Consider the following 55,745-nt stretch of genomic DNA (forward strand, 5'->3'; position numbering starts at 1 on the left):
CGATGCTGCTGGCCCTGTGGTCGGCACGCACCTCCCTGTTTGGAGAAATGATGGTCAGCAATGATGCGGATTACCAGCGCGCCTTCGAGGCCGGACAAGCGCTGCTGCAGGACGCGGAGCTGGACATCCGCAATGAAAATGCCGACGGCTCCGTGTGCAGTGGTACGGGTGATGTCTGCCGCCAAAGCACCGCAGACCAGATTCCATTGGAGGCGCCGTCGGTGGGCAAGCTGCTGGCCACGCTGGACAGCCAAGCCTACAAATGCCGCAATGGCCTGTGCACCAAACGCCAAGGCAACCAGGATTTTTGGAACAACACGGATGCAAGCCGTGGCGTCACCCTGGCACAGATGACCAGCACCCCCACGGGCGGCGCACCCATTGGTGCGCGCTATGGCCAATACACCGGCGCCAAGCTGGGCAATGCCAGCAACCCGGCCAATCCCATCCTCGCAGACCGCAGTGCTGCCAACCGCGGTGGCTGGTACTGGATCGAGGTGCTGCCTTATGACGAGAGCAGCAAGAACTCGAATTTGATCGTCGCCGAAGACAGTGCCGGCAACAGCATGGTGGCCAATAACTTTTTGGCGCTCAATATGATCCCGAATGTCGTCTATCGCATCACCAGCCTGGCTTATGGGCGAAAGCCCAATACGCAGGTGGTCCTGCAGCAGACCTATGCACGCCAGCGGCTCAAGGACTGAGCTCACCACTCTGGATCTTCAACGCTTTGACAGCAGGACGCTGGCCTGATGGCCATGCTGGCTGAAACCAACTATTCGCACTACCGACAGGAGGCGCTGTGGCTTACAACAACACCCCCCAATTCCGCAAACATCTGCTGGCCTTGGCCGCATGCGCTGCACTGGCACCACACAGCAGCTGGGCCCTGGAGCTGGCCAGCGGGCCGCCTGGAACCAAGGAGCCTTATGTGGCTCCCAATATCATCATCTCTATCGATGATTCGGGCAGTATGCAGTACCGGCTGGATCGGGAAAACCAAACGGGAGCCAGCAATACGCAGGTGCCCAATGCCGATGGCTCCTGGCCCGTGTCTGCACGGCGTATCAATGTGCTGAAGTACGCACTCATCGGTAACGGCGGCAGCGGTGGCGTGTTGCGCGATACGTCCCTGCTGCCTGACGGCAAGGTGCGCATGTCCTGGCAGGCCATGTGGAACAACGGCAATGCATCTGGCGCCGACAGTGTCGACAGCACCACGATGAAGACCAATTCGATGCGCGTGCTGAACACCAGCCACCGCGACAACCTGATCAGCTTTATCAATGGACTGAGCGCCGTGAACGGCACGCCATCGCACAAGATGTTCTCGCAGGCCGATGGCTACATGCGGCGACCTCTATCGACCAACAGCCCCTGGGCGTCGGTGCCTGGCACGACGGGATCGCCTTACCTGGCCTGCCGCCGCAGCTACCACATCATCATGACGGACGGACGCTGGAACAGTACCGCCACCAAACCTGCCCAAACGGACAACACGACCAACCTGACCTTGCCGGACGGCACGGTCTACGGCGGCACCACAGCCGCCGACCGCGCCAAGAGTGCTTTGTACCGTGATGCATTTGACTATACGCTGGCGGACTGGGCCTTCTACAGCTGGGCAGTGCCACCGCATACCACGGGCTGGACGGGCACCATGCAGCCCACTTCCGACTACCGCAAAGCGCCCGCCACCGAGACGTTCACCAATGGCAGCACCACCGCCACCTTGGACCGTTATTGGAACCCCCGCTACAACCCTGCCACCTGGCCGCACATGGTGACCTACACCATTGGCTTCAGTGCGCTGTCCTACACCTGGAAGCAGACCTACAACGAGGCCAAGTACAACATCAGCGCTTCGTCCAGCATGGTGCCTTTTGGCTATGACGGCAGCTTCCCCGACCTGGTCAATGGCACCAAGACCTGGCCCGATATGAATAGCGGCGGGGAAGAAGTCCGCGCACTGGATCTGTGGCACTCGGCCATCAACGGCCGGGGCCGCTTCTACGCGGTGCAAAAAGGTGAAGACCTGGAGAAGGCCTTCCGCGAAATCTTTGGCCAAATCAACACGCAGACCGATGCCGATCTGACCTCGTCTGTCAGCAGCGGCTCAAACGCGGCGCGCTACGACGTGGCCACCTTCACAGCAGGCTACCAGCCCGATTCCAGCTGGAAGGGCTATGTGGCGGCCCGAACGGTGAGCAAGAGCGGCACCAGCACACCAGCCTGGGAAAACAAAACGACCGCCGACCTGCTCGATGCGTTGACCGGCGTGACGAACCGCTTGATTCTGGGGTGGAGTGACCAGTGGGTCACCAAGACCAGCACGACATCGGGTGACAAGGGCGGTGTCCAGTTCAAGTGGGCCAGCGACCAGACCTACCTGAGCACCGCACAGAAAGCCAAGATCGGGCTGGCCAGTGCCACGCCCATCGCCACCAGCGGTGAGAGCATTGTGAACTTCATCCGAGGTGATCGCACCTTGGAAGGCTCGGACACCACCGGCTACACCACCGCCAAGCCATTCCGCGAGCGCAAGAGCCGCCAGGGCGATATCATCAACTCCGGCGTCTGGTACACCGGCGCCCCCTCAGGCACCTATGCGCTGCAAGGCTACAGCAGCTTTGTGCAAGCGCAGAAAGACCGCGTCCCCATGGTGTATGTCGGCGGCAATGATGGCATGCTGCATGGCTTCTCCGCGACCGATGGCTCGGAGAAGCTGGCGTACATCCCCAATGGCGCTTTGACATCGCTCAAGAACCTGGCGAGCTCGGGCTATACCCACCAGTACTTTGTCGATGGCTCACCGATGACGGGTGATGTGGAGCTCGGAGGCGTCAGGGAAACCACGCCCGGCAACCAGGCTTACATTGCAGACTGGCGCACCCTGCTGGTGGGCACGATGGGGGCCGGCGGCAAAGGCTACTTTGTGCTGGATGTGACCAATCCCGCAGCCGGCAGCACCTCCAGCGCTCCCAGCTTTACGGCAGCCAATGCCAACACCCTGGTACGCCTGGACCGTACCCGTGGCGTGGCTGACCCTCTGGATTGCACCGCGCTGACCGGAGCGCAACGCACTGCCTGCATTGCCACCGCAGAAGAGGACCGCGACATTGGCCACATCACGGCCAAGCCAGTGATGGATGAAACGGACTTCCTGCGCACCACACAAATCACCCGCATGAACAACGGCCGCTGGGCAGCGGTAATGGGCAATGGCTACAACAGCACCAACCAGAGCCCGGTGCTGCTGATCCAGTACCTGGACAAGGGCCAGGAGCTGGTTCGCATTCCAGTGACAACCGCCACCGCCGGCACCGGCAATGCCAATGACAACGGCCTGTCAGCGCCGCGCTTGATCGACCTGAACGGCGATGGACGCATCGACATCGCCTATGCGGGCGACAACCTTGGCAATATCTGGAAATTCGACCTGACCAGCGATGTTGCCAGCGAATGGAACGTGGCCTTCAGCGGCTCTCCGCTGTTCACCGCGCGTGGTCCCTCGGCCCTCAGTTCCTCCGCCCGCACCAATGTCCAGCCGATCACGGTGGCACCCACGGCGCGCGCCAATGACCGGGTCAAGGAGGTGACCCAGTCCGATGGCACAAAGAAAACCGTACCTGTGGGCGGCATGATGGTCGCCTTTGGCACCGGCCGCAATGTCAGCCGCAATGACCCCAGCGATGTGCTGGTACAAAGCATCTATTCTGTGCTGGACAACACGCGCTACCGGGTGAGAAAAACGGAAGGATCCAGCCAATGGTTGGAAGTGCATCCCGGCAAGCCCTGCACGTCCTCTGCGCCTGCGGAATGTCTGGCAGTGCCGGCACCCGCTGCCTTGGGTACGGGCGTGACCACTGCAGGGCTGGCCAAACGGTCAATCGCCGAGCTCAACATCGCCGGAGGCGTGGGCGGCCGCGTGGACGAAGTGGACACGCTCGACAAGACCACCTGGGGCACCACCTACAACGGCTGGTACATGGACCTTCCGGCAGTGGGCGAGCGCGCGCTGAAGAACCTGGAGCTCTATGACAACACCAATATCCTGCTTGCCTATACCCAGGTCCCTGCGAAGGGACAGGATGTCGATGTCAACCGGGAGAGCTGTGACTCCACGTCGGTCGATAGTGAGCGCCAGTACCGTACGATGGTCAACATCATGGATGGCAAAAAGCCCAGCATCCAGCTGATCAACCTGGGCAGCAATACCTCGTTCAGTGCCTCGGACAACGGCAATGCGTCCCGTGCGCAGGTGGACAAGGGCTCGCACTCGCAGGTCGCCGCATCGGAGACGCAGATGCTCGATATCAGTACCTGTACCGGTGACCGCTGCATCAACAATATGGAGGCACTGCTGCGCATGCCTGAACAAACCTTGCGCCCCACCTGGCGCCAGCTGCAGTAAGAAGGAACAGCAATGAATCCAAGAACCGTGACGAAGCAACGCGGCTTCACACTGATCGAGTTGATGATCGTGGTCGCCGTGGTGGGCATCCTGACGGCGATCGCGCTGCCCAGCTATAACGAGTACATCCGGCGTGGTCACCGCGCCGACGCGCGTGCCACGCTGCTGCAGGCGGCGCAGTGGATGGAGCGTGCGGCAACTGCCAACGGTACCTACCCAACGAGTTTGCCTACCAGCATGAGCACCATGCCTTCGGGACGCTATGCAATCAGCCTGAACTCCAATGGCTCAACCTTCACATTGACGGCGACCGCTCAAAACGCGCAAGCGAACGACAAGTGCGGCAACTACACGTTGACGAACACCGGTCTGCAGGGCGCCAACGGTAAAGCCGAAGGTGCATCGGGTTACGACAGCAGCTGCTGGAGCAAATAAGCGCGCGCGAGACTTCGGCGAGCCCCGCAACAAAAAAGGCTCCGGCAACCCATTGCCGGAGCCTTTTTATCGCCCATCCTCAGGGCAAAACCATCACCCCAGTGCCACCCGCATCTGGTCGATCACTGCCTTGTAGTCGGGCTTGCCAAAAATCGCGCTGCCAGCCACAAAGGTGTCGGCCCCTGCATCCGCCACGCGGCGGATATTGGTTTCCTTGATGCCGCCGTCGACTTCCAGGCGGATGTCCTTGCCGCTGGCGTCGATACGCTTGCGGGTGGCTTCGATCTTGCGCAGGGTCGAGTCGATGAAGCTCTGGCCGCCAAAACCGGGGTTGACGCTCATCAGCAGAATCAGGTCGATGTCCTCGATCACCCAGTCCAGCACGTCCAGCGGCATCGCGGGATTGAATACCAGACCGGCCTTGCAGCCCTGTGACTTGATGGCCTGGATGCTGCGGTGCACGTGGGCCGAAGCATCGGGGTGGAAGCTGATATAGTCGGCGCCTGCCTGCGCAAAGGCGGCGGCCAGCTCGTCCACCGGCTGCACCATCAGGTGCACGTCGATCGGCGCCGGCGTGCCGTCAGCCCGGATCGCGTGGGGCTTCAAGGCGGCGCAGACCATGGGGCCGAAGGTCAGATTGGGGACATAGTGGTTGTCCATGACGTCAAAATGTATCCAGTCCGCGCCAGCGGCCAGTACGTTGCGCACTTCATCGCCCAGGCGGGCAAAGTCTGCAGACAGGATCGAGGGGGCAATTCGGTAGGTGGAGCTCATCCCTCTATTGTCGCAGTTAGTATTTCTACCTGACTTCAATCCAGTTTCACATGCCAAAGTTCCAGTTTGAGGTGTCCGTGACACCGCAGTACCTGCCTGAGCAGTCCATGCCCGAGGCCGGCGTGTTTCACTTTATCTATAGCATCATCATCAGAAACAGTGGTGATGTGCCTGCGCAGCTGATTGCACGGCACTGGATCATCAAGGATGCGACTGGACTGGTCCAGGAGGTCAAGGGCCTGGGCGTGGTGGGCCACCAGCCGCTGCTCGCACCCGGCGAATCCTTTGAATACCAAAGCCAGTGCCGCCTGGCCACACCCCAGGGCAGCATGGAAGGCAGCTATCTGTGCATCAGCGACGAGGCACACACTTTTGACTGCCCGATCCCGCGCTTCACGCTCGATGCCACCCAGTACCCCGCCCAAGATGACGACCTGGCGCAAGGACGAGTGCTGCACTGATGTTTCGCAAGAAAAAGCAAGACCCGCTGGCACAGCTGCTGGTGGGTCTCAACCCCGATGCGCCACTGGCCGAGCGCAACCTCTGGATCATCGAGATCTTCGCCTGGATCCGCGGCCAGCAGAACTCGGTCGATGCAGCCATAGCCCGCGTCAGCCAGCTGCTGGACGCGATCGATGGCAATGCCGCACTGCGAGAGAAAGTACAGCGCTGGTGGGCCGTGCAGCTGCAGACCATCGACCTGACCGCGCTGCTGGCCGACTTTGGGTTTGCACCCCGCACCGCGTTCTTCAATGAGATGGCCGAGCGCCTGCGCTGGAAGCTGCTGCCCTCCACGCCGGAGACGATTGATGCGACCGTGCTGTTTTCGATGGCACTGCACACGCCTTTCGATGCGCAGTGGCTCAAGGCCATGGACAAGCCCTTGCTGGAGCGCATCGCCCAGTTGCTCTCGCCGGGCTTTGTGTCGCTGGAGGTGATGGTCGTCCCCACCCAGATCGCCCAAAGCGATGTGGACGCCGGCAGCATTGCCGGCCTGGAGCATTACGGCAACCGGCTCTCGCCGTGGCAGCACCTGGTGCTCAATGCGATCACCTATTGCGCCGGTCAGATTCTGGCAGCCGGCTTTGCGCCGGAGCTGCGCCTGCGCATGAGCGGCAGTGCCAAGAACACGCAGCCCTTCTACAGCCTCATCAGCGGTGTGGAAGAGCTGCGCCGCGCGATGCTGCACCCCAGCCCCAAGGCGGCGGAGGTGCTCGAAGCCGAAGAAACCGTGCGCCGCAGCCTCGATGAGTGCCGCGCAGCCGTCGCCTCGATCTACGAGCATTTTGAGGACAATGGCGTGTCCGTGGGCGTCGTGTTCCGGCTGCGCCAGCTGCGCATGCGCATCCTGCGCGTGCGCGAGCTGCTCGACTGCCTGCTGTCGGCCAACCCCAAGGTCATCACCGCCAAGCTGCTGGCCCACCTGGTGGCCGTCGGCCTGGAGCGGCAGAGCATCCGCGCGCTGATCTCGTCCAACTCGTCCTTGCTGGCCTCCAAGGTGGCCGAGCGCAGCGCCGAGACCGGTGAGCATTACATCACCCGCGACAAGCGCGAATACGCGCAGATGGCGCGCAAGGCGGCCGGAGGCGGCCTGGTGATGGCTTTCACCACCTTGATCAAGTTCTCGTTGCACGCGATTGCCATTTCCGCGTTCTGGGCGGGATTCCTGGCAGGCATCAACTACGCGATCAGCTTTGTGCTGATCCAGCTGCTGCACTTCACCGTCGCCACCAAGCAGCCAGCGATGACCGCGCCGGCGATGGCCGCCAAGCTCAAGGAATCGGGCGATACCGAGGCAGGCATTGCGTCGTTTGTCGACGAGGTCAGCTACCTGGTGCGCTCCCAGGTGGCCGCCGTGCTGGGCAATGTGTTCACCGTCTTCCCGATGGTGCTGCTGCTGACTTGGGGCTGGGCCCGCACCACCGGCGCGCCCTTTATCGACCAGCATGAGGCCGAGCAGACCTTGAAGTCGCTCAGCCTCTGGGGGCCTTCGGTGTTCTATGCGGCCTTCACCGGGGTGCTGCTGTTCTCCTCCAGCATCATCGCCGGCTGGACCGAGAACTGGTTCGTGCTGCACCACATGGACTCGGCCATCCGCTACAACCCGCGCATCACGCGCTTTCTGGGCAAGGCGCGGGCCGCGCGCTGGGCGGCTTTCATGCGTCGCAATATCTCCGGCTTTGCCTCGAACATTTCGTTGGGGTTCATGCTGGGCCTGATCCCCGTGGTGGCCCAGTTCTTTGGCCTGCCGCTCGATATCCGCCATGTCACCCTGGCTGCCGGCCAGATCGCCGCAGCCGCCACCAGCATGGGCCTGGGCGTGCTGCATTTCCACGGCTTCTGGCTTTGCGTGGCGGCGCTGCCGCTGCTGGGCGGCTTCAACATCCTGGTCAGCTTCTACCTCGCATTCCGCCTGGCCTTGCGCGCGCAAAACGTCAGCAATGTCGAGCGCTCGCACATCTACAAGGCGCTGATCAAGCGGGTGCTGACGCGGCCGCTGAGCTTTTTGCTGCCGCTGCGCCTGGGCCGCCACACCCCACCAGGAGAGCACTGACATGGCTCAGGGCGAGTTCGCGTTGATTGCGCAGTACTTCCAACGCCCGGTGCAGCGGGCCGTGCTTGGCGTCGGCGACGACTGCGCGCTGCTCGCGCCGCAGCCTGGCATGCAGCTGGCCATCTCCAGCGACATGCTGGTGCAGGGCCGCCACTTCTTTGCCGATGTGGACCCGCGCACGCTGGGCCACAAGGCGCTGGCCGTCAACCTCAGCGACCTGGCCGCCAGTGGCGCGCAGCCGCTGGCTTTTACGTTGGCGTTGGCCCTGCCCGCTGTCGATGCGCCCTGGCTGCAAGGCTTCTCGGAAGGCATGTTTGCCCTGGCCGATGCCCATGGCTGCGAGCTGGTCGGCGGCGACACCACCCAGGGCCCGCTGAACATCTGCATCACCGTGTTTGGCGAGGTGCCGGCCGGCCAGGCGCTGCTGCGCAGCGGCGCCCAGCCCGGCGATGACATCTACGTCAGCGGCCACCTGGGCGATGCCCGCCTGGCGCTCGAAGCCTTGCTGGGCCACGTGCAACTGCCGCCCGCCGCCTTGGCCGCTGCCCGCCAGCGGCTGGAGAGCCCCAGCCCGCGCGTCGGCCTGGGCATCGCGCTGCGCGGTATCGCCAGCAGCGCGCTGGACCTGAGCGATGGCCTGGTCGGCGACCTGGGCCATATCCTGCAAGCCAGTGGTGTGGGTGCGCAGCTGCAGGCAGACCGGGTTCTGGCGCGCATGGCGGCGATTGCGGGCGTGCAGGGCAGCGCCCTCAAGCTCCCCGCCGATCTTCAACTGCAGTGCTGCCTGGCGGGTGGCGATGACTACGAGCTGTGCTTTACCGCCGCCGCAGACCGGCGCGACGCCGTAGAACAAGCCAGCCTGGCCGCGCAAACCCCCGTGCAGCGCATTGGCCGCATCACCGCCGAACCAGGCCTGCGCGTGTGCGATGCGCAGGGTCAGGCCATGGCGCAGCGCTGGGCCTCGTTTGACCACTTCGCACCCTGAGCCAGCCAGGTCAGCCGCCCCTGCACAGCAGCGGCCTGCAGGCTTATGATGGCGGGCATGAGCGATACGCCCTTTACCCCTTCCGCGCCCGGCGCCGCCGACCGCAATGCGGCACCGCGACGCGCCCACTGGGCTTTCATGCTGCGCAACCCGCTGCACTGGATGGCGCTGGGCTTTGGCTCCGGCCTGAGCCCCATTGCACCGGGCACGGTGGGCACCCTCTGGGCCTGGGTCGCCTACCTGGTGCTGCAGCTGTGGCTGACACCAGCGGCCATTGGCTGGGTGATTGCAGCCTCCCTGGTGCTGGGCTGGTGGGCCTGCACGGCCACCGCACGCAACCTGGGCGTGGCCGATCCGGGCGCCATCGTCTGGGACGAGATCATCGCCTTCTGGCTCATTCTGTGGCTGGTCATGCCCACAGGCTTTTGGGGCCAGCTGACGGCCTTTGTGCTGTTCCGTTTCTTCGATGCCGTCAAACCCCAGCCGGTGCGCTGGGCGGACCGCTGCTTCAAAGGCTTTGGCTGGGGCGGCGGATGGGGCATCATCTGGGACGATCTGGTCGCCGCCTTCTGCACCTTGCTTGTCATCGCGATAGGGAGACATCTGCTATGAACGCCACCGCCGCCTTGCTGACCAGGGATGGGCTGCCCATCCCCGAAGCCGTCACCCAGTTGGCCCAGCACCTGGTCCAACGGGGCTGGATGATGGCCACTGCCGAAAGCTGCACCGGCGGCCTGATTGCCGGTGCCTGCACCGAGCGGCCCGGCTCCAGCCAATGGCTGGATTGCGGCTTTGTCACCTACTCCAACCGTGCCAAATCGGCGATGCTGGATGTGCCCGCTGCGCTGATTGCCGCCCACGGCGCGGTCAGCGAGCCGGTAGCCCGCGCCATGGCCCAGGGCGCGATTGCCCAGTCACAGGCGCAAGTCAGTGTGGCCGTTACGGGCGTGGCAGGCCCCGATGGCGGCAGCGCCAGCAAACCCGTGGGCACCGTCTGGTTTGGCTGGCAGGTCGCTGGCCAGCTGCACAGCGAAGTGCAGCGTTTTGATGGCGACCGCCACGCCATCCGCCAGGCCACCGTGCAGCATGCGCTGCGCCGCCTGCTGGATCTGGTGCAGGCCGCGTCGGCGCAGTAAGCGCCGTCCGACACCCAAACTTTGACTTCGCCGATGGGGTGGACGGCCGCTCTGCGCGACACTGCAAGCACAGCAATCCGGTTTGCAGCACTCTTCTGACTGACAGCCGATGCGAACAAGAGGAGAACTCAGATGAAACGACTTGCCATCACCACTGCTTCCATCGTTCTGGCGCTGAGCGGCCTGACCGCCTGCTCCAGCAACCCCACCAATGCCCAGATCGGTACCGGCGTCGGCGCCGTAGCCGGTGGTGTGTTGGGTGATGCCGTGTTCGGCTCTACGTTGGGCACCATTGGCGGTGCAGCAGCCGGTGCCTATTTTGGTAACCAGGTCGGCGACAACATGGACGGCAACCGCCGCCGCCGTTAAGCGCGCACCGGGCTGGGCCAAGCCCGGCCCCGCCCTGCAGTCATCGCTGGCTTTATGACTGCGAAAGCGACAGCAACAAGGCCAGCACCACGATGGCCGCTATTGCGGCCAGCATGATTTTTACCCAGCTATAGGGTTGCTCACCGGCCAACTGGCCGGTGTAGCCGTTGGCCAGAATCTGGTAGCTCTTGCTGCCATAGGTATAGCCCACCAGCCAGACGGGCACCAGCACATGCTTGAAGCTGCGGCCCTGGTACTGGCGCTGCACCTGCAGATTGCGGTAGGTGTCGCCCGGTACCTGGCGCGCGCACAGCGCCTGCACCTGCTGGTCCATATCCCCCTCGTTGATCGTCGCAGCCCGGTTCAGATCGACCTGGTAGCGCTCCACCGTCCAGCCGCGCACAAACTCGGGCGAATAGGGTTTCAGGTCGGTCCGGGTCGGAAAAGGTTCGACCTTCTGCAGCAGCCCCTGGTGCACCCCGACCGTGCCTGCCACCAGCTCATCGTCAAAGAAATGCTGCAGGCTGCCCGATGCCGGCTCCCAGCGCACATGGCGTACCTGGCGCGTGCTGATGTTGCCATTGGCATCGCGGTACTGCTCGGTCGTGTAGTAGTAAAAACCGGCATCGGCCCGCCACTGGGCCTGCACATGGGCATCAAAGGTCCAGTACGGCAGGTAGATGCCTTTGAGCGTATCGGTCAGCGCCGCGTTCTTGAACTTGTTGGGCGCAAACCAGCGGCTGCCATACCATTTGCGGATCAGGTCGCGCACCTGCCCGTCGCTGATCTTGAACGGCAGCAGGCTCTGCGGCGTGATCGCATCATTGCGCTCTTCATGCGCCTGGATCGCAGGGGACCCACAAAAGTCGCAGCGTGATGCCACCCGCCCATCGACAAACACCGAAATCGCCCGGCAGTTCTGGCACTGGTACTCGCGCCGCGCCTCGCCCCAGCCGCGCCCGCTGGCGGGATGGGCCAGTGCTGCAGCCAGGTCCTGCTCGACGATTTCGCCATCCAGCTGTTTTTGCTGGTCGTCCGTCCAGGGCACCACCGTGCCGCAGTACGGGCATTTGAGCGACTGGGCCTTGGCATTCCATTCCAGATTACCGCCGCATTCGGGGCAGACATGCTTGGCCACCATCGAGGTCGGCGGAGGCGCAAAGGGATCGGGGGCAGGCGTCGGTGAATTCACGGTCCAACTCAGCGTTGGCGCAGAGCAGGTCTGCGCCACGGGTTCTCAAAATGGGGACACACATACGCGCATGCACCGGCCAAGGCGGCGGGGCATGCACGAGCAGCGCAGATTTATCCGCGCAGGAATTCGTTCAGCGATTCCTGCGAGATGCGCCAGGCGCTGCCGATCTTGCGGCCCTTGAGCGCGCCCGATTCCAGCTCGGCCACGACGTCCTGCACCGTCACGCCCAGCGCCTGCGCGGCCTGCTCGGGGGTCAGCACCTGCACGCCGCCTGCAGCCGGGGCCGCCGGCGCGGCTTGCGCTGCCTGTGCTGCCGCTGGCGAGAATGGGTCGGCTGCAGCTGCACCCGACGGCTGCTGCATGCCCTTCATCATCTCCTGCGCCATGCCAAAGCCCATCGCCATCGTCGCCGGGATCGTGGCCGCTGCCGCACCTTCGCCGCCATTGGCCATCGCCTGGCCCATCTGGTACTTCACATAGTCGTTGAGGTTGCCGATCGCGCTCATCGACGAGCGCTTGTCGATCGCCTGCTCCACCTCCGGCGGCACCGAGACGTTTTCCAGCAGGAAGCTGGTAATCTCCAGGCCGTACTTTTCAGTCACGGCCGGGTTGATCAGCTGCAGCAGCGCATCGCCCATCTCGGTGTAGCGCTGGGCCACATCGAGCACCGGCACCTGGGCCTTGGCCAGCGCTTCGCTGAAGATGCTGACAATGCGCGAGCGCATCGTGTCGGCAAACTCGTCGAGGCGGAAGTTCTGGTCCGTGCCCGCCACTTCCTTGAGGAACTTGGCCGGCTGCACGATGCGGAAGTCATAGGTGCCGAAGGCGCGCAGGCGCACGACGCCAAAGTCTTTGTCACGCATCATCACCGGGTTGGAGGTGCCCCACTTGTTGCCGGTAAAGAGGCGCGTGTTGATGTAGTACACATCGCACTTGAACGGCGAGTTGAAGCCGTATTTCCAGCCGCGCAGGGTCGACAGAATCGGGATGTTCTGCGTCGTCAGCTGGTGGCGGCCGGGGCCGAACAGGTCGGCGAACTGGCCTTCGGAGACAAACTGCACCTGCTGCGATTCGCGCACGATCAGTTGGGCGCCGTTCTTGATTTCCTTGTCCTCATCGGGCCAGCGGTACGACAAGGTATCGCGCGAGTCATCGGTCCACTCGATGATCTCGATCAGTTGCTTGGTGATGATGTTCATGAGGTTCATCGGTGATCCTTGGCCAAAAGAGATGAAAACCAGGCCATTCTAGAGCCACTGCCCGCGTGGAGCGATGACGATCTGCGGCCGGATGGCAAAACAGCCGCAAAAGCGGCTGTTGTCAGAGACTTGTTTTACATCTGGCGGTCAGGCACCGCAGCACTTCTTGTACTTCTTGCCGCTGCCGCAGGAGCAGGGGTCGTTGCGGCCGGGCACTTCGCCCTTGACGATGGTGGCCTGGCGCGGGCCCATGCTCTTCCAGATCTGGCGCAGGTCATACACCGCCCAGATCGCCTCGCCAAAGGTCTCCACGCGCTCCTGGCTGGTGCTGGCGGGGCCGTTTTCGTCATACATGCAGACGGTGGGCGTGCCGGTGTCGTCCTCGGTCAGCGCCACCACCGATTCCAGCGCATCGTTCAGCCAGCGGGCGGCTTCCTTGTCGCGTGGTGCGGCCCACTCGTCGGCCCAGTTTTCGACGACGAACATGAAGCCCAGCGCCCAGACCTGGCCAAAGGATGGAATCTCCTGGCCGTCCAGTTCCTGGCGCTCTTCCTCGGGCAGGCTGGCAATCGCGCCGCGCATGTCCATCGCATCGGGCTGGAAGGTGTCGTCATCTTCCAGGCTCTTCACATCGGCGTCGAGCTGGGCGCTCACCTCGTTCCAGCGGATCTGCCACAGCTCCAGAAAGCGGTCTTGCTGGGCCCGGTCCTTGAAGGCCGGCAGCTGCGGCAGTTGGCCGTCGGCATCGCGCTCGATCAGCTCGCCATCACCCACCAGCATCGGCAGGTACTCCTCGACCGGCACCGCGCGGCGCGTGCAGACCAGCGCGGTGAGTGCGCCGTCCGCAAACTCCCACTGCGGAATCTCTTCGGCGCGTGTGCGCATGTCTTCCAGGATCTGGTCGATCTCGGTCAACTGGTCGTCATTCAATCCATCGGGGATCTGGGGCTGGGTCATCGGAGCTCTCTCAATAGGGGGCCGCGCAGCTCAAAGCCCTGCGTGCTTGCAATGCCACCGGTGCGCCCTATGATGGGGCTGGTTTTGTAACAACATTGCAATGGCAGACGGCCGCTGCGCCAGGCAGGGCCTGCAGTGTAGCGCCACCACGGCGCCTGTGCTGCAGCCCGGGATTTGCGCGCCGGCCCGGCCGGCCTGACCTGCACCGACTCCCGATGAACCAGCTCCACAAGATTTTTCCCGTCCGCTACACCGTCATGGTGCTGTGCATACTGTTGCTGCTGGCCGGCATCATTGCGCTGGCACTGCAGGGCAGCCCCTGGTGGTGGCTGGCCGTGCTGGCCGGCGCCGCGCTCACGCTGCTGGGTCTGCGCGACCGCCGCCAGACGCGCCACGCCATCCTGCGCAACTACCCGGTCATCGGCCATATGCGCTTTTTCCTGGAATTCATCCGCCCGGAAATGCGCCAGTACTTCATCGAAAGCGACACCGAAGCGCTGCCCTTCTCGCGCGCCCAGCGCTCGCTGGTCTACCAGCGTGCCAAGGGAGATCCGGACAACCGCCCTTTCGGCACCTTGATGGATGTGGGCGCACGCGGCTATGAATGGGTCAACCACTCGATGGCCCCCACACGGCTGGACGGCCATGATTTCCGCGTCTGGATTGGTGGCTCGCCCGATGCGCCATCGCAGTCGGTGGCGCCCTGCACCCAGCCCTACCATGCCAGCGTGTTCAACATCTCGGCGATGAGCTTTGGCGCGCTGTCGGCCAATGCCATCCTGGCGCTGAACAAGGGCGCGCAGATTGGCGGCTTTGCCCATGACACCGGCGAAGGCTCGATCAGCCAGCACCACCGCGTGCATGGTGGCGATCTGATCTGGGAAGTCGCCTCGGGCTATTTCGGCTGCCGCAACGATGACGGCAGCTTCAGCGAAGAGCGCTACATCGCCAACGCCACCCAGCCCCAGGTCAAGATGATCGAGCTCAAGCTCAGCCAGGGCGCCAAGCCCGGCCATGGCGGTGTGCTGCCCGGCGCCAAGGTCACCCCCGAGATCGCGGCGGCACGCGGCATACCGGTCGGTATCGACTGCATCTCGCCGGCCCGGCACAGCGCCTTCTCCACGCCCGAGGAGATGATGCATTTCATCGCCCGGCTGCGCACCCTCTCGGGCGGCAAGCCCACCGGGTTCAAGTTCTGCCTGGGCCACCCCTGGGAATGGTTTGCGATTGTCAAGGCCATGCTCAAGACCGGCATCACGCCGGACTTCATCGTCGTCGACGGTGCCGAAGGCGGCACCGGCGCAGCGCCGGTCGAGTTCACCGACCACGTCGGCGTGCCGCTGCAAGAAGGCCTGCTCCTGGTGCACAACACCTTGATCGGTGTGAACCTGCGCGACCGCATCAAGCTGGGCGCTGCCGGCAAGGTCATCACCGCCTTTGACATCACCCGCATGATGGCGCTGGGCGCCGACTGGTGCAATGCCGGCCGGGGCTTCATGATGGCGCTGGGCTGCATCCAGGCCCAGACCTGCCACACCGGCAACTGCCCCACCGGCGTGACCACGCAGGATGCCGTGCGCCAGCAGGCGCTCGTCGTGCCCGACAAGGCCACGCGTGTCGCACAGTTCCACAAAAGCACTTTGCATGCGCTGCAGGAGCTGGTGCAGGCCGCCGGCCTGCGCCACCCCTGCGAGCTCAATGCCCACCACATCGTGCGCCGCATCAGCGACACCGAGGTGCGCCTGCTGTCCAACCTGCTCTTGCAGGTGCGACCCGGCGCGCTGCTCGACGACCTGGCGCACCAGCATGACGTCTTCCGCACCTACTGGCCGCTGGCCAGCGCCGAGAGCTTCCAGCCGCTGGCGCAGCCCCATGTCAAACCGTCGGCGCCGGCCGACCACCACGACATGGTGCCCCAGGCGGCAGGCGGTCGCTGAACGGGCAGCGATAATGCAAGGTTTTCACTGTTGCTGGAGTGGCCGCTGCGGCGTGCGCCCCGCTTGCGCATGACCGATACCCCTCCCCCCTTACAGCCCCCTGCCGCCGCTGGCGCCCCGTCCGGCGCCCTGCCTGCCGGGCGCGCGGACTATGCCGGCTTTTTGCAGCAGCACCTGGCTAGCCAGACCTTCAATGTGGTGCGCTACGAGCTGCCCGGAGAATCGGTCTGGCTCAAAAAGGCCGGGCCGGCGATTGCGGCCTGGCGCTACCGGACCTTGGGCCTGCTCTCGCGGCTTCTCGATGTGCCGGTGCTGCAGCCCGTCGTCAACCCCGGCGGGCGCACGGCCATTGCCACCGAAGTGCGGCGCCTGCGCGACCTGCATGCGCGCGGCCTGCGCGTGCCGATGGTGCTGGCCGATGCACCCGATGGCTTTCTGATGCGCCACCTGGGCCTGCCTGGCGGCAATACGCCATCGCTCAGCGACGAGATCGAAGCAGCAGCCCGGCAAGCACCCGCCAGCACCCTGGTGCTGTGGCAGCAGGGCTTTGCGGCCTTGCAGCGCGTGCATGCCAGCGGCACCTGCCTGAGCCAGGCCTTTGCCCGCAACATGGTGCGTTGCCCCGATGGCGTCATTGGCTATATCGATTTCGAGGACGACCCGCTGGCGACCCTGCCTCCTGCGCTGTGCATCGTCAAGGATGCGCTGTGCTACGCGCATTCCACCGCGCTGTTCCTGGACAACGCCGGCACCCTGGAGGCCGCCCGTGTTGACTGGCAGGCCTGGCTCGCGCAGACCGAGCCTGCGGTGCGCACAGCGCTCGAGCGCACCGTGCAGCAGATGCGCTGGGTCGGCAAGCTGCCCAACCAGCGCAAGCTGGGGCGCGATACCTTGCGGCTGCGGGCGATGGTCGGCCTGCTGCGCCCGCTGCCTTAAGAGCCTGCTCCAGGCATCTCACAGACGAAAAATGGCCTGCATCTGCAGGCCATTGTTTTTGGAGCGGGTGGCGATCAGCCCTTGGCGGTCTCCACCACGGGCACCTGTACCGGCGCATTCTCCAGCACCGGCTCATTGTTCAGCACGGCGTTGAGCTTGGTGTAGTCCAGCGCGTTCTCCCAGCGCGAGACCACGACGGTGGCGACGGCATTGCCGATGAAGTTGGTCAGCGAGCGGCATTCGGACATGAAGCGGTCCACACCGAGGATCAGTGCCATGCCGGCCACGGGCACTTCCGGCACCACGGCCAGCGTAGCAGCCAGGGTGATGAAGCCCGCGCCGGTCACACCGGCAGCGCCCTTGGAGCTCAGCATCGCCACCAGCAGCAGTGCGATCTGGTGTCCCAGGGTCAGGTGGGTGTCGGTCGCCTGGGCGATGAACAGCGCCGCCAGGGTCATGTAGATGTTGGTGCCATCGAGGTTGAACGAGTAGCCGGTAGGAACCACCAGGCCCACCACCGACTTGCTGCAACCGGCCTTTTCCATCTTGTGCATCAGCGAAGGCAGCGCCGATTCGGACGACGAGGTGCCCAGCACCAGCAGCAGCTCATCCTTGAGGTAGCGGATCAGCTTGAGCACCGAGAAGCCGCAGGCACGGGCCACGGCACCCAGAATCACCAGCACGAACAGCAGCGAGGTGATGTAGAAGGTCAGCACCAGCTCGGCCAGGTTCAGCAGCGAGCCCAGACCGAACTTGCCGATCGTGAAGGCCATCGCACCGAAGGCACCGATGGGGGCGAGCTTCATCACGATGTTGACCAGCTTGAAGACGGGCTTGGTCAGGGATTCGAGCAGGTTGAGCACCGGCTTGCCACTGTCGCCGACCATCGCCAGCGACACGCCAAACAGCACCGCCACCAGCAGCACCTGCAGAATGTTGTCGCCGACAAAGGGGCTGATCAGCGTCTTGGGGATGATGTCCATCACAAAACCGGTCAGGGTCATGTCATGCGACTTGGCCACATAGGTGCTGACTTCCTTCTGGTCCAGATCGGCCACATTGATGTGCATGCCAGCACCCGGCTGCATCACATTGGCCACGATCAGGCCCACGATCAGGGCCAGGGTCGAGAAGGTCAGAAAGTACACCATCGCCTTGCCGAACACGCGGCCAACCGCGCTCAGGTGCGTCATGTTCGCAATGCCGGTCACGATGGTCAGGAAGATCACCGGTGCGATGATCATCTTGATCAGCTTGATGAAGGCATCGCCAAAGGGCTTCATCGCCGCACCATACTGGGGCTCGAAATGCCCCAACAAGACGCCGATGATGATGGCCACGATCACCTGGAAGTACAAAGTCCGGTAAAAAGGCGGTGCCTGTACGGGCGCCAGGCTGGCGTTGGAATGGATCTGCATGGTGGGGCTCCAAAGATACGCAGCACCAAGTCGGTGCACTGAGGCGCGTTTGTATCCCAGCCCTTACAGATTGCCCATTAGACATTAGTATTAGGCGCCGCCTTCCCAGAGCTACGGAAAACCCAAACCCAGGGAAACTACCTAGCCAGTTGTTACAACCTCCTCTATGATTGCCCGCCGCTCCCTGCGATCCCTGTGGACCTTCTGCGCCGTGCTGCTGAGCACGGCTGCTGCTGCTGCGGGCGCCTGGCACTGGATGCTGCAGCACAGCCTGGCCGAAGAGAATATGCAGGCCCACCGGCAGCTGGGCCTGTACGCCCAGGCGATGGGCCAGCGGCTGGACCGCTACCGGGTGCTGCCCGATGTGCTGGCGCTCGATGCCGAGCTGCGCGAGGCGCTGACCCATCCGCAAAGCCCCGAGCAGGTGCTGCGTCTGAACCAGAAGCTGGAGCAGGCCAATGGCGCCAGCCTGGCCTCCACCCTCACCTTGATCGATGCCCATGGCGTGGCGCTGGCCGCCAGCAACTGGCGCGGCCCCTCCAGCAACGTCGGGGAGGACTACAGCTTTCGCCCCTATGTGCAGCTGGCGCTGGCCCAGGACAAAGGCAGCTTCTACGGCATCGGCATGACCACCGGCGAGGCCGGTTATTTCCTCTCGCGCGCCATCACCAGCGATGCCGGCGGCCAGCACCGGGTGCTGGGGCTGATCGCCATCAAGATCGTGCTGCTGGAGCTGGAGCGCGAGTGGATCCAGAACCCCGATATCGTGCTGGCCAGCGATGCCAATGGGGTCGTGTTTCTGGCCAGCAATGACGACTGGCGCTACCGCACGCTCAAGACCATCGATGCCAGCGCGCAGCAGGAGATGGACCGCACCCAGCAGTACCGCAGCCAGCCGCTCAAATCCATGCGCTATACGCAGCAGCAGCCACTGGACGAAGGCGGCGCGCTGGTGCAATGGCAAGACCCGGCCGTGGGCCGCAAGCTCTGGCAAAGCCTGGCCTTGCCCGACACCGGCTGGCAGCTGCACATCTTGCACGATGTGGACAACAGCGTGGCCTCTGCCTGGTGGGCCGCTGCGGCTGCCGGCGGTGGCTGGCTGGCGCTGTCGCTGCTGCTGCTGTATGCGCGCCAGCGCCAGCGCCTGTCTGCGCTGCGCCAGCGCAGCCGCGAAGAGCTCGAGGCACTCCTCAAGCAGCATGCGCAAGAGTTGCGCACCGCGCAGGATGGCATCGTGGCCGCCGCCCACCAGGCCGATGCCGGCCACAGCCAGAGCCTCGAGCACCTGCCCCAGGGCGTGGTGGTCATCGATGCCGCGCTGAACCTGGTGGCCTGGAACTCCCGCTACATGGAGCTGTTCCGGCTGCCGGCGGGCCTGCTGAAAGTGGGCATGCCGGTCGAGGAGCTGTACCGCTACAACGCGCGCCGGGGCCTGCTGGGCTCGGGCGACATTGACGAGGCCATCGAGCGGCGCATGCAGTTTCTGCGCAGCGGCAAGCCCCATGCGCGCGAGAGCGAAAAGGCCGACGGCACCGTGCTGGAGATCCGTGGCAACCCCTTGCCCGATGGCGGCTTTGTCACCAGCTATGCCGACATCACCAGCTACAAGAACGCCGCGCGCGAACTGCGCTCCCTGGCCGATGCGCTGGAAAAGCGCATTGCCGACCGCACCGAAGACCTGGCCCAGGCCAAGCGCGAAGCCGAACAAGCCAACCGCTACAAATCCAAGTTCGTGGCCGCCGCGGTGCATGACCTGCTGCAGCCGCTGAACGCCGCGCGGGTGTTTGTGTCGCTGCTGCGCCAGCATGTGCAGGGCGACAAGGCCTTGGAGCTGGCCAGCGATGTCGAAGGGGCGCTGGCCTCTCAGGACGATATCCTCAACAGCCTGCTCGACATCGCACGCATGGAATCGGGCCAGCTGGAGGTCCAGCGCCGTGACTTTGACATCCAGCCGATGCTGGCCCAGCTGGGCAGCAGCCTGGGCGTGCTGGCCCAGGGCCATGGCCTGGAGCTGCAGGTCATCCGCTGCCGAGCCAGGGTGCACAGCGACGAGGCGCTGCTGCGCCGCATTGTGCAGAACTTTCTGTCCAACGCCATCCGCTACACGCGGCGTGGCCGCATCGTGCTGGGCTGCCGGCGCGTCGGCCGGCATCTGCGCATCGAGGTGCATGACCAGGGCCCCGGCATCCCCGAGAGCCTGCACCGCGAGATCTTTGAAGAATTCCGCCGGTTGGAGACCGGCCGCCAGCATGAGCGCGGTGCCGGCCTGGGTCTGGCCATCGTCGACCGCCTGGGGCGCCTGCTGCAGCACCCGATTGGCCTGCGCTCGAGCTTGGGCCGGGGCTCGGTCTTCTGGGTCGAAGTGCCGCTGAGCCAGGCCGCACTGCCGCAGGCGCTGTCTCACCAGGCCGCCGAAACCACCGCGGCGAGCGGCCAGGCCGCACCGCTGCAAGGCGCCAGCGCCTGGTGCATTGGCCAGGCCGCCATTCAAGGCACCGCGCCGCTGCTGCAACGCTGGGGCTGCCAGGTGGCGCAGCATGCCGATGCCGAGGCGGCGTTGGCGCAGGCCCGGAACGGCCCAACGCCGTGGCCTGCCTTTGTCGTGGTCGATGCGGCGCATGCCAGCACGGCCACAATACGCGCCTTGCTGGCCTGCGGGCCCAAAACGCCGGGCGTCGTCTGGCTCAGCACCGATGCCGGCCACCAGGACGCCGCCAGCCAACAGGCCCGTGCGTGGGGCTGGGGGGTGCTGACGCAGCCTGCGCGGCCTGCCGCTCTGCGCGCACTGGTCGGCCAGCTGCTGCTAAGAGCCGGTAACACGACCCAGCAAACCGAAGGTTTGCGGTTGAGACTAGGCGTTAAGCCGCAGGCAGTACAGTAGTACGACAAGGCTTGGCGCGGCCGGCGAGGCAACGACGTATCAAGGGCTGTGTTAGCGGCTCTAAGGCAGCGCTGAGTCGTCGGTGGGCATACCGCCATCCGCCTCCAGGTTGCGCACCAGCACGGCAACCTGGGTGCGGCTGTGGCAGCCGAGCTTTTTCAGGATGGCCGTCACATGCACCTTCACGGTGTGCTCGGTCACGCCCATCTCCTGCGCAATCTGCTTGTTGAGCAGGCCATCGGCCAGGTACAGCAGGGTCTTGAACTGGTGGGGCGTCAGCTGCGCCAGGCGGGCGGCCAGCTCGGCGTCTTCCTGCGACAGCTCGGCAGCCATCGAGGGGAAGACGGTGTCCCCCTCCATCACCGCCTCGATGGCTGCAGTGATGGCATCGGCCGATGCCGCCTTGGAGATAAAACCCGAGGCGCCAAACTGCTGGGCGCGGCGGATGATGCGCGGGTGGTCGTTGGACGAGATGACCACCACCGGCAGCTGCGGGTAGGCGCCGCGCACATGCAGCAGCGCCGAGAAACCATGGGTGCCGGGCATCGTCAGGTCAAGCAGCACCAACTCGATGCCGGGGTGCGCCGCCAAGGCTGCGCTGAGCGAGCTGGCACTGGAGGCTTCCAGCACCTCGAAGGCACCAAAACGCCCCCGGATCACCTGCACCACGGCAGCGCGAAACAGGGGGTGGTCATCGGCAACAAGCAGAGCGGGAGGGGACATAGGCGATAGTCTGCCATTTGCGTGGACCTGTGCGGCGCCGTCCACCTGAAGTCCCGCGGACCTGCTGTGTTTTCGCGTCAATCCATCGAGATCTTCGCCGCATCGACAATCGATTTCCAGTGCGCCGCATCGCGGGCCAGCAGCGGCTTGAACTCCGCCGGCGTCGAGCCCACGGGGATCAGGCCCATGTCCAGCAGGCGCTTGCTGATCTCGGGCATCCTGACAATGGCGGCCAGCTCGTTGCCCAGCTTGTCCACAATCGGCTGCGGTGTGCTGGCCGGCACAAAGTAGCCAAACCAGCCATTGGCCTCAAAGCCGCTGTAGCCGGCCTCGGCCATCGTCGGCACATCGGGCAGCGCGGGGTGGCGCTGCGAGCCGGTCACCGCCAGGATGCTGACCTTGTCCGATTTGATATGCGGGTAGGCCGCAGCTGCATCGATGAAGGCCGACTCCAGCTGGCCGCCCAGCATGGCCGCCATCTCCGGGCCCGAGCCCTGGTACGGCACGTGGACCATGTCGATGCCGGCCTTGAGCTTGAGCTGCTCGCCATGCAGATGCGAGGAGGTGGCATTGCCGTACGAGCCGTAGTTGAGCTTGCCCGGCTGGGCCTTGGCCTTGGCGACGAACTGCTGCAGGCTGGTGATGCCCGAGCTGCGCGGCACGAACACCAGGTCGGCCGACTTGGCCGCCTGCGACACCGGCGCCAGGTCGCTCAACTGGTAAGGCACCTTCTTGTACAGCGCGGGGATCTGCACCAGCGCGGTAATGCCCAGCAGCACCGTGTAGCCATCGGCGGGCGCCTTGGCCACCAGGTCGTTGCCCATCATGCCGCTGGCACCGGGCTTGTTGTCCACAATCACCGGCTGGCCCCAGCGCTGCGACAGCTGGGTGCCCATCAAGCGGGCAATGATGTCGGTGCCGCCCCCTGCCGGGTAGGGCACCACCAGGCGGATGGGCTTGCTGGGGTAGTGGTCGGCGGCCAGGGCGCTGCCGGTGGCAAGCACCAGCGCAGCGCAGGCTGCAGTTGTAAGCACACGGCCCAGGGCCGAGCGGCGGTTTTGCATGGTTTGTCTCCTGTTGCGGGTTATGCCGCTGGCGCGCTCTGTGGCGTGCTCGGGGCGCTGGTCATGGTCAAAGCGTTCGGGCAATGATTTCCTTCATGATCTCGTCGCTGCCGCCGTAGATGCGGCCAATGCGGGCATCGGTCCAGGCCCGGCCGACCTGGTACTCGGTCATGTAGCCGTAGCCGCCGTGCAGCTGCAAAAATTCGTCGAGCAGCTTGTTCTGCAGCGCCGTCGCATTGAGCTTGACCATGGCTGCACGGTCCGGTGTCAGCTCGCGCGTCAGGTGCAGGCGCATGCAGTCGTCGACAAACACGCGCAGCATCGTCGCCTGGGCCTTGGCCTCGGCCAGCTTGAAGCGGGTGTTCTGGAACTCGAACACCGTCTGGCCAAAGGCCTTGCGCTCGCGGGTGTAGTCCACGGTCTTCTGCAAAAAGGCCTCGATCGACATGGCAGCCCGCACCGCCACCACCAGGCGCTCCTGCGCCAGCTCGTGCATCAGGTACTTGAAGCCCAGGTTCTCTTCGCCCAGCAGGTTGTCCACCGGCACGCGCACGTTGTCAAAGAACAGCTCCGAGGTGTCCTGTGCCATCAGGCCGATCTTCTCGAGCTTGCGGCCCTTGGCAAAGCCGGGCGTGCCGTCTTCCACCACGATCAGCGACACGCCCTTGGCCCCCAGCTCGGGCGCCGTCTTGCAGACCACCACGACGATCTCGGCATTGATGCCATTGGTGATGAAGGTCTTGGCGCCATTGATCACATAGTGGTCGCCGTCGCGCCTGGCCGTGGTGCGCACCGATTTGAGGTCGCTGCCCGCGCCGGGCTCGGTCATCGCGATCGCGCCAATCATCTCGCCGGCCGCCATCTTGGGCAGCCAGCGGTCTTTTTGCGCGGTACTGCCATAGGCATGGATATAGGGCGCGACGATGTCCGAATGCAGCGGAAAGCCCAGGCCGCTGGCGCCCGTGCGGGCAATCTCTTCGATCAGCACGGCGGCATGGCCAAAATCGCCCCCGCTGCCATAGGGCTCGGGCAGCATGGTGTTCAAGAGGCCCTCGCGGCCGGCCTTGCGCCAGACCTCCTTGGGGACGATGCCATCGCGCTCCCACTGCGCATGGAAGGGCACGATCTCCTTGTCAAAGAAATGGCGGACGGCATCACGAAACTGCAGATGGTCTTCGCGGAATACGCTGCGTTGGGTCAGGTCTTGCATGGTGGTCAAAGGCTGAGATAGGGAAGAATGAATGGGGGGGCATCAGCCCTGGGCGCCGCTGGTACTGCGCAGGCCAAAGCCCGCCTGCGGCGACGCCTTGAACCGGTCCTTAAGCACGCGGCGCAGCAGCTTGCCGGTCTCCAGCCGGGGCAGGCTGGGCTCGAACACCAGGCGCTGGGGCCGCTTGACCTTGGACAGGATGGCGGCCGCGTGGTCAACGATCGCGCGCGCCATGGCCTCGTCGGGCGCAAAGCCGGGCTTGAGCACCACGACGGCCAGGGTCTGCTCGCCAAAGTCCTCATCGGGCACGCCGACGACGGCCACCTCTTCCACGGCGGCATGCTGGGCCAGCGCGTTCTCGATCTCCTGCGGGTAGAGATTGACCCCGCCCGACAGGATCAGGTCGGCACGCCGGTCGCTCAGGAACAGAAAGCCGTCGGCATCGACATGGCCGATGTCGCCATAGGTGGCCCAGCCGCGCGCATCGATGGCCTCGCGCGTCTTGCGCTCGTCATTGAGGTACTGGAAGGCACCGCCGCCCGAGAAATACACCCGGCCGACCTCGCCCACGCCCAGCTCCTGCCCGTCGTCGCCGACGATATGCAGCTGGCCGCTGATGGCCCGGCCGACCGAGCCTGGCCGTGCACGCCATTCGGCCGAATCGATCAACGTCGTGCCGCAGCCTTCGGAGCCGGCGTAGTACTCCAGCAGGATGTCGCCCCACCAGTCCAGCATGCCCTGCTTGACGGCCACCGGGCAGGGCGCTGCCGCATGGATGGCCACGCGGTGGCTGTCCAGCCGGTAGCGGCGCTTGACCTCGTCGGGCAGCTTGAGCAGGCGCCCCAGCATCGTCGGCACCCACTGGCTGTGGCTGACCTGGTAGCGTTCGATCAGCGCCAGCGCCTGCTCGGGCTCGAAGCGGCTCATGATGATGGCCGAGCCGCCGACATCCAGGGTGCGCAGGCTGTAGCGCAGCGGTGCCGCATGGTAGAGCGGCGCGGGCGAGAGGTAGACGGCGTCTTCATCAAACCGCATGCTGCGCATCCATGCAGCTACCTCGGGGTCGCGCTGCGTGCGGTAGGCTGCAGCCAGCAGCGGCTTCTTGATGCCCTTGGGCCGGCCGGTGGTGCCGCTGGAATAGAGCAGATCGCGGCCCAACGGGCGCGTGGCCAGGTCGATCGGCGCGCGCTGGGGTACGGCGGCCAGCGCATCGGCCAGGGGCGCCACACCCGGCGTATCGCCATCGACCGAATAGCAGGCCAGCGCCAGGCCCTGCACCGCCTCTTGCGCAGTCGGCCAGGTCTTGCTGGAGACCAGCAGCACCTTGGCACCGCTGTCCTGGGCGATATAGGCCACCTCGGCCGCGGTCAGGTGGGTGCTGATGACGGCGGCGTACAGGCCGGCCAGCCGCGCGGCCAGTACCAGCTGCATAATTTCATAACGGTTCTCCAGCAGCACCGCAATCGTCTCCTCGGCCTGCAGCCCCTGCTGCGCCAGCCACTGCGCCATCTGCTCGGCGCCCTGCGCGATCTCGCCTGCGGTGTAGCACCGGCCGGTATCGGCCTGCGTCAAAACCACCCGCTCGGGCTGGGCCTGGGCCCAGCTGAAGAAGTTGTGCATCTCCTCGGTCTCCGTGGTGCACAGGGGATCGCTGCACGCAATCACCTGTGTTACATCTTTACTTTAATTTTGAATCACTCGTCTCGAATTTCTAGATTTCACAGACAGTATCTGGCGTTTGCTGCGAAATTTGCTGCGGGTAAATACCAGTAGGTATTCGGTTTTTTGAAACCTATCATTAATTTAATGATCCACAAGTCTCATTAAATGATGAAAACACCTGTCATTGTCGATGCCATCCGCAGCCCCATGGCCCGGGCCAAACCCGATGGCGCGCTGGCCGAAGTCCACCCGGTCGACCTGCTCTCCCAGGTGCTGGAGCAGCTGGTGGCCCGCAACCAGCTCGACCCCGCGACCGTCGATGACGTGATCTGCGGCTGCGTCAGCCAGGCGGGCGAGCAGGCCGGCACGCCCGGGCGCCTGGCCTGGCTGGCCGCCGGCCTGCCCACCCATGTGCCCTCGACCACGATTGACCGCAAATGCGGCTCCAGCCAGCAGGCGGTGCACTTTGCCGCCCAGGCCATCATGTCCGGCACGCAGGACATCGTCATCGCCTGCGGTGTCGAATCGATGAGCCGGGTGCCAATGGGAAGCTCACGCATGGGCAAGAACACGACCGGTGCCCGCTTTGACGAGCGCTATGCACCGGGCCTCGTGGGCCAGGGGGTGTCGGCCGACCTGGTGGCCGCCAAATGGGGCCTGTCGCGCAGCGATCTGGATGCCTATGCCGCCCGCTCGCACCAGCGCGCCCATGCCGCCCAAAGCAGCGGCGGCTTTGCGCGCGAGATCGTGCCCATCCGCAGCCCGCTGGGCCTTGTCAGTGCTGACGAGACCATCCGCGCCAGCACCACGGCCGAGAAGCTCGCCGGCCTCAAGGCCGTGTTCGAGAGCGAAGAACTCTCGGCCCGCTTTCCGCAGATCCAGTGGAGCACCACGGCCGGCAATGCCTCGCAGATGACCGATGGCGCCAGCGCCATGCTGATCATGAGCGAAGAGCGCGCGCTGCAATTGGGACTGCGCCCACGCGCCCGCTTTGTGGCCTTTGATGTCGTGGGCGACGACCCGCTGTACATGCTGACCGCCCCCATCCCCGCCACCCAGCGCGTGCTGGCCAAGGCGCGCATGCAGCTGGGCGACATTGCGCACTACGAGATCAACGAGGCCTTTGCCTCGGTGCCACTGGCCTGGCAGAAAGAGCTGGGTGCCGATGGCGAGCGCCTGAACCCGCGCGGCGGCGCGATTGCGCTGGGCCACCCGCTGGGCGCCTCGGGCCTGCGGCTGATGACCACGATGCTGCATGCGCTGGAAGACAGCGGTGAGCGCTATGGCCTGCAGTCGATGTGCGAGGCGGGTGGCATGGCCAACGCCACGATTATTGAAGTGCTGCGCTAAGTGCCTCAGAGAGCCGTCACAACGGCTCCATCGGATTGAACCTTTGAACTGACAAGGATTTTTGAGATGCAATTGACCCAAGGAATAACCGCCCTCGTGACCGGCGGCGTATCGGGGCTGGGCGAAGCCAGCGCAGTGGCCCTGCTGGAGCGCGGCCTGAACGTGGTGGCGGTGGACCTGAACGAAGAGCGCGGCGCAGCGATGGAAAAGCAGTACGCCGGCCAGCTCCGGTTCATCAAGGCCGATGTGGCCGATGCCGAGCAGATGCAAAAGGCCGTGTCTGCGGCGCAGGCCTGGGGCCAGTTCCGTGCGCTGGTGCACTGCGCCGGCATCGGCGGCCCGGTGCGCCTGATCGAGAAGGACGGCAGCCCCGGCTCGCTGGAAAAGTACACGAACATCATCCGCATCAACCAGATCGGCACCTTCAACACCTTGCGCCTGTCGGCCGTGGCGATGGCGCAGAACGAGCCGCTGGAAGGCGAGCGCGGCGCCTGCGTGCTGACCGCCTCGGTCGCGGGCTATGAAGGCCAGATCGGCCAGATCCCCTATGCCTCGTCGAAGGCCGCCGTCATCGGCATGACCATCGTCGCCGCGCGCGATCTGGCCTCCAAGATGATCCGCGTCTGCACCATTGCACCGGGCCTGTTCGACACCCCCATCCTCGCCAAGCTGCCCGAGAACGTGCGCCAGTCGCTCGCCGCGTCGGTCCCCAACCCGGCACGCCTGGGCCGCCCGCCCGAGTACGCGATGACGGCGCTGCACATTCTGGAGAACCCGATGCTCAACGGCGAAACCATCCGCCTGGACGGCGCCATCCGCATGCAACCACGCTGAGGCACTAACACAGCCCTTGATACGTCGTTGCACGCCTTGTCGTACTTTTGTACTGCCTGCGGCTTTGCGCCTCGTCGGGGGCGCTCAGCCTCAATCGCAAACCTTCGGTTTGCTGGGCTGTCTTAGCGCCTCAAAACCCCTGCCCTGCAGCACCCTTTGAAAGGCTCCCATGTCTGGCTCTGACACCACCGAACTCCTGGTCGAAACCCGTGGCCCGGTGCTCATCATGCAGCTCAATCGCCCCCAGGCGCGCAATGCCGCCACCTTGGAGATGGCCGAGGCGATGGCCAGTGCGCTCGACGCGCTGGACAGCCGGCCGGACCTCAGGGTAGGCATCATCACCGGCGCGGGCGGCAGCTTTTGCGCCGGCATGGACCTCAAGGGCTTTTTGCAGGGCAAGCGCCCCAGCCTGCCGGGGCGCGGCTTTTGCGGGTTGACGATGCGGCCACCTGCCAAGCCGCTGATCGCGGCGGTGGAAGGCTATGCGCTGGCTGGCGGCTTTGAGGTGGCGCTGGCCTGCGACCTGATCGTGGCCGCACGCAATGCCCAATTTGGCCTGCCCGAAGTCAAGCGGGGCCTGGCTGCATCGGCCGGTGGCCTGCTGCGCCTGCCCAAACGCCTGCCCTACCACGTGGCGCTGGAATGCATCCTCACCGGCGACATGTTCGGCGCCGAGCGATTTGCCCAGCTGGGCCTGGTCAACCGCCTGACCGAGCCCGGCGGCGCACTCGATGCCGCACTGGCGCTGGCGCAGACCATTGCCGCCAATGGCCCGCTGGCAGTCGCCGCGAGCAAGCAGGTGGCCAGCCAGTCCGGCGAATGGCCGCTGGCGGAGATGTTCGAGCGCCAGTCCGCCATCACCGCGCCGGTGTTCAGCTCGCAGGATGCGCGCGAAGGCGCGGCCGCCTTTGCGGAAAAACGCGCACCGGTCTGGAAGGGTGCCTGAACCCCGTCCAGCAACTCTGCGTTGTACAGCCCTTGGACGCGCCACAGAAGCGCGCAGCAGGAGACAAACCCATGCCACGTACCCAGCCTCTTCGCCAGCCCCTGCGGGCCTTGGCGGCCCTGGCGCTGCTCGCCAGCGCGCTCCACGCCCATGCCGAGGCCAGCTGGCCCACGCGCACCATCACCTTGGTGGTGCCCGGCGCCGCCGGCGGATCGACCGATATTCCCGCACGCCTGCTGGCCCAAAAGCTGGGCCAGCGGCTGGGCCAGCCGGTGATCGTTGACAACAAACCCGGCGCCGGCGGCAGCCTGGGGGCCAGCCTGGTCGCCCGCGCCCAGCCCGACGGCTACACGGTGCTGGTAGGCAACAGCGGCTCCAATGCGATCAACTACACGGCCTATAAAAAGCTCAGCTACCAACCCGGCGACTTTGCCCCGCTGACCGACATGATCTCGTTTGCCAACGTGCTGGTGGTGCCCGCCAAGTCGCCCATCCAGAGCCTGGATGCGCTGGTGGCCGCTGCCAAGGCGCAGCCGGGCAAGCTGTCGTTCTCGTCCGCCGGTGTGGGCCAGACCACGCACCTGATGGGCGAGCTGTTCAAGGAGCGCACCGGCACCGATGTGGTCCACATCCCCTACAAGGGCTCGGCCCCCGGGACGATGGCGATCGTGACCGGCGAGACCCAGTTCATGTTCGACAACATGACCGCCTCGCTGGTCCATATCAAGGATGGCAAGCTGCGCCCGCTGGCCGTTACCGGCGACCAGCGCGAGCCCGATCTGCCCGAGGTGCCGACGATGACCGAGCTGGGCATGCGCAACTTCAACCAGGTCGGCTGGATGGGCTTCTTCGTGCCCGCCAAGACCCCGCCCGAAGTGCAGAAAAAACTGGCTGAGAACCTGCAGGCCGTGCTGCATGACCCCGACATCATGCGCCGCTACCGCGCGCTGGGCGGCCGCCCCGGCGGCATGCCCCAAGCAGACTTTGCCAAGCTGGTGGCCGATGACCAGCAGACCTGGGGCGCGCTGATCCAAAGCCAGCAGCTGCAGCTGGACTGACACGACCCGCCGATGTTTGACACGCCCACCTCCACCGCCTCTCCCCGCCCAGCGCTGCCTTTCTACTGGCCCAAAGGGGTCTCGCGCGATCTGCGCGTGCCCCGCATCAGCCTGGATGACAACCTGAGCGCCTCGGCCCAGCGCTACCCGGACAAGCCCGCCATCATCTACGCGGGTGCCAGCACCAGCTATGCCCAGCTGCTGGCCCAGGTGGAGGCGCTGGCCGGCTTCCTGCAGCAGCGCCTGCAGCTGGCACCGGGCCAGCGCGTGCTGCTGCAAAGCCAGAACTGCCCGCAGTTCGTCATCGCCTGCTATGCCATCTACCGCGCCGGTGGCGTGGTGGTGCCGGTGAGCGCGATGACCACGGCCACCGAGCTGCGCTACTACGCCGACAACAGCGGCGCGCGCCTGGCCATCGCCGCCCAGGAGCTGCTGGCCAGCGCCCAGCCCTGTGTGGACGAGGGCCTGCTCGATGCGGTGGTCGTGCATGCCTACAGCGATGCGCTTCCCACCACGCCGCCACCCGATGCGCTGCCCGAGGTGGTGACAGCGCCTCGTCTGCCGCTGCCCGCTGGCCCCTACCATGGCTTTGCCGCAGCGCTGGCGCTGCAGCTGGCGCCCGGCCCGCGTGTGGCTCAGGCCGACATGCTGGCCACCATCCCCTATACCTCGGGCACCACCGGCCACCCCAAGGGCTGCATGCACAGCCACCACTCGGTGCTGGCATCGCTCACCGGCTCAAGGCTGTGGCGCGGCTTCAATGACGACCTGGTGTTTCTATCGGTCGCGCCGATGTTCCACATGCTGGGCACGCAGTACGGCATGAACATGCCCATTGCCGTGGGCGGCACCGTGGTGATGATGCCGCGCTGGGATGCGCTGCTGGCCGCCCGGCTGATCGAGCGCCACCAGGTCACCGCCTGGACGGCGCCGCCCAGCATGGTGATCGACCTGTTCAGCCAGGCCACTGCCCATGGGCTGGACCTGTCGAGCCTGGCCATGCTGGCCGGTGGCGGCGCGGCCATGCCCGAGGCGGTATCGCAGATGCTGGCCGAACGTTATGGCCTGCACTACAGCGAAGGCTATGGCCTGACCGAGACCGCCGCCTTTTTGCATGCCAACCCGCCGGGCCACGCCAAGCGCCAGTGCCTGGGCGTGCCTACCCAGGGCGTGCATTCGATGATCGTCGACCCCGAGACCCTGCAAGAGCTGCCCGCAGGCGAGGTGGGCGAGTTGGTCTCCAGCGGCGAACAGGTGATGCAGGGCTACTGGCGCAATGACGAGGCCAACCGCGCGGCCTTTTTCGAACGCCATGGCCGGCGCTACTTTCGCACCGGCGACCTGGCCTCGGTCGACGAGGACGGCTACTACTTCATGCGCGACCGCTTGAAACGCATGATCAATGCCAACGGCTACAAGGTCTGGCCCGCCGAGGTCGAAAACATGCTCTACAGCCACCCGGCCGTGCTGGAGGCCTGCGTGATCGCCGTGCCCGATGCCAAGCGCGGCGAATCGGTCAAGGCCCTCGTGGTGCTGCGCCCTGGCGCGCAGGCGTCGGAGGACGAAATCATCGGCTGGAGCCGTGAACAGATGGCCGCCTACAAGGTGCCACGCGCGGTGGACTTTCTCGCCGCACTGCCCAAATCCGCCACCGGCAAGATCCAGTGGCGCGCATTGCAGGAGGCGGCGCAGCAAGCCGCTGCCTCCTCCCCTTCTTTGCATACGGAACACCCATGAGCTCTTTTTCCTTTCGCCACCAGCATGTGTTTGTCGCAGGCGGCAGCAGTGGCATCAACCTGGGCATTGCCAAGGCCTTCGCCCGCGCCGGCGCCCATGTCGTGGTCATGAGCCGCTCGGCCGACAAGGTGGCCCAGGCCGCCGCCGAGCTGGAGGCGCTGGGCGCCCAGGCCCTGGGCCTGAGCGCCGATGTGCGCGACCCCGCCGCCGTGCAGGCCGCGCTGGAGCAGGCGCATGCCCGCTTTGGCCCCATCGATGTGCTGGTCTCGGGCGCTGCGGGCAACTTCATTGCGCCGGCCAAGGACCTGTCGCCCAATGGCTTCAAGACGGTTGTCGACATCGACCTCAATGGCAGCTTCCATGTGCTGCGCCTGGCTTACCCGATGCTGCGCAAGCCCGGCGCCAGCGTCATCAACATCTCGGCGCCGCAAGGTGTCAACCCGACGATGTACCAGGTCCATGCCTGCGCGGCCAAGGCCGGCATCGACATGATGACCAAGGTGCTGGCGCTGGAATGGGGCGAGGACGGCATCCGCGTCAACAGCATCTCGCCCGGCCCCATCGGCGATACCGAGGGCATGCGGCGCCTGGCGCCCACGGCCGATGCGCTCGAGCGCGCCGTCTCCACCGTGCCGCTGCTGCGCATGGGCAGCACCGACGATGTCGCCCACATGGCCCTGTTCCTGTCGTCCGAACTGGCCAGCTATGTGACCGGGGCCATCATCCCGGTCGATGGCGGCGCTGCACTGCGCGGCGGGCGCGACATGCGTGCCTCCTACGTCCCCAGGAGCGCCGCATGAACCAATGCTACGAACGCATCATTTTTGAGCGCCAGGACGGCGTGGCCACCTTGCGCTTTCACTGCCCCGACATGGCGCTGTTCCTGTCGTCCGAACTGGCCAGCTATGTGACCGGGGCCATCATCCCGGTCGATGGCGGCGCTGCACTGCGTGGCGGGCGCGACATGCGTGCGTCCTACGTCCCCAGGAGCGCCGCATGAGCCAATGCTACGAACGCATCATTTTTGAGCGCCAGGACGGCGTGGCCACCTTGCGCTTCAACTACCCGGCCAAGCGCAATGCCTTCGACCCGCAGATGCGCGAGGAGATGGCCGAAGTGGTGCGCCTGGTGCAGACCGACGCCAGCCTGCGTGCGCTGGTGCTGACCGGCGTTGGCGACCATTTCTGCTCGGGCGGGGACCTGGGCAACATTGCGGCATCGGGTCTGGACAATGCCGGCTGGCGCGCGCGCCTGTCCAGCCTGCACCACTGGCTCAAGGACCTGATGCTGCTGGACAAGCCGGTGATTGCGGCGGTGGACGGCGCTGCCTATGGCGCGGGCTTCAGCCTGGCCTTGGCGGCGGACTTCATCATCGCCTCGGACCGGGCGCGCTTTGCGATGTCCTTTATCCGGGTTGGCGTTGTGCCCGACTGCGCGGCTTTCTACACCCTGCCGCGCGTCGTCGGCGTGCAGCGCGCGCGTGAACTGATGCTGTCCGGCCGCGAGGTCTCTGCCCAGGAGGCCTTGCAGCTGGGCATTGCCAGCGAGCTGGTGGCCCCCGAGCAGCTGCAGGCGCGGGCCCAGGCGATTGCGCAGAGCTTTGTCGGTGCATCGCCGGTGGCGCTGAGTCTGATCAAACGCTCGCTCGCGATGGCGGCGAACGACTTGCCTGCGCTGCTGGAGCAAGAGGCGAACGCCCAGGCGCTGGCGATGGGCACGGCCCAGCACCGCGAAGCCGTGCAGGCCTTTTTGAACAAGCAGCCTGCGCCCTTCCAGTGGCCGGCGCGGACCTGAAAAAACCGGTTTATTCGTTGCTGGCGCTGCCGCGTTTCTTGGGCGGCTCCATCGCGTTGCGGCGGCTCATCCCGGCCCGCCCGGCCTTGCTCCAGTCATAGTGTTCGCCATCGGGCGTGCGGCCGTCTTCAACGGCAGCCACCCCTATCTGCCCGACCATGTCGCGCAGCTCGGACGACATCACCACATGCGCATGGCGCGGATCGGCGCGCAGGCGCTGGCATTGCGCCAGTGCCTCGCTCATCTGCTGGTCGCTGTAGGCCAGGCACTGCGGCTGCCAGTCGGGCGGCATGCCCTCGGCATCCTCGGCGTTGTTGCGCAGATAAAAAACCACAATGCCCATCGGCAACTCCCTGTGTCGGTGCCCGGCCAGGCGCAGCCCGGGCAGGGCCGCATTGTCGCACTCTGACGCACAGGACGCCTAGCGGCGCCAAGCCGCGCTGGCATCCCCTGCGTTCACCTGCGCGAGTACGGCCTCGGTATGGGCGCCTGCGGCGCACATCGCCGGCGTGTCATAGGCCTGGCCGTCAAAGCGCGGCGCCGGGGCGGCCTGCAACACGCCGCCTTGCGCGTGGTAGACACCACGCGCCTGCATATGCGGGTGCGCTGCGGCCTCCAGCGGGCTCAATACGGCGCCAAAGCAGACATCACTGCCCTCGAACACCTGCTGCCAATGCGCGCGCGGCTCGGTGATGAACAGCGCCTGCAGGCGCGCACGGCGGCGCGGCCACAGCGCCTTGTCCCACTGCGACTGGGGCGCGGCAAAATCCGGGTCGTCCGCCAGGCCCAGCGTCTGCAGCAGCAGCGCGTAGAACTGCGGCTCGATGCTGCCGATGGTGATGTGCTCGCCATCGGCGCAGACATAGGTCTCATAGAACGGTGCGCTGTCGTGGATGCTTTGGCCGCGCACATCGGCCACAATGCCGCGCTGGCGGGCGCTCAGCGCCAGGTTCAGCATATGGGCCGCGCCATCGACGATGGCCGCATCCACCACGCAGCCCCGGCCGCTGCTGCGCGCCTGGATCACGCCGGCGAGCAGCCCGGTCATCAGGTAGAGCGCGCCGCCGCCGATATCGCCCACCATCGCAAACGACGACACCGGCCGCGCACCGGCCGGGCTGCAGCCCCAGAGCGCGCCCGAGACGGCGGCGTAGTTGTTGTCATGGCCGGCGCGCGGGGCCAACGGGCCGCTCTGGCCCCAGCCGGTCATGCGGCCGTAGACGAGGGCCGGGTTCAGCGCCTGGCACTCGGCCGGGCCCAGGCCCAGGCGCTCCATCACGCCGGGGCGCATGCCTTCGATCAGCACATCGGCTTCACGCACCAGCGCCAGCACCAGGGCCTTGCCCTCGGGGCTTTTCAGGTCGGCGAAGACCGAGCGCTTGCCCCGGTTGAGCAGGTTGCCGGTGGGGGATGCGCCTTTTTCCTCGCGCACGATGGAGATCACATCGGCGCCCAGGTCGGCCAGGTGCATCGCGCAGAACGGGCCCGGTCCCAGGCCACCAATCTCCAGCACCTTGATGCCGTCCAATACTTTCATGCTTGTCTCCTGTGGTTGTTTTTTGCGATGCGCCGCCTGACGCGGCCAAGTGAGACCCGGCCAGGTCAGGCCCGGCCGGGTTAGGCCCAGCCAGCTCAGTCCCGATCAGGACAGGCTGGAGGTGCCGATCAGCCCTTCGAGCGAGCGCACCAGGGTCACCAGGCGCGGGCCGATGTCGGTCTCCAGCTCGCGGCTCTTGGGGTTGTAGGTGGGGACGGAGGCGCCAAACACCCAGCGCTCACCATCGATGGGCTGCGACAGCGGCACGGCGATCGACAGAATCTCACGGTGCAGATCGCCATGGCTGCGGCAAAAGCCGTGCAAGGCCAGGTCCTGGCGCGCATCGTCCAGGCGCTCGCGCAGCAGCGCAGCGCGCTCGGGTGCGCGGCCATCGAGCTCGTCCAGATAGGCCTGGCGCTCGGCCTCGCTTTGGCCCAGCAGGTAAGCGCGGCCAGTCGCGGTGCGCACCAACGATACAGCCACCCCGATCTCGGGCGTGAAGACCTTGTTGTCCATGCCATTGGCCAGCTCGGCCAGCACCAGGCGCCGGCCCTCACCCACCGCCAGCTGGATCTGGCCGCCCATGTAGTTGGCCAGCTCCTGCATCTGCGGGCGGGCAAACTGACGCACCGTCATGCGCGACAGCAGTGGCGAGGCGAGGTTGAGCACCCCGATGCCCAGCACGTACTTGGACAAGCGCTCCGAATAGCGCAGCAGGCCCAGCTCGCACAGGGTTTCGGTCAGGCGGAACAAGGTCGGTTTGGGCAAACCCGTCAGGTCCATCAGCTCTTTGCCACTGAGTTCTTGCTGCTTGTTGTTAAAGCACTGCAAAATACTGACGCCGCGCACGAGCGCGCTGACCAGTTTTCCATCTGCTTCAGAATTCATATTTCAGTATATAAGTTACTTATTACGAGACAAATGTCTCGATTTATGAAATTCTAATCGGGATTGGGCTGATATGGGCAGCTTGCAGCTTGGCTTGGTGCCCCCAGCCGCCCAATGGCGGCAATCTGCAACACTCCCCACCTGCCATGAGCCTGAACCAACACGGTCTGCCCACCCGCGTACCCGCGATCGCCGCCATCGGCCAACTGCTGGCGGACCGGCAACTGCCCGCCGCCGAACGCCAGCAAGCCCTGGATCTGCTGGTGCAAGACCATGCCGATCTGGACGAGGTGGAAAGCCAGGCCGCCCTCTGGGCCATTGCCCAGATGGGGCGCGACGAAGCCGCCTGCGCGGCATTGCTGGCCTGCGCCGATACCTGGCTGCAGAACGCTGAGATGGCGCAGCCGTTTCTGGATGGCTATGCCCAGGTCTGCGGCAACCGCATCGTGCCCGCTGCAGCCCCGGCCTTTGCCCAGCTGCAGCAGCTGGCGCAGCACGATGCCGAACTGGCCGCCCGCCTGCCTACCTTCACGAAAGCGTCTTGATGTCTCTGCTGACGACCACCGCCTTGTTTGTGCTGACGGCGATTGCCGAGATCGTGGGCTGCTACCTGCCCTATCTCTGGCTCAAGGACAAGGCGCCGGCCTGGGTGCTGTTGCCGGCGGTGCTGGCGCTGGTGGCCTTTGTCTGGCTGCTGAGCCTGCACCCGACCGCATCGGGCCGGGTGTATGCCGCTTACGGCGGCGTCTATGTGACGACGGCGATTGCCTGGCTGTGGCTGGTCGATGGCATCCGCCCCAGCAGCTGGGACATCGCCGGCGTGCTGCTGTGCCTGGCCGGCATGGGCGTGATCATGCTGGGTGCGGCGCAGCGCTGAGCCGTCTACACTGTTTCAGCCCTTGTTGGCAGCGCGGCGCGCCTGCACCGCTTGCGCCAGCTGGGCCAGCACCGGCAGGGTCTGCTCCATGCTGATGCAGGCATCGGTGAGCGAGACCCCATAGGCCAGCGGCTGACCTTCGACGATGTCTTGCCGGCCTTCGTGGATATGGCTCTCGATCATCACACCGGTGATGCGGCGGTCGCCCGCTGCGACCTGCTGGGCCACATCGGCGGCCACATCGATCTGGCGGCGGTGCTGCTTGCTGCTGTTGGCATGCGACAGGTCGATCATCACCTGCTGATGCAGGCCGGCCTTGGCCAGCACCTCGCAGGCGGCCTGCACATCGGCCGCGCTGTAGTTGGGCTGCTTGCCGCCGCGCAGGATGATGTGGCAGTCCTGGTTGCCACGGGTCTCGAAGATGGCACTCTGGCCCATCTTGGTCATGCCCATGAAGGCATGCTCGGACTGGGCCGCCAAAATGGCGTCGCTGGCCACCTTGACGCCACCATCGGTGCCGTTCTTGAAGCCCACCGGGCAGGACAGGCCACTGGCCAGCTGGCGGTGGCTCTGGCTCTCGGTGGTGCGCGCGCCAATGGCGCCCCAGCTGACCAGGTCACTGATGAACTGCGGCGACAGCAGATCCAGAAACTCGGTGCCCGCCGGCAGGCCCAGCGCCAGAATGTCGAGCAGCAGGCGGCGCGCCAGCTCCAGCCCCTCATTGACGGCAAAGCTGCCATCGAGGTGCGGGTCGTTGATATAGCCCTTCCAGCCCACGGTCGTGCGCGGCTTTTCAAAGTACACGCGCATGACCACCAGCAGGTCGTCCTTCAATGCTTCGGCCTGCACCTTGAGCTGGCGCGCATAGTCCATCGCCAGGTCATGGTCGTGGATGGAGCAAGGGCCCACGACGACGACCAGGCGGTCGTCCTGGCCATGCAGAATCCTGGAGATGGCCGCGCGGCTCGACGCCACCAGCTGGTAGGCCTCGTCGGTGATGGGCAGCCACTCCTCCAGCAAGGCGGGCGTGATCAGCGGGCGCACCACCTTGATGCGGGTGTCATCGATGCGGGTCTTGTCAACCGTGGAAAGCCGGGACGGGGACTTGCGAGGCACGGTGCCTGCAGCAATAGAAGAATCGGTCATCCCGCTATTGTCGCAGGGCCTGCAAACACGTTCGCAGGCCTAAGGCATGCAGGATCAGGAAGAGGACAGCTTCATCAGCACCAGACCGCTGACAATCAGCAACGCCGCCACCACGCGCATCGGCGTCAGCGCCTCGCCCAGCACCGTGATGCCGACGAGGAACGCACCCACGGCGCCAATGCCGGTCCAGATGGTGTAGGCCGTGCCCAGCGGCAGGCTGCGCATCGCGACCGACAGCAGGCCAAAGCTGGCAATCATCGCAACGAGGGTGATCGCGCTGTATTTGATGTTGGTGAAGCCATGGGACTGCTTCATCGTGAACGCCCACACCACCTCCAGCACACCGGCAACCAGCAAATAGACCCAGGCCATATCGAACTCCTTGAAAAACGGAAATTTGGAATGGCCAGGCCGTCCTGGCGGTGGTGCGCGCCGCTGCTGCAGCGCCATGCAGGGCCGTCCCTGCGCAACTGGGTACCATGATAGCGGCGCGGCCTGCGCAGGGCCAGGTGGCGGCTGGATCGCCCGCGGCGCTGTGGGTGGTTAGCGCGCCACAGTGGCAGCGCGATCAGGCCAGGGATTCGGCCTCGGTCTCGGCGGGCTCCATCTGCAGCAGGTTGCCGACGGTGGCGCCGTAGTAGGTGGCCACCCTTTTACGCTGCTTGAGCACGGCCTTGTCCTTGCTCACCAGCAACGCGCGGTGCTGGCTGGCCAGGTCCAGAAAGTGCTGGTCGTCCGGGTCGGTGCAGGTAAAGCGGATCTTGGGGGCGGCATCGACATACTGCACGGCCGCATCGAAGGCGGCCATCACGCCCTCGGGTGTTTTGCCGTAGTAGCTGACGCGCGGGGCGATCTGGCTGTAGTGCAGCACCCTTTCGAGCTCGGTGCGCTGGGCCTGGTCGGCAATCCAGCGCAGCGCGCCCTGCGCCACCAGCGCACGGATCGGCGGGATGTGGGGATCGTCGAAGATCAGCATGTCGAGCACCACATTGGTGTCCAGCACCACGGGCCGGGGCAGGGGCCCGGTGTAGCCTTCATTGCAGGAAGGCCACTTGAGCACGACCTTCATCGCTGGCCGCCGGGCGCAGCCTGCTCGCCCCGGGGCTTGAGCGCGCCCTTGATCATGTCAAAGCGGAACAGCCGGCACTCGATCGGGCCGTTCCACATGGGGGTGCGGCGCGATTCCTTCAGGCGCATCTTGCCGGGCAGCTTCAGGTCGGGCGTCAGCATCCAGGCGCTCCAGCCGCTGTAGTTCTTCTTCCAGTGGCTGGCCAGCTGGGTGAAGAACTCCCCGCCATCCTCGGTCTGCGCTGTCTCGCGCCCTGCGCGCTCGACATGGCCCATGCGCTCGGCCGCATTGCGGCCGGCACTGCCGGCGGCGGCAATACGCTCGCCGTACGGCGGGTTGAGCAGCATCATGCCGGGTTGCTCGCTCGGGGGCATGCGCTGCAGCGCATCGCCGCCGCGCAGCTCGATGGTCTCGGCCACACCGGCACGCTCGGCATTGCGCTGGGCAAAGTCGACCATGCGGAAGGAGATGTCCGAGCCATAGATGCCCACCGGGCTCTGGGGCAGGATCTGGCGCTCGGCCTCGTCGAGCATCGCCTCCCAGACATGGCGCTGGAAAGGCACCAGCTTTTCAAACGCAAAGCGGCGCAGGATGCCCGCCGGGATCTTGCGCGCAATCTGGGCGGCCTCGATCACCACGGTGCCGCTGCCGCAGCAGGGGTCGTACAGCGGCTGCGGGTCGTCGCCATGCGGGTCCCAGCCGCTGGCGGCAATCATCGCGGCAGCCAGGGTTTCCTTCAGCGGGGCATCGCCCTTGTCCTCGCGCCAGCCACGCTTGAACAGCGCCTCGCCCGAGGTGTCGATATAAATGGTGGCGCCATCGGTGGTCAGGTGCAGGTGCACGCGCACATCGGGGTGGTGCGTCTCCACGCTGGGGCGCACGCCGTGGCGGCGCTCGCGGAAGCGGTCGGCAATCGCATCCTTGACGCGCAGCGCCGCAAAGTTCAGGCTGGTCAGCGGGCTGTGCTGGGAGGTCACCTCGATCTTGAAGGTCTCCTTGGGCGAGAACCAGATCTCCCAGGCCACCTCGCTGGCAGCGCGGTAGAGATCGTTCTCGTTGCGGTACATGCTGTGCGACAGCTCCACCAGCACGCGCTGGGCCAGGCGGCTGTGCAGGTTCAGCAGCAGCGCATCGCGCCACATGCCGCGCAGCATGACGCCGCCGCGCGCCACCAACAGGTCCTGGCCGCTGGCGCCGGTGATGGCATGGACTTCGTCCGCCAAAAGGCCCTCGACGCCGGCGGCGCAGGGCAAAAACAAATGCAGTTGGTTCATAAGCAGGGGCGCAAGCATACGCGCTTGCGCCATTGTCTGCGCAAGCGCATGGGAATGTGTACTGTGCCAGCCGCCTTCGGGGCCGGGCCCTCGATAGCGCTGCGGTAATGATGGGCCGGCTGCTATAGTCCGACTCCAGAGCGGGCCGCCGCCCCGTGCGCCCAGGCCCTCCCCCCAGACCCCTGAAGAAAGATAAGCGGATGCCCTACCTCGGAGCCGGCGTACACGTCATCATTGCGCTATTTTTTGCCGTCCATGCGGTGCGCAGCGGCCAGAACAACTACTGGCTGTTTGTGCTGCTGGCCTTCCCCTTCCTGGGCAGCGTGGTGTATTTTTTCGCCATCTACCTGCCCAATTCACGGCTGCAGCGCCATGCCCGCAGCCTGGCGAGCAACGCCGTCAAGGCGCTGGACCCGACCCGCGAGGTGCGCGAAGCCCAGGCCGCCTACGACTACAGCCCCACCGCGCAGAACCAGATCCGCCTGGCCCAGGCGCTGCTGGCCACCGGCCAGGCCGAGCAGGCCTTTGGCCACTTCGAGGCCAGCATGAAGGGCCCGTTTGCCAATGACCTCGATATCCGCTGGGGCGCTGCGCAAGCCGCCTACCAGGCCGGCCATCCGCAGCAGGCCTTGCAGCAGCTGCGCGTGATTGCGCAGGCCGACGTGCATTTCCGCGCCGAGGCCGTGGGCCTGCTGGTGGCCAAGGCCTATGCCCAGCTGGGCGACCAGGAGATGGCCCGCAAGAGCTTTGACTTTGCGCGCCAGCACTCGGGCAGCTTCGATGTGATGGCCGAGTATGCGATCTGGGCTGCAGGCCAGGGCGACTGGCAGACCGCCCATGCGCTGCAGGCCGAGCTGAACAAGGCGATGACGCACTGGAGCGGCCAGCAGCGCCAGCTCAACCGCGAGATGCTGCAGCGCCTGAAAACCGCCTTCGCGGCACAGCCCAAGTAAGCGCGCGACCCTGGCGCCCGCTGCAATAGGCCTGCTGGCAGCAGGCCATCAGACCGCCCCGCAGGCCTTGCAGCGCGCCGGTTTGCGCTCGCGCAGACACCCGCCACAGCGCAGTCGCTAAAATCGCTGTCTATGGCAAAAATCATCGTTCTGGCCCTGGTGCTGCTTTTCTTTGGCTGCGGCCTCTACATGCACCTGCGTGGCAAGGTGCGGCACAAGCTGCTGCGCCAGCTGTTTGACCACTCCACCTTCACGGCGCCGTTCAATGTGTTCATGCTGATGTTCAGCAAGGTACCGCGCACGCCGTACCTGCCCACCAGCACCTTCCCCGACCTGGCCCCGCTGCAGGCCAACTGGCGCGAGATCCGCGAAGAGGCCATCGGCCTGCACCAGGCGATGCAGATCAAGGCAGCGGCCAACAACGACGACGCGGGCTTCAACTCCTTCTTCAAGACCGGCTGGAAGCGCTTCTACCTGAAGTGGTACGGCCAGGCCCACCCCTCGGCAATGGAGCTCTGCCCCAAGACCACGGCGCTGGTGCAGTCCATCCCCGGCATCAAGGCGGCCATGTTTGCCGAGCTGCCGCCCGGCGCCAAGCTCAACCTGCACCGCGATCCCTACGCCGGATCGCTGCGCTACCACCTGGCCGTGCTGGCACCCAATGACGACCGCTGCATGATCGAAGTCGATGGCACGCCCTACAGCTGGCGCGAGGGCGAAGGCGTGGTCTTTGACGAGACCTATATGCACTGGGCCGAGAACCGGTCCGAGGGCAACCGCATCGTGCTGTTCTGCGATGTCGAGCGCCCGATGACGAATGGCTTTGCGCAGTGGCTCAACCGCTGGCTGGGCACGCATGTGGTGGCTGCTGCCAGCTCGCCCAACAACGAAGGCGATCCGCGCGGCTTCATCAGCCGCATCTTCAAGGTCTCCTTCTACATGGGCCAGTACCGCCGCCGCTTCAAGGCCTGGAACAAGACGGCCTACAAGCTGACCAAGTTCGGCCTGATGCTGGCCGTGCTGGCCTTGTTCATCTGGTGGCTGTGGCCGAAGTAAAACCGCGGCGCCTCAACGCAAAAACCGCAGTGTGCAACGCCACTGCGGTTTTTTCATGGGCCCGTGCTGCCTGCGTTTACAGCGCTTTGCGCAGGCTGGCCGGCGGAATGCGCATCGCTTCGCGGTACTTGGCCACGGTACGGCGCGCGCATTCAATGCCCTGGGCCTGCAGCAGGTCGGCAATTTTTGCGTCCGACAGCGGCTTCTTCGCGCTTTCCTCGTCCAGCAACTGCTTGATCAGCGCCTTGACCGCCGTGCTGGAGGCGCTGCCGCCCGTCTCGGTGCCCAGGCCCGAGCCGAAGAAGTACTTGAGCTCGAAGGTGCCCTGCGGCGTGGCCATGTACTTGGCCGTGGTCACGCGGCTGATCGTGGATTCGTGCAGACCCAGCTCATCGGCGATCTCGCGCAGCACCATCGGGCGCATCGCCAGCTCGCCATGCACAAAGAAATTGCGCTGGCGCTCCACAATGGCCTGCGAGACACGCAAGATGGTGTCAAAGCGCTGCTGGATGTTCTTGATGAACCAGCGCGCCTCCTGCAGCCGCTGCTGCAGGGCGCCATGGCCCTCGCTGCCCTTGTGGCTGCGCAAGGCATTGGCATAGACATCCTGCACGCGCAGGCGCGGCATCACCTCGGCATTGAGCTGCACGCTGAAGCCGGGCACCGGCAGGCCGCGCTCGTTGCTGGCGCGCACGATGACATCGGGGATGATGGCATTGCGGTCCACATCGGCATAGGGCCGGCCCGGGCGGGGTTCGAGTTTGGCAATCAGCCCCAGCGCGCTGCGCACCGCCGCCTCGTTGCAGCCGGTCAGCTGCATCAGCTTGCGCACATCGCGGCGCGCCAGCAGGTCGAGGGATTCCTGGCAGACCAGCAACGCGGTCTCCAGCGCCAGCGCATCGGCCTCGGGCGTGTCCGAGCCCTCTTCATCCAGCAGCCGCTGCTGGGCCTTGATCTGCAGCTGCATGCATTCGGACAGGTTGCGCGCGCCCACACCAATGGGTTCCAGGCTTTGCAACAGGCGCAGCGCCACCGTCAGGTGGTGCAGCAGCGCTTCGTAGCGTTCGGGGTCGCTGGCATCGCCAAAGCTTTGTGCCAGCTCGGCGAGTGTTTCTTCGAGGTAGCCGTCGTCGTTCAGCGATTCGATCAGAAAATAGAGCGCCGCCCGGTCTTCCTGGCACAGGCGCAACGACAGCGCCTGGCGGTGCAGCACATCCTGCAGGCTCAGGTGCTCGCTGCGCCGGTCGGACATCGGCGTCTCGTCGTCGTCATCGCCCGCACTGGCACGGGCCGGCAGCTCGCCGCCCCACTCTTCCCAGTCCGATGCCGAATCGCCCGCAGCCGCCTCGGCATCTACGCCGGTTTCCTTGCCGGCGCCAAAGTCCAGCGGCAGATCCGATGCACCCGGCTCGAAATCGCTGGTGTTGCCGGGGTCGGTGCCGGTCACGAGGTCGGCAACCTTGTCGGCCGCATCTGCAGCCTCGGTGGACTCGGCAGATTCAGCAGATTCGGCGGCGTCCTTGCCCGGTTCGGATTCGGGCGCATCATCGCCCTCGCGCTCCAGAAACGGGTTTTCGTCGAGCATCTGCTCGACTTCCTGCGTCAGCTCCTGCGTGGACAGCTGCAGCAGGCGGATCGACTGCTGCAGCTGAGGCGTCAGAGTCAGGTTCTGCGATACGCGCAGTGACAGCGAAGGCATCATCGCAGAGCCCCCGCTGCGAGTGCGGCAGCTGGCAACGGATCAGCCCCGCCAGCCCCAAGGTGAGGGGCGGCTTCTTGGCTTGCACGCCCGCCAGGGCGTGCAGTATCACATGCGGAAATGCTCACCCAGGTACACCCTCCGAACCTCTGCGTTCTCCACAATCTCTTGGGGCGTCCCTGCGGCCAGCACCTTGCCATCGCTGATGATGCAGGCATGGTCACAGATACCCAGGGTTTCACGCACATTGTGGTCAGTGATCAGCACGCCAATGCCACGTTCCTTGAGGAAAGCCACAATGCGCTGGATCTCGATCACGGCGATCGGGTCAATGCCGGCGAAAGGTTCGTCGAGCAGGATGAAACGGGGCTGGGTGGCCAGCGCGCGGGCGATTTCGACCCGCCGGCGCTCACCACCAGAGAGCGCGACCGATGGCGACTCGCGCAGATGCTCGACACGCAGCTCCTGCAGCAACGCGGTCAGCTGGCGCTCGACCTCGGCGCGCGACAGCGACTTGCCATGCTCGTCCTTTTGCAGCTCCAGCACGGCGCGTACGTTGTCCTGCACGCTGAGCTTGCGGAAGATCGAGGCTTCCTGCGGCAGGTAGGACAGGCCCAGCTGCGAGCGCTGGTGGATCGGCATATTGGCGACCGACTGCCCATCGATGCGGATGTCGCCGCCATCGCTGCGCACCAGGCCGACGATCATGTAGAACGAGGTGGTCTTGCCAGCGCCGTTGGGGCCGAGCAAACCCACCACTTCGCCCTTGCGCACGGACAGCGATACGTCCTTGACCACCTTGCGGCTGCCGTAGGATTTCTCCAGATGCAACACCTCGAGCTGGCTGCGCTGGTCGCTGGTGGCCACCCGGGCGTTGACGGAAATGGTCGACGAATTCTCTGCCACGGTTACTTGGCTCCGTCGTTCAGTTGGGTGCTGGGGCGCAATGGCGTCTTGTCGTCGGCTGCGGGCTTGGCCGGACTGCTGGCCTTGTCGTCCGCCTTGCCATCTGCCTTGGGGGTCAGGATCACACGGACACGGTCCTTCTTGGGCGCGCCGGGCTTGGGATCGGCCGCCTGGGCGCCCTTCTGGCCGGAGACGGTGAAGGTATCGCTCAGGTTGTTGTAGACGATCAGCGGGCCGCTGACCTGGTCGGTCAACGTGGTCTCGCGGTAGCGGCGCAGCTCACCCCGCCGCTCGAAATGCACGGTGTCATCGCGGCCGTTATAGGTGATGACCTCACCTTCGCCTTCGACGAACTCGTCGGGAGCGCCCGGTGCGGAATCACGTTTTTGGCGGAAGAACGCCAGTTTGCCCGGTGCAGCGGTGACCACGCCGTGCTGGAAGCCGTCGCGGTCCTGGCTCACCGTCAGCTGCGCGCCACGGATGATGATGGTGCCCTTGGTCACCACCACATTGCCCGTGAAGACGCTGGTCTGCTTGAGTTCATCATGGCGGCCATCGTCCGCCTCGATGTTCATGGGCTTGGTGCGGTCTGCACGTTCGGCGTGCGACAGCAGCGGCACGGCCAGGGCCACTGCCAGCAACAAAGAGGTAAAAATACGGTGTCTCATAAAGGCATGAATCTTGCTCTGCCCCATTGTAGCCATGCTGGAGCGTTGGACCGTTTTCGGCACAAAAAAGCCCGCGTGCGCGGGCCTTGTCTATCGCGGTGGGAAGTCCGCTCAGCCTTGTGCAGCCAGGAACTCTACCACCTGCAGCACATTGCTCATCGAGCCCGCACGGGTGCCGTCGGTGTAGTACTTGCCGGCCACGCCCAGCGATGGCACACCTTCGACGCCATAGGACTCCTGCAGCTGGGTCGCCTTGCGCACCTGGCCTGCCACGCTGAACGAGTTGTAGGCTTCCTTGAACTTGGCGAGGTTCACGCCGTTCTTGTCCATCCAGGCGAAGATTTCCTCGTCCTTGTTCAGGCGCTGGCGCTCGACATGGATCGCGCGGAACACCTTGACATGCACCTCGGGGATCAGGCCCATCGACTCCAGCGCAAAGTAGATCTTCTGCTGGGGCACAAAGGTGTTGTTGAAGGCGACCGGCACGCGGCGGATCTGCAGGTTCTTCGGAGCCGACTTGGCCCAGGCTTCGAACTGCGGCTCGAACGCATTGCAGTGGGGGCAGCTGTACCAGAAGAATTCGATCACTTCCACCTTGCCAGCGGGTGCATCAGGGGTCACCGGCTTGGCCAGCTTGATGTAGTCCTTGCCTTCCTTGAACTTGGCCTGCGCATTGGCGCCGGTGGCGAAAGGCAGGCTCAGCGCGGAAGCGGCCGTAGCGGAAGCCGCGAAAGTGGAAAACTCACGACGTTTCATGTTTTGTTAACTCCAGTGACAAGTTGCGGTTAGGAGTGCGCGGCACCGCCAAAAGTTCAACGCTGCACGCGGACGATCTGCGCATCGACGCCAGCGCCATCGAGCTTGCCTTTGAGGCCATCGGCATCATCGCGCTTGTTGAAGGGTCCCACGCGCACCCGGTATACCGTGCGGCCATTGACCTCACGCTCGCTCACCCGGGCTTCCCAACCCATCATTGCCAGTTTGGCGCGCTGCGCATCGCCATCGGACTGGGTGCGGAACGCACCGGCCTGCACGAAGTACTGGAAGCCATCGGTGCCATCCGCACTGCGCGCCTTGGCCAGGTCTCCCAGCGGATCGGCGCCCTGGCCGGCCTTGGGATCGAGCTTGGCCACCTGTGTCTTGTCTGCTGGCTTGTCAGCGGGCTTGCTGGCATCCGGCAGCACCACTTCGGGTTTGGCGGGCTTGGCCTCGACCGGCGGGGTGGCGTTGTCGGCCACCGTGCGCGGTGGCTCGGGTACCACCACCCCCTGCGCAGCCGGTGCCACCGCAGCCGGCGCACGCGCAGGGTTCTTGCCGTACAGCGGCGAGTTCGGGTCCCAGTTCTGGTTACGCTGCGCCTCGGCCTTGTCCTTGGCTTCGCCCTTGACGCCACCTTTGTTGACAAACGGCACCGGCACATTGGTGACGTACACGGCGACGGCCAACGCCGCGCCCACGCCCACCAGCAGCCCCAGGATCAGGCCCAGGATGGTTCCACCACGTTGATGTCGTCGCATTGCAGTTATTACCTTTTCTCGCAAAATCACATGCGTTCCGGGGCACTGACGCCCAGCACGGCCAGGCCGTTGCGCAGCACTTGGGCTACCGCTGCCACCAAGGCCAGACGGGCCAATTTGGTGGCTTCGTCGTCGACCAGGATACGCTCTGCATCATAGTAGCTGTGGTAGGCCGAAGCCAGGTCACGCAGGTAGAACGTAACATCATGCGGCGCATTGCCATCGGCAGCATTGGTCAGCATCTCGGGATACTGGGCCAGCATCTGCATCAAGGCCTGGGCCTGGGGGCCTTGCAGCGCGCCCAGGTCGATGCCCGCCAGCGCAGGCAGGCCGGCGCCGCCCTGCTCCTGCCAGCCGCGCAGCACCGAGCAGATGCGCGCATGGGCGTACTGCACGTAGAACACCGGGTTGTCGTTGTTCTGGGCCACGGCCAGATCGACGTCGAAGGTGTATTCGGTATCGGGCTTGCGCGACAGCAGGAAGAAGCGCACCGCATCCTTGCTGGTCCACTCGATCAGGTCGCGCAATGTCACATAGCTGCCGGCGCGCTTGCTGATCTTGACTTCCTCGCCGCCACGCACCACGCGTACCATCGTGTGCAGCACGTAGTCAGGGTAGCCCTGGGGGATGCCGACGTTGACCGCCTGCAGGCCGGCACGCACGCGGGCGATGGTGCCGTGGTGGTCCGTGCCCTGGATGTTGACGGCCTTGCCGTAGCCGCGCAGGAACTTTTGCGTGTGGTAGGCCACATCGGGCAGAAAGTAGGTGTAGGTGCCGTCGGACTTGCGCATCACGCGGTCCTTGTCGTCACCGAAGTCGGTGGTGCGCAGCCACAGCGCGCCATCCTGCTCATAGGTATGGCCGCTGGCGATCAGGCGCTGGACGGTCTCGTCCACATGGCCATTCTGGTACAGGCTCGATTCGAGGTAGTACTCGTCGAACTTGAGGTTGAAGGCCTGCAGGTCCTTGTCCTGCTCGTTGCGCAGGTAGGCCACCGCAAAGTTGCGGATGTTGTCGTAGTCTTCGACATCGCCATTGGCGGTGAACGTGCGGTCATCGGCCTCGATCGTCTGCTTGGCGAGGAACGCCTGGGCAATGTCGCCGATGTAGTCGCCGTTGTAGAAGTTCTTGGCCAGCGGGTTGTCGCTGTCGGTGGGCCAGCAATCGTCACCGGGCTTGAAGCCCTTGGCACGCAGCTGGGTGCTCTTGGTCAGGGTGTCGATCTGCACACCCGCGTCGTTGTAGTAGAACTCGCGGTGCACGGACCAGCCCTGGCTGGCATAGAGGTTGCAGATGGCATCACCCAGCGCGGCCTGGCGGCCGTGGCCCACGTGCAGCGGGCCGGTGGGGTTGGCCGAGACGAACTCGACGATGATCTTTTCATCGCGCTGCGGCTGCATGCCAAAGCGCTCGCCCTGGGACAGCACCTCCTGCACCACCTGCTGCTTGGCAGCGGGCTTGAGGCGCAGGTTCAAAAAGCCGGGGCCAGCGATCTCGATCGCATCCACCCATTGCGCAAACGCGGGCGTGGCTTCCAGCGCGGCCTTGAGCTGCTCGCCCAGTGCGCGGGGATTGGCCTTGAGCGGCTTGGCCAGCTGCATCGCGGCGGTCACCGCATAGTCACCATGCGCGGCCACCTTGGGCGTTTCAAAGGCCGCGCGGCAACCTGCGCCAGGCGACAATTTCTCGAGCTCGGCAGCAAGCACTGCGAGCAAATCTTTTTTGACTTGCAACATATTTGAAACTTAGACGAAGCAGTTACCAGCGCTGGGCCGGTTTACCAGCCCCGGGCATAAAACACGGCGACGGCGGCGATCACGGGAATCAGGTGGGCTTGCCACATGACCCATTTGCGCGTGGCGCGCACCTCGGCGTCCCCAGGCAAAGCGCCATTGTCGCGCAATTGCCGTAACCAGCGGCGGAACACGGCTGTCGGCTTGAACGACAGCACCACACCGACGACAACCAGGGTCATCTTCAGGTGGAACAGCGGCTGGCTGACATACCAGGTCACCCCCTTGGCCCCCAGAAACAGGCGCAGCAGGCCGGTGGCCAGCACCGCCAGCGCGGCAAAGGCGTAGACCAGATCGAGGCGCGCCAGGCGCTGCACGACAGCCGCATTCATCCACTCACCCCGGCACAGCGCCGCCTCGCTGGAGAGAAAAACCACCATGGTCAACAAGGCCAGCAGGTGCAGACAGGCCAGAACAGCTTCCAAAGTCATCGTGTTACTCCATCTTCTTCCAAAAATCGGCACGTTCGTAGTGCTGCTTGACGAAATCGATCCACAAGCGCACCCGCAGCGGCAGGTGCTTGCGCTGCTGGAACATCACATAAATGCCATTGGGAGGTGCGGCAAAGTCCTCCAGCACCTCCACCAGACGGCCGGCCGCGATCTCCGCCTCGACCTCCCAGGTACTGCGCCAGGCAATGCCCCAGCCTTGCTGGCACCAGTCATGCAATACTTGGCCATCCGAGCAATCGAGCGGCCCGCCGGGCTTGAGGTAGACCACCTCGCTGCCGCCCGCCGCAGCCGGCATGCGAAAAGCCCATCCCCGCGTCTGCGAGGCCTCGCTCGACAGGGTCAGGCAGTCATGCTGGTTCAGCTCGCTGGGGTGGCGGGGAATGCCACGGCGGCGCAGGTACTCAGGGGTCGCCACGCACAGGCGCCGGTTGTCCGCCACGCGCACGCTCACCAGCGACGAGTCGGGCAGATCGCCCACGCGGATCGCGCAGTCATAGCCCTCGCCGGCCAGGTCTACCAGCCGGTCGCTCAGGTTCAGCGAGATCGTGACCTCGGGATGGCGCGCATGGTAGAGCGGCAGCAGCGGCGCGACATGGCGCCGCCCAAAGCCGGCTGGCGCGGTCACGCGCAGATGCCCGGTGGCCTTGATGCCGCCGGCGCTGACGCTGGCCTCGACACTGGCCAGCTCGGCCAGCAGGCGCTGGCAGTCCTCGAGAAAGGCCGCGCCCTCGTAGGTCAAGGTCAGCTTGCGGGTGGTGCGCACGAGCAGCTTGACGCCCAGGCGCTCCTCCAGCGCATCGAGCCGGCGGCCCATGATGGCCGGGGCCACGCCTTCGGCCTTGGCAGCCGCCGTGAGGCTGCCGCGCGAGGCGATGGCGACAAATGATTCGAGCTGCTTGAGGCGATCCATACCAGAACACAGAAAATATGCAAAGCCTGCCGGCCCACGCTTGAGCGACGCGCTGGCTGGGCCACCGCCTATTATCATCGGGGCTCCGGCCTGGCGGGCGCATGAAAGCGCACATCCCGCTGCGACATCATTGACAGCCGCTCTTTTCCTGCGCCCCCGCTCCTATGCCGCCTGCTTCAACGCCGCCTTCCAGCACCCCGTCCAGCGCCGACACCCTCTGGTATGCCCCGGCGCAGCTGCTGCGCCTGTTTGGCAGCAGCCCCGTGGCGATGGCGTACTGGGGGCGCGACCAGCGCCTGCGCCTGGCCTCGCCGCAATGGTGCGAATGGTTTGGCGTGCCCAGCACCGGCATCGCAGGCCAGTTGCTGGGCGAGGCGCTGCCCCCCGCCTTTGCACTGCAGCACCAGGAGGCCCTGCAGGCTGCCGCGCAAGGCCAGCGCCAGCAGTTCGACACGTGCAAGACCGATGCCCATGGCCAGCTCGCCTGGCGCCGTGTCAGTCTTTCGCCCCACCTCTGGCCTGGGACTGCAGGCAGCAAAAGCGCCCAGGGCGTGCTGATGCTGATGCAGGACTGCAGCGCCGAATACGCCAATGCGGCGCAGGCCGATGCGCTGCGCGCTCAGCTGGCCGCGCTGTCATCCACCAATCCCGAACGCAGCGAAGAGAAGGGCGAGTTGCTGAAAATGCGCACCTTGCTGGACTGGCGCACCGCGATGCTGGCCGAGCACAGCGAGATGCTGCAGCTGCTGTCGCATGAGATCCGCCAGCCGCTGAACAATGCCTCGGCCGCGATGCAGGCCACCATGTCCGCCATTGCCGACCTGCAACTGGCCCAGACCACGCCGGCCACCAAGGCCCTGCTGCGCGCCGAACATGTGCTGCAGCAGGTCATCGGCACCCTGGACAACACCCTGGCTGCCGGCACCATCCTGGCCGTCGGCGGGCGTGCCGGCGCATCCTCCGATACCGATCTGCCCACCCTGGTCAACCTGGTGCTGCACGATATCGCCGCCGATGCCCGTCCCCGCATCCAGGTGGTCTGGGACGCCGAGGCACGCACCGTACAGCTGCACCCGGCGCTGATGCGGCTGACCATTCGCAACCTGCTCAACAACGCGCTCAACTACGCCCCTGCAGACAGCCCGGTGCTGCTGCGCCTGGCCGATTCGGACGACCCGCTGGCGCTGATCATCGAGGTGATCGACGAAGGCCCGGGCATTCCCGATAGCCTGCGTCCCCGCCTGTTCGAAAAGGGTACGCGTGGCAGTGACCATCGCCACCGCGCCGGCGCCGGCCTGGGGCTGTTCATCGTGCGCTCGGTGGTGCAATTGCACCAGGGCACCGTCCAGGCCTTGCCGCGCCAGCCAAACGGCACCATCATGCGCATGGAGTTGCCCCAAGGGCTGGACGACTAGCCAGCACAGCGATGACCGCACCACCCTGCCCCTGCTGAAGTTGGCTCCTCGCTTCCCAGGCCTTTACACCGACAGTATTCTTTCAACCGATACACCATGCTTCCCGCCACGCTCGCCCTGGTCGACGACGACCCCGAATACAGCGAATTTCTGGCCCAGCACCTGCGCAACCAGGGCGTCCAGGTGCAGGTCTACAACGACAGCAGCGACCTGCTGGCCGACATCGAGCCCTACCGCTTCGACTTCTATGTGCTGGATTTGATGCTGCCCGGCGTCAATGGCACCGAGCTGCTGCGCATTCTGCGCAAGCGCAGCCAGGCGGGTGTGCTGATCGTCTCGGGCCGGCTGGGCCCCGAAGTGTTTGGCGAAGTCATCCATGCCGGCGCCGATATGTACCTGACCAAGCCGGTGACTTTCGAGCAGGTGGAGCTGGCCGTGCGCGCCGTGCACCGCCGCATCATGACCACCGCCCAGGTGGCAACGGCCTGGAAGCTCGACAGCCACCGCAGCATCCTGATGACGCCCGATGGCCAGAGCGTCGAGCTGAGCCCCACCGACCTGATGCTGATGCAGTGCTTTCTCAAGGCCCAGGGCGCCGTCGTCGGCCGGGACCAGATCCGGGAGCTGCTGGGCTATCCGACGGCGAGCGACTCCGACAACAGTCTGCATGCCACGATCTACCGCCTGCGCCGCCGCATCGAAAAGGCCACGCCGCTGGCCGTGCCGCTGCAGTCGCAGCAGAAAGTGGGCTACCAGTTCCGCGCGCCGCTGGTGTCCGCCTGACACGCAGCAAAACCACTACCTGCTTCGGTTGCGCTGGAATACGCGCGAAAAAAAGCGGGCCCATCAGGCCCGCCCGGTGATCGCGGCAACGCGCAATCACATGCTCATGTTCGATTCCACATCCGCCACCTTGCGGCGCGCCAGCGCCAGGTTGGAGCGGGATTTGTCCAGCACGTAATAGACGAAGATGCCGGACAGCCGCTGAGAGGGGCGAATGATGTGGTACTGCTTGCCCAGGGTGATGAGGATGTCGTCGATGTTGTCGTTCAGACCCAGGGCTTTCATCGTCTTCATCTTCGCGCGCACCACTTCGGTGTTGCCGGCCGCTGCCAGCTCCATGTCCACGCCAGTGCCTACGCTGCCCAGCATCATGCCGCTGCTGTAGTCCACCACAGCAGCGCACAGGGCGCCGTCCATCGACATCAAATCGTTCAAGCTGTCGTTCAGATTTGCCATAACCACTCCAATCTATGTGATCTAGATCAACCACTGCTACCTTATAAAGGTATAGATGATTCTAATAAGTCACTTCTGATTCGAGCAATCATCCGCTGTGCACCGCTGTCACGGATGCCGTAGTCCCAGCGCAGGCCTGTGCTAATTAGATAGCAGCAGCCCTTGGACTGGCTTGCATCCATCCGCAAAACAGCGCCTGGGAACTGCAAGCAGGATTCGTAACAAACCGTGTGTTATTTGCGACGGCCTGCAGTCAACGCAGGCCCCGCGCCCGTGGAGAGGGCCGCGGAAGCCATCTGCAAGCTTATCGGCACCCGGAGCTGGCAATGGCGCCAGCCCGCCATTACATGGTGATGCCGGCTTCGACGTCGGTGACCTTGCGGCGTGCCAATGCCAGATTGGCGCGCTTGTTGTCGAGCACGTAGTATACGAAGATGCCAGCCAGGCGCGAGCAGGGGCGAATGATGTGGTACTGCTTGCCCAAGGTGATGAGGATGTCGTCAATGTTCTCATTGAGGCCCAGCGCCTTGATGGTCTTCATCTTGGCACGCACCACTTCGGTGTTGCCGGCAGCCGCCAGCTCCATGTCCACGCCCGTGCCGGCGCTCGCCAGCATCATGCCGCTGTTGTAGTCCACCACGGCTGCACACAGCGCGCCTTCCAGAGACATCAGATCATTCAAGCTGTCGGTCAAGTTCGCCATGGAACACACTCCTGAAAAAGACGAAGGCGCGTGGGAAATTACCGCCTTTCGATAAAAATGATTGTATCTGATCATTTCTGACGTGTATCAATCTTTGTGCGCATTTTCTGACGGCCTGCTACTTTTCGGCAACAACTGTGCTAGTGGACGCTGAGCGCCAGGATGCCCGCCCGCGCAGACCACCCCAAGCCCCGGCGACACCATCTGCGACATAAATAAAGCGGATCATTCATGCAATCCATCAAAGCCTTGGGCCAGACACGGTGGTAACAGCGCTCGATTACATCCAAAAAAGTCATATATCAAAGTGTTTTTAATGGATTGATTGCGCTATGGGGTATGGAATAAAGTGTGCTGATGCTGCCCGAGGGCCTTGCGCTCCTGGGGCGACTGCAGTTGATATGTATTGAAAGGTAGACACCATGACTGAACGCACCACCGTCCACGGCCTGCAAGTGGCCCAGACTCTGTATGACTTTGTGAACACCCAGGTGCTGCCAGGCACCGGCGTGGAGCCCGCTGCGTTCTGGCAAGGTTTCGATGCCATCGTCTCCGACCTGGCGCCCAAGAACGCTGCGCTGCTGGCCGAGCGTGACCGCCTGCAGACCGAGCTGGACCACTGGCACAAGGCCCACCCCGGCCCGATCACCGACATGCCGGCCTACCGCCAGTTTCTGACCCAGATCGGCTACCTGGTCGAACAGCCCCAGGACGTGAAGGCCAGCACCGAGAACGTGGACTCCGAGCTGGCCGTGCAAGCCGGCCCCCAGCTGGTGGTGCCCATTCTCAATGCCCGCTACGCGCTCAATGCAGCCAACGCCCGCTGGGGCTCGCTGTACGACGCGCTCTATGGCACCGATGTGATCAGCGAAGACGGTGGCGCAGAAAAGGGCAAGGGCTACAACCCTGTGCGCGGCGCCAAGGTCGTCGCCTATGCGCGCCAGTTCCTCGACCAGGCCGCGCCACTGGCCCAGGGCTCGCATGCCGATGCCACCGGCTACACCGTTGAAGGCGGCCAACTGGCCGTCTCTCTCAAGGACGGCAGCAAGACCGGCCTGCAGGATGCCTCCAAGTTTGTCGGCTACCAAGGCGATGCGGCAGCGCCCCAGTCGGTGCTGCTGAAGAACCATGGCCTGCATATCGACATCATCATCAACAAGGCCACCCCCATTGGCAGCAGCGACGCCGCCGGCGTCTCCGACGTAGTCGTCGAAGCGGCGCTGTCGACCATCCTCGACCTGGAAGACTCCGTCGCCGCCGTGGATGCCGAAGACAAGGTCAACGGCTATGCCAACTGGCTGGGCATTCTCAAAGGCACCTTGACCGAGTCCTTCGACAAGGGCGGCAAGACGGTGACCCGTGGCCTCAACGCCGACCGCGAATACAAGGCGGCCAACGGCGACAGCATCAAGCTCCATGGCCGCTCGCTGATGTTCCTGCGCAATGTCGGCCACCTGATGACCAACCCGGCCATCCTCTGGGGTGCAGACAAGCAAGAGATTCCTGAAGGCATCATGGACGCGGTGGTGACCACCGCCATTGCGATGCACGATCTGCAGGGCAAGGGTGCGCACGGCATCCGCAACAGCCGCACCGGCAGTGTCTACATCGTCAAGCCCAAGATGCACGGCCCTGCCGAAGCAGCCTTTGCCGATGAGCTGTTCGGCCGCGTCGAGCAGATGCTGGGCCTGCCCGCCAACACCGTCAAGCTGGGCATCATGGACGAAGAGCGCCGCACCACGGTGAACCTGAAGGCCGCGATTGCTGCAGCGCCTGCGCGCGTGGCGTTCATCAATACCGGCTTCCTGGACCGCACTGGCGACGAAATGCATACCGCGATGTACGCCGGCCCGATGGTGCGCAAGGCCGACATGAAAACCTGCGCCTGGCTGCCCGCCTACGAAAAGAGCAATGTGCTGGTGGGCCTGACGATGGGCCTGCGCGGCCGCGCCCAGATCGGCAAGGGCATGTGGGCCATGCCTGATCTGATGAAGGCCATGCTGGAGCAGAAGATTGCCCAGCCCAAGGCCGGTGCCAACACCGCCTGGGTGCCCTCGCCCACCGGCGCCACCCTG

Annotated in this window: 53 protein-coding genes (2 of these 53 cut by a window edge); 27 read left to right on the forward strand and 26 right to left on the reverse strand. The window is 65.1% G+C overall.

The genetic code is table 11. The features are described 5' to 3' along the window. From AB7A72_RS19930 to AB7A72_RS19940, 3 genes are all read left to right on the forward strand, one after another. Positions 1 to 704: the 3' portion of a pilus assembly PilX family protein gene (locus AB7A72_RS19930; RefSeq protein WP_239810484.1), read on the forward strand. Its footprint begins 94 nt before the window's first position; 704 of the gene's 798 nt are visible here — the last part of the coding sequence; the start codon falls outside the window, past its left edge; it ends in the stop codon at positions 702 to 704. A 98-nt stretch (positions 705 to 802) separates the two neighbouring features. Continuing rightward, a complete protein-coding gene (locus AB7A72_RS19935) occupies positions 803 to 4,414 on the forward strand; it encodes a pilus assembly protein (protein ID WP_369460922.1) in 3,612 nt (1,203 codons plus the stop codon). A 12-nt stretch (positions 4,415 to 4,426) separates the two neighbouring features. Continuing rightward, entirely contained in the window at positions 4,427 to 4,849 is a 423-nt protein-coding gene (locus AB7A72_RS19940; protein ID WP_407065003.1) for a type IV pilin protein, read from the forward strand. Positions 4,850 to 4,942: 93 nt separating this feature from the next. On the opposite strand, the gene rpe is transcribed toward AB7A72_RS19940, so the two are convergent. Then, entirely contained in the window at positions 4,943 to 5,623 is a 681-nt protein-coding gene (gene rpe / locus AB7A72_RS19945) for a ribulose-phosphate 3-epimerase (protein WP_313333667.1), read from the reverse strand. Between the two features lie 50 nt (positions 5,624 to 5,673). Between rpe and apaG the strand changes: the two genes are divergently transcribed. The 6 genes from apaG to AB7A72_RS19975 all read left to right on the forward strand — a co-directional run bounded on the left by apaG (position 5,674) and on the right by AB7A72_RS19975 (position 10,667). After that, positions 5,674 to 6,084: a Co2+/Mg2+ efflux protein ApaG gene (gene apaG, locus AB7A72_RS19950; protein ID WP_239810481.1), complete on the forward strand. Its 411-nt coding sequence runs from the start codon at positions 5,674 to 5,676 to the stop codon at positions 6,082 to 6,084. Continuing rightward, positions 6,084 to 8,177: a site-specific recombinase gene (locus AB7A72_RS19955; protein WP_369460924.1), complete on the forward strand. Its 2,094-nt coding sequence runs from the start codon at positions 6,084 to 6,086 to the stop codon at positions 8,175 to 8,177. Before apaG ends, AB7A72_RS19955 begins: the two co-directional genes overlap by 1 nt. 1 nt (position 8,178) lies before the next feature. After that, a complete protein-coding gene (gene thiL, locus AB7A72_RS19960; RefSeq protein ID WP_312459641.1) occupies positions 8,179 to 9,162 on the forward strand; it encodes a thiamine-phosphate kinase in 984 nt (327 codons plus the stop codon). 138 nt (positions 9,163 to 9,300) lie between these two features. After that, positions 9,301 to 9,774 carry a phosphatidylglycerophosphatase A family protein gene (locus AB7A72_RS19965; protein WP_230778748.1) on the forward strand — a complete coding sequence of 158 codons (474 nt, stop codon included), beginning with the start codon at positions 9,301 to 9,303 and terminating at the stop codon, positions 9,772 to 9,774. Then, on the forward strand, positions 9,771 to 10,298 hold the full coding sequence (locus tag AB7A72_RS19970) for a CinA family protein (RefSeq protein ID WP_369460925.1): 528 nt from the start codon (positions 9,771 to 9,773) through the stop codon (positions 10,296 to 10,298). The genes AB7A72_RS19965 and AB7A72_RS19970 overlap by 4 nt, the downstream gene beginning before the upstream one ends. Before the next feature lie 132 nt (positions 10,299 to 10,430). Next, positions 10,431 to 10,667 carry a glycine zipper domain-containing protein gene (locus AB7A72_RS19975; RefSeq protein ID WP_027010612.1) on the forward strand — a complete coding sequence of 79 codons (237 nt, stop codon included), beginning with the start codon at positions 10,431 to 10,433 and terminating at the stop codon, positions 10,665 to 10,667. A gap of 52 nt (positions 10,668 to 10,719) precedes the next feature. Here AB7A72_RS19975 and AB7A72_RS19980 read toward each other — a convergent pair whose 3' ends face one another. From AB7A72_RS19980 to AB7A72_RS19990, 3 genes are all read right to left on the reverse strand, one after another. Beyond that, complete coding sequence (locus AB7A72_RS19980; protein WP_369460965.1) at positions 10,720 to 11,808, reverse strand: zinc ribbon domain-containing protein; 1,089 nt, start codon at positions 11,806 to 11,808, stop codon at positions 10,720 to 10,722. 164 nt (positions 11,809 to 11,972) lie between these two features. Beyond that, complete coding sequence (locus tag AB7A72_RS19985) at positions 11,973 to 13,070, reverse strand: SPFH and helix-turn-helix domain-containing protein (protein WP_230778516.1); 1,098 nt, start codon at positions 13,068 to 13,070, stop codon at positions 11,973 to 11,975. Positions 13,071 to 13,208: 138 nt separating this feature from the next. Beyond that, entirely contained in the window at positions 13,209 to 14,018 is an 810-nt protein-coding gene (locus tag AB7A72_RS19990; protein WP_239810477.1) for a UPF0149 family protein, read from the reverse strand. Positions 14,019 to 14,233: 215 nt separating this feature from the next. Here AB7A72_RS19990 and AB7A72_RS19995 point away from each other — a divergent pair, with 215 nt between their 5' ends. Both AB7A72_RS19995 and AB7A72_RS20000 read left to right on the forward strand, forming a co-directional pair. Then, positions 14,234 to 15,955: an FMN-binding glutamate synthase family protein gene (locus AB7A72_RS19995; protein WP_312459656.1), complete on the forward strand. Its 1,722-nt coding sequence runs from the start codon at positions 14,234 to 14,236 to the stop codon at positions 15,953 to 15,955. 69 nt (positions 15,956 to 16,024) lie between these two features. Further along, the gene (locus AB7A72_RS20000) at positions 16,025 to 16,891 is read left to right on the forward strand and encodes a BUD32 family EKC/KEOPS complex subunit (RefSeq protein ID WP_369460926.1); all 867 of its coding nucleotides are present in this window, start codon (positions 16,025 to 16,027) and stop codon (positions 16,889 to 16,891) included. 74 nt (positions 16,892 to 16,965) lie between these two features. On the opposite strand, the gene AB7A72_RS20005 is transcribed toward AB7A72_RS20000, so the two are convergent. Continuing rightward, positions 16,966 to 18,309 carry a dicarboxylate/amino acid:cation symporter gene (locus tag AB7A72_RS20005; RefSeq protein WP_369460927.1) on the reverse strand — a complete coding sequence of 448 codons (1,344 nt, stop codon included), beginning with the start codon at positions 18,307 to 18,309 and terminating at the stop codon, positions 16,966 to 16,968. Between the two features lie 166 nt (positions 18,310 to 18,475). On the opposite strand from AB7A72_RS20005, the gene AB7A72_RS20010 reads away from it, so the two are divergent. Further along, a complete protein-coding gene (locus tag AB7A72_RS20010; RefSeq protein WP_407065004.1) occupies positions 18,476 to 21,190 on the forward strand; it encodes a sensor histidine kinase in 2,715 nt (904 codons plus the stop codon). A 60-nt stretch (positions 21,191 to 21,250) separates the two neighbouring features. Here the strand turns inward: AB7A72_RS20010 and AB7A72_RS20015 are convergent, their stop codons facing one another. From AB7A72_RS20015 to AB7A72_RS20030, 4 genes are all read right to left on the reverse strand, one after another. Beyond that, a complete protein-coding gene (locus AB7A72_RS20015; protein ID WP_369460928.1) occupies positions 21,251 to 21,913 on the reverse strand; it encodes a response regulator in 663 nt (220 codons plus the stop codon). 77 nt (positions 21,914 to 21,990) lie between these two features. Then, positions 21,991 to 22,977, reverse strand: coding sequence for a Bug family tripartite tricarboxylate transporter substrate binding protein (locus AB7A72_RS20020; protein WP_369460929.1), 987 nt, complete (start codon positions 22,975 to 22,977; stop codon positions 21,991 to 21,993). 67 nt (positions 22,978 to 23,044) lie between these two features. After that, positions 23,045 to 24,187 carry an acyl-CoA dehydrogenase family protein gene (locus AB7A72_RS20025; protein WP_369460930.1) on the reverse strand — a complete coding sequence of 381 codons (1,143 nt, stop codon included), beginning with the start codon at positions 24,185 to 24,187 and terminating at the stop codon, positions 23,045 to 23,047. Between the two features lie 42 nt (positions 24,188 to 24,229). Continuing rightward, positions 24,230 to 25,807 carry an AMP-binding protein gene (locus AB7A72_RS20030; RefSeq protein ID WP_369460931.1) on the reverse strand — a complete coding sequence of 526 codons (1,578 nt, stop codon included), beginning with the start codon at positions 25,805 to 25,807 and terminating at the stop codon, positions 24,230 to 24,232. Positions 25,808 to 26,017: 210 nt separating this feature from the next. Between AB7A72_RS20030 and AB7A72_RS20035 the strand changes: the two genes are divergently transcribed. The 8 genes from AB7A72_RS20035 (at position 26,018) to AB7A72_RS20070 (ending at position 33,568) form a co-directional block, all read left to right on the forward strand. Beyond that, positions 26,018 to 27,199: a thiolase family protein gene (locus AB7A72_RS20035; protein WP_230778741.1), complete on the forward strand. Its 1,182-nt coding sequence runs from the start codon at positions 26,018 to 26,020 to the stop codon at positions 27,197 to 27,199. Between the two features lie 66 nt (positions 27,200 to 27,265). After that, positions 27,266 to 28,033 carry an SDR family NAD(P)-dependent oxidoreductase gene (locus tag AB7A72_RS20040; RefSeq protein WP_369460932.1) on the forward strand — a complete coding sequence of 256 codons (768 nt, stop codon included), beginning with the start codon at positions 27,266 to 27,268 and terminating at the stop codon, positions 28,031 to 28,033. A gap of 169 nt (positions 28,034 to 28,202) precedes the next feature. Next, the gene (locus AB7A72_RS20045) at positions 28,203 to 28,979 is read left to right on the forward strand and encodes a crotonase/enoyl-CoA hydratase family protein (RefSeq protein WP_312528713.1); all 777 of its coding nucleotides are present in this window, start codon (positions 28,203 to 28,205) and stop codon (positions 28,977 to 28,979) included. A 71-nt stretch (positions 28,980 to 29,050) separates the two neighbouring features. Further along, positions 29,051 to 30,037 (forward strand): Bug family tripartite tricarboxylate transporter substrate binding protein, encoded by a 987-nt coding sequence (locus AB7A72_RS20050; RefSeq protein WP_239810467.1) that lies wholly within the window; start codon positions 29,051 to 29,053, stop codon positions 30,035 to 30,037. Positions 30,038 to 30,049: 12 nt separating this feature from the next. Continuing rightward, on the forward strand, positions 30,050 to 31,774 hold the full coding sequence (locus AB7A72_RS20055) for a long-chain-fatty-acid--CoA ligase (RefSeq protein WP_369460933.1): 1,725 nt from the start codon (positions 30,050 to 30,052) through the stop codon (positions 31,772 to 31,774). Then, the gene (locus AB7A72_RS20060) at positions 31,771 to 32,574 is read left to right on the forward strand and encodes an SDR family oxidoreductase (protein ID WP_133855895.1); all 804 of its coding nucleotides are present in this window, start codon (positions 31,771 to 31,773) and stop codon (positions 32,572 to 32,574) included. The genes AB7A72_RS20055 and AB7A72_RS20060 overlap by 4 nt, the downstream gene beginning before the upstream one ends. Further along, on the forward strand, positions 32,571 to 32,774 hold the full coding sequence (locus AB7A72_RS20065) for a hypothetical protein (RefSeq protein ID WP_369460934.1): 204 nt from the start codon (positions 32,571 to 32,573) through the stop codon (positions 32,772 to 32,774). The genes AB7A72_RS20060 and AB7A72_RS20065 overlap by 4 nt, the downstream gene beginning before the upstream one ends. After that, the gene (locus AB7A72_RS20070; protein ID WP_369460935.1) at positions 32,771 to 33,568 is read left to right on the forward strand and encodes an enoyl-CoA hydratase/isomerase family protein; all 798 of its coding nucleotides are present in this window, start codon (positions 32,771 to 32,773) and stop codon (positions 33,566 to 33,568) included. The genes AB7A72_RS20065 and AB7A72_RS20070 overlap by 4 nt, the downstream gene beginning before the upstream one ends. Positions 33,569 to 33,578: 10 nt before the next feature. Here the strand turns inward: AB7A72_RS20070 and AB7A72_RS20075 are convergent, their stop codons facing one another. The 3 genes from AB7A72_RS20075 to AB7A72_RS20085 all read right to left on the reverse strand — a co-directional run bounded on the left by AB7A72_RS20075 (position 33,579) and on the right by AB7A72_RS20085 (position 35,993). Continuing rightward, entirely contained in the window at positions 33,579 to 33,911 is a 333-nt protein-coding gene (locus AB7A72_RS20075; protein ID WP_312459701.1) for a hypothetical protein, read from the reverse strand. 78 nt (positions 33,912 to 33,989) lie between these two features. Next, a complete protein-coding gene (locus tag AB7A72_RS20080) occupies positions 33,990 to 35,105 on the reverse strand; it encodes a CaiB/BaiF CoA transferase family protein (RefSeq protein WP_369460936.1) in 1,116 nt (371 codons plus the stop codon). Between the two features lie 105 nt (positions 35,106 to 35,210). Next, positions 35,211 to 35,993: an IclR family transcriptional regulator gene (locus AB7A72_RS20085; RefSeq protein ID WP_116926261.1), complete on the reverse strand. Its 783-nt coding sequence runs from the start codon at positions 35,991 to 35,993 to the stop codon at positions 35,211 to 35,213. Between the two features lie 146 nt (positions 35,994 to 36,139). Here AB7A72_RS20085 and AB7A72_RS20090 point away from each other — a divergent pair, with 146 nt between their 5' ends. After that, complete coding sequence (locus tag AB7A72_RS20090; RefSeq protein WP_369460937.1) at positions 36,140 to 36,538, forward strand: hypothetical protein; 399 nt, start codon at positions 36,140 to 36,142, stop codon at positions 36,536 to 36,538. Continuing rightward, entirely contained in the window at positions 36,538 to 36,870 is a 333-nt protein-coding gene (locus AB7A72_RS20095; protein ID WP_239810460.1) for a YnfA family protein, read from the forward strand. The genes AB7A72_RS20090 and AB7A72_RS20095 overlap by 1 nt, the downstream gene beginning before the upstream one ends. A gap of 15 nt (positions 36,871 to 36,885) precedes the next feature. Here the strand turns inward: AB7A72_RS20095 and AB7A72_RS20100 are convergent, their stop codons facing one another. The 4 genes from AB7A72_RS20100 to AB7A72_RS20115 all read right to left on the reverse strand — a co-directional run bounded on the left by AB7A72_RS20100 (position 36,886) and on the right by AB7A72_RS20115 (position 40,359). Continuing rightward, the gene (locus AB7A72_RS20100; RefSeq protein ID WP_312416753.1) at positions 36,886 to 38,016 is read right to left on the reverse strand and encodes a 3-deoxy-7-phosphoheptulonate synthase; all 1,131 of its coding nucleotides are present in this window, start codon (positions 38,014 to 38,016) and stop codon (positions 36,886 to 36,888) included. Between the two features lie 54 nt (positions 38,017 to 38,070). Next, on the reverse strand, positions 38,071 to 38,388 hold the full coding sequence (locus tag AB7A72_RS20105; RefSeq protein ID WP_239810458.1) for a DMT family transporter: 318 nt from the start codon (positions 38,386 to 38,388) through the stop codon (positions 38,071 to 38,073). A 196-nt stretch (positions 38,389 to 38,584) separates the two neighbouring features. After that, positions 38,585 to 39,085, reverse strand: coding sequence for a putative toxin-antitoxin system toxin component, PIN family (locus AB7A72_RS20110; RefSeq protein ID WP_239810457.1), 501 nt, complete (start codon positions 39,083 to 39,085; stop codon positions 38,585 to 38,587). After that, positions 39,082 to 40,359, reverse strand: a complete 1,278-nt coding sequence (locus AB7A72_RS20115) for a THUMP domain-containing class I SAM-dependent RNA methyltransferase (protein ID WP_230778463.1) — start codon at positions 40,357 to 40,359, stop codon at positions 39,082 to 39,084. Before AB7A72_RS20115 ends, AB7A72_RS20110 begins: the two co-directional genes overlap by 4 nt. A 200-nt stretch (positions 40,360 to 40,559) precedes the next feature. Here AB7A72_RS20115 and AB7A72_RS20120 point away from each other — a divergent pair, with 200 nt between their 5' ends. Then, entirely contained in the window at positions 40,560 to 41,312 is a 753-nt protein-coding gene (locus AB7A72_RS20120) for a hypothetical protein (protein ID WP_312836233.1), read from the forward strand. A 141-nt stretch (positions 41,313 to 41,453) separates the two neighbouring features. After that, entirely contained in the window at positions 41,454 to 42,368 is a 915-nt protein-coding gene (locus tag AB7A72_RS20125; protein WP_373450829.1) for an aspartyl/asparaginyl beta-hydroxylase domain-containing protein, read from the forward strand. A gap of 76 nt (positions 42,369 to 42,444) precedes the next feature. Here the strand turns inward: AB7A72_RS20125 and rpoN are convergent, their stop codons facing one another. The 8 genes from rpoN to AB7A72_RS20165 form a co-directional block, all read right to left on the reverse strand. Then, entirely contained in the window at positions 42,445 to 44,070 is a 1,626-nt protein-coding gene (gene rpoN / locus AB7A72_RS20130; RefSeq protein WP_369460938.1) for an RNA polymerase factor sigma-54, read from the reverse strand. Positions 44,071 to 44,175: 105 nt separating this feature from the next. After that, positions 44,176 to 44,952, reverse strand: coding sequence for an LPS export ABC transporter ATP-binding protein (gene lptB / locus AB7A72_RS20135; protein WP_373450828.1), 777 nt, complete (start codon positions 44,950 to 44,952; stop codon positions 44,176 to 44,178). A gap of 23 nt (positions 44,953 to 44,975) precedes the next feature. Beyond that, positions 44,976 to 45,641, reverse strand: coding sequence for a lipopolysaccharide transport periplasmic protein LptA (gene lptA, locus AB7A72_RS20140; RefSeq protein WP_369460939.1), 666 nt, complete (start codon positions 45,639 to 45,641; stop codon positions 44,976 to 44,978). Between the two features lie 111 nt (positions 45,642 to 45,752). Continuing rightward, a complete protein-coding gene (locus tag AB7A72_RS20145; RefSeq protein WP_239810451.1) occupies positions 45,753 to 46,397 on the reverse strand; it encodes a thiol:disulfide interchange protein DsbA/DsbL in 645 nt (214 codons plus the stop codon). 56 nt (positions 46,398 to 46,453) lie between these two features. Beyond that, positions 46,454 to 47,158 carry an SPOR domain-containing protein gene (locus AB7A72_RS20150; RefSeq protein WP_312416716.1) on the reverse strand — a complete coding sequence of 235 codons (705 nt, stop codon included), beginning with the start codon at positions 47,156 to 47,158 and terminating at the stop codon, positions 46,454 to 46,456. Positions 47,159 to 47,184: 26 nt separating this feature from the next. Then, positions 47,185 to 48,894, reverse strand: a complete 1,710-nt coding sequence (gene argS, locus AB7A72_RS20155) for an arginine--tRNA ligase (RefSeq protein ID WP_369460940.1) — start codon at positions 48,892 to 48,894, stop codon at positions 47,185 to 47,187. A 41-nt stretch (positions 48,895 to 48,935) separates the two neighbouring features. Further along, on the reverse strand, positions 48,936 to 49,382 hold the full coding sequence (locus tag AB7A72_RS20160) for a DUF2214 family protein (RefSeq protein ID WP_239810448.1): 447 nt from the start codon (positions 49,380 to 49,382) through the stop codon (positions 48,936 to 48,938). A 4-nt stretch (positions 49,383 to 49,386) separates the two neighbouring features. Next, the gene (locus AB7A72_RS20165) at positions 49,387 to 50,313 is read right to left on the reverse strand and encodes a LysR family transcriptional regulator (protein ID WP_239810447.1); all 927 of its coding nucleotides are present in this window, start codon (positions 50,311 to 50,313) and stop codon (positions 49,387 to 49,389) included. Positions 50,314 to 50,477: 164 nt separating this feature from the next. Between AB7A72_RS20165 and AB7A72_RS20170 the strand changes: the two genes are divergently transcribed. After that, positions 50,478 to 51,728 (forward strand): PAS domain-containing sensor histidine kinase, encoded by a 1,251-nt coding sequence (locus tag AB7A72_RS20170; protein ID WP_369460941.1) that lies wholly within the window; start codon positions 50,478 to 50,480, stop codon positions 51,726 to 51,728. A gap of 96 nt (positions 51,729 to 51,824) precedes the next feature. Beyond that, positions 51,825 to 52,511 (forward strand): response regulator transcription factor, encoded by a 687-nt coding sequence (locus tag AB7A72_RS20175; protein ID WP_239810445.1) that lies wholly within the window; start codon positions 51,825 to 51,827, stop codon positions 52,509 to 52,511. A gap of 96 nt (positions 52,512 to 52,607) precedes the next feature. Here the strand turns inward: AB7A72_RS20175 and AB7A72_RS20180 are convergent, their stop codons facing one another. Together AB7A72_RS20180 and AB7A72_RS20185 are read right to left on the reverse strand one after the other, a co-directional pair. Next, on the reverse strand, positions 52,608 to 52,967 hold the full coding sequence (locus tag AB7A72_RS20180) for a hypothetical protein (protein WP_239810444.1): 360 nt from the start codon (positions 52,965 to 52,967) through the stop codon (positions 52,608 to 52,610). Between the two features lie 343 nt (positions 52,968 to 53,310). Continuing rightward, positions 53,311 to 53,670 carry a hypothetical protein gene (locus AB7A72_RS20185; protein ID WP_239810443.1) on the reverse strand — a complete coding sequence of 120 codons (360 nt, stop codon included), beginning with the start codon at positions 53,668 to 53,670 and terminating at the stop codon, positions 53,311 to 53,313. Positions 53,671 to 54,092: 422 nt separating this feature from the next. Here AB7A72_RS20185 and AB7A72_RS20190 point away from each other — a divergent pair, with 422 nt between their 5' ends. Next, on the forward strand, positions 54,093 to 55,745 hold the 5' portion of the coding sequence (locus tag AB7A72_RS20190; protein ID WP_369460942.1) for a malate synthase G. Its footprint extends 540 nt past the window's final position; 1,653 of the gene's 2,193 nt are visible here — the first part of the coding sequence; its start codon is at positions 54,093 to 54,095; its stop codon lies off the right edge, out of view.

The organism is Comamonas sediminis, from assembly GCF_041107495.1.
Classification (GTDB): domain Bacteria; phylum Pseudomonadota; class Gammaproteobacteria; order Burkholderiales; family Burkholderiaceae_C; genus Comamonas; species Comamonas sediminis.

Excerpts from the sequence above, each read along its gene's own strand:
- AB7A72_RS19940 (WP_407065003.1), top strand. The coding sequence starts at position 4,427 with ATGAATCCAAGAACCGTGACGAAGCAACGCGGCTTCACACTGATCGAG.
- rpe (WP_313333667.1), bottom strand. The coding sequence starts at position 5,623 with ATGAGCTCCACCTACCGAATTGCCCCCTCGATCCTGTCTGCAGACTTT.
- apaG (WP_239810481.1), top strand. The coding sequence starts at position 5,674 with ATGCCAAAGTTCCAGTTTGAGGTGTCCGTGACACCGCAGTACCTGCCT.
- AB7A72_RS19955 (WP_369460924.1), top strand. The coding sequence starts at position 6,084 with ATGTTTCGCAAGAAAAAGCAAGACCCGCTGGCACAGCTGCTGGTGGGT.
- thiL (WP_312459641.1), top strand. The coding sequence starts at position 8,179 with ATGGCTCAGGGCGAGTTCGCGTTGATTGCGCAGTACTTCCAACGCCCG.
- AB7A72_RS19965 (WP_230778748.1), top strand. The coding sequence starts at position 9,301 with ATGCTGCGCAACCCGCTGCACTGGATGGCGCTGGGCTTTGGCTCCGGC.
- AB7A72_RS19970 (WP_369460925.1), top strand. The coding sequence starts at position 9,771 with ATGAACGCCACCGCCGCCTTGCTGACCAGGGATGGGCTGCCCATCCCC.
- AB7A72_RS19975 (WP_027010612.1), top strand. The coding sequence starts at position 10,431 with ATGAAACGACTTGCCATCACCACTGCTTCCATCGTTCTGGCGCTGAGC.
- AB7A72_RS19980 (WP_369460965.1), bottom strand. The coding sequence starts at position 11,808 with ATGGTGGCCAAGCATGTCTGCCCCGAATGCGGCGGTAATCTGGAATGG.
- AB7A72_RS19985 (WP_230778516.1), bottom strand. The coding sequence starts at position 13,070 with ATGAACCTCATGAACATCATCACCAAGCAACTGATCGAGATCATCGAG.
- AB7A72_RS19990 (WP_239810477.1), bottom strand. The coding sequence starts at position 14,018 with ATGACCCAGCCCCAGATCCCCGATGGATTGAATGACGACCAGTTGACC.
- AB7A72_RS19995 (WP_312459656.1), top strand. The coding sequence starts at position 14,234 with ATGAACCAGCTCCACAAGATTTTTCCCGTCCGCTACACCGTCATGGTG.
- AB7A72_RS20000 (WP_369460926.1), top strand. The coding sequence starts at position 16,025 with ATGACCGATACCCCTCCCCCCTTACAGCCCCCTGCCGCCGCTGGCGCC.
- AB7A72_RS20005 (WP_369460927.1), bottom strand. The coding sequence starts at position 18,309 with ATGCAGATCCATTCCAACGCCAGCCTGGCGCCCGTACAGGCACCGCCT.
- AB7A72_RS20010 (WP_407065004.1), top strand. The coding sequence starts at position 18,476 with ATGATTGCCCGCCGCTCCCTGCGATCCCTGTGGACCTTCTGCGCCGTG.
- AB7A72_RS20015 (WP_369460928.1), bottom strand. The coding sequence starts at position 21,913 with ATGTCCCCTCCCGCTCTGCTTGTTGCCGATGACCACCCCCTGTTTCGC.
- AB7A72_RS20020 (WP_369460929.1), bottom strand. The coding sequence starts at position 22,977 with ATGCAAAACCGCCGCTCGGCCCTGGGCCGTGTGCTTACAACTGCAGCC.
- AB7A72_RS20025 (WP_369460930.1), bottom strand. The coding sequence starts at position 24,187 with ATGCAAGACCTGACCCAACGCAGCGTATTCCGCGAAGACCATCTGCAG.
- AB7A72_RS20030 (WP_369460931.1), bottom strand. The coding sequence starts at position 25,807 with ATGCACAACTTCTTCAGCTGGGCCCAGGCCCAGCCCGAGCGGGTGGTT.
- AB7A72_RS20035 (WP_230778741.1), top strand. The coding sequence starts at position 26,018 with ATGAAAACACCTGTCATTGTCGATGCCATCCGCAGCCCCATGGCCCGG.
- AB7A72_RS20040 (WP_369460932.1), top strand. The coding sequence starts at position 27,266 with ATGCAATTGACCCAAGGAATAACCGCCCTCGTGACCGGCGGCGTATCG.
- AB7A72_RS20045 (WP_312528713.1), top strand. The coding sequence starts at position 28,203 with ATGTCTGGCTCTGACACCACCGAACTCCTGGTCGAAACCCGTGGCCCG.
- AB7A72_RS20050 (WP_239810467.1), top strand. The coding sequence starts at position 29,051 with ATGCCACGTACCCAGCCTCTTCGCCAGCCCCTGCGGGCCTTGGCGGCC.
- AB7A72_RS20055 (WP_369460933.1), top strand. The coding sequence starts at position 30,050 with ATGTTTGACACGCCCACCTCCACCGCCTCTCCCCGCCCAGCGCTGCCT.
- AB7A72_RS20060 (WP_133855895.1), top strand. The coding sequence starts at position 31,771 with ATGAGCTCTTTTTCCTTTCGCCACCAGCATGTGTTTGTCGCAGGCGGC.
- AB7A72_RS20065 (WP_369460934.1), top strand. The coding sequence starts at position 32,571 with ATGAACCAATGCTACGAACGCATCATTTTTGAGCGCCAGGACGGCGTG.
- AB7A72_RS20070 (WP_369460935.1), top strand. The coding sequence starts at position 32,771 with ATGAGCCAATGCTACGAACGCATCATTTTTGAGCGCCAGGACGGCGTG.
- AB7A72_RS20075 (WP_312459701.1), bottom strand. The coding sequence starts at position 33,911 with ATGGGCATTGTGGTTTTTTATCTGCGCAACAACGCCGAGGATGCCGAG.
- AB7A72_RS20080 (WP_369460936.1), bottom strand. The coding sequence starts at position 35,105 with ATGAAAGTATTGGACGGCATCAAGGTGCTGGAGATTGGTGGCCTGGGA.
- AB7A72_RS20085 (WP_116926261.1), bottom strand. The coding sequence starts at position 35,993 with ATGAATTCTGAAGCAGATGGAAAACTGGTCAGCGCGCTCGTGCGCGGC.
- AB7A72_RS20090 (WP_369460937.1), top strand. The coding sequence starts at position 36,140 with ATGAGCCTGAACCAACACGGTCTGCCCACCCGCGTACCCGCGATCGCC.
- AB7A72_RS20095 (WP_239810460.1), top strand. The coding sequence starts at position 36,538 with ATGTCTCTGCTGACGACCACCGCCTTGTTTGTGCTGACGGCGATTGCC.
- AB7A72_RS20100 (WP_312416753.1), bottom strand. The coding sequence starts at position 38,016 with ATGACCGATTCTTCTATTGCTGCAGGCACCGTGCCTCGCAAGTCCCCG.
- AB7A72_RS20105 (WP_239810458.1), bottom strand. The coding sequence starts at position 38,388 with ATGGCCTGGGTCTATTTGCTGGTTGCCGGTGTGCTGGAGGTGGTGTGG.
- AB7A72_RS20110 (WP_239810457.1), bottom strand. The coding sequence starts at position 39,085 with ATGAAGGTCGTGCTCAAGTGGCCTTCCTGCAATGAAGGCTACACCGGG.
- AB7A72_RS20115 (WP_230778463.1), bottom strand. The coding sequence starts at position 40,359 with ATGAACCAACTGCATTTGTTTTTGCCCTGCGCCGCCGGCGTCGAGGGC.
- AB7A72_RS20120 (WP_312836233.1), top strand. The coding sequence starts at position 40,560 with ATGCCCTACCTCGGAGCCGGCGTACACGTCATCATTGCGCTATTTTTT.
- rpoN (WP_369460938.1), bottom strand. The coding sequence starts at position 44,070 with ATGATGCCTTCGCTGTCACTGCGCGTATCGCAGAACCTGACTCTGACG.
- lptA (WP_369460939.1), bottom strand. The coding sequence starts at position 45,641 with ATGAGACACCGTATTTTTACCTCTTTGTTGCTGGCAGTGGCCCTGGCC.
- AB7A72_RS20145 (WP_239810451.1), bottom strand. The coding sequence starts at position 46,397 with ATGAAACGTCGTGAGTTTTCCACTTTCGCGGCTTCCGCTACGGCCGCT.
- AB7A72_RS20150 (WP_312416716.1), bottom strand. The coding sequence starts at position 47,158 with ATGCGACGACATCAACGTGGTGGAACCATCCTGGGCCTGATCCTGGGG.
- argS (WP_369460940.1), bottom strand. The coding sequence starts at position 48,894 with ATGTTGCAAGTCAAAAAAGATTTGCTCGCAGTGCTTGCTGCCGAGCTC.
- AB7A72_RS20160 (WP_239810448.1), bottom strand. The coding sequence starts at position 49,382 with ATGACTTTGGAAGCTGTTCTGGCCTGTCTGCACCTGCTGGCCTTGTTG.
- AB7A72_RS20165 (WP_239810447.1), bottom strand. The coding sequence starts at position 50,313 with ATGGATCGCCTCAAGCAGCTCGAATCATTTGTCGCCATCGCCTCGCGC.
- AB7A72_RS20170 (WP_369460941.1), top strand. The coding sequence starts at position 50,478 with ATGCCGCCTGCTTCAACGCCGCCTTCCAGCACCCCGTCCAGCGCCGAC.
- AB7A72_RS20175 (WP_239810445.1), top strand. The coding sequence starts at position 51,825 with ATGCTTCCCGCCACGCTCGCCCTGGTCGACGACGACCCCGAATACAGC.
- AB7A72_RS20180 (WP_239810444.1), bottom strand. The coding sequence starts at position 52,967 with ATGGCAAATCTGAACGACAGCTTGAACGATTTGATGTCGATGGACGGC.
- AB7A72_RS20185 (WP_239810443.1), bottom strand. The coding sequence starts at position 53,670 with ATGGCGAACTTGACCGACAGCTTGAATGATCTGATGTCTCTGGAAGGC.